This window comes from Wolbachia endosymbiont (group E) of Neria commutata, assembly GCF_964026735.1.
GTDB lineage: Bacteria > Pseudomonadota > Alphaproteobacteria > Rickettsiales > Anaplasmataceae > Wolbachia.
This window is the reverse complement of record NZ_OZ034692.1, coordinates 632,701-690,371: the sequence shown is the minus strand read 5'-3', so window position 1 is coordinate 690,371 and position 57,671 is coordinate 632,701. Positions and strand designations below refer to the sequence as shown.

The following is a 57,671-nucleotide window of genomic DNA, read 5'->3' as shown; positions in this document are numbered from 1 at the left end:
GGCTTCAGTCATTCTATTTACTCAAAACTTTCAGGTGACTGTAACAAATATACAGTGAAAATTAGTCCATCATTCAATTTCTTCACCTTTCTTTTTACCCGACAAAAACCCACCAACTTGTGCATTCCATAATTTAATTAACTTATAAAAACAGAAATAGCATCCTCTATAGGAGCATTTTCATACAGTAATTTATAAACTGCTTCACATATAGGCATTTTTACCTTCAGTTTTTCTGCTAAATAAAATGCAGACTCAGCAGTGCTAAAACCTTCAATCACTGATTTACCCTCTGATAAAATTTGCTGAACATTACAACCATCATTACTACTTCCTATTTTCAGCCCAAAAGATAGATTTCTTGAATTTAATGCTGTGCATGTCATAACTAAATCACCTAAGCATGAAGGCCCTAGCAAAGTCTCTATATTCATACCAACTTTTGCTAAGTACAGAGTTTTAATTTCATTCATGCTTTTTGTAATCAATGCTGCATGAGCATTAGATCCGAGTTTTCTGCCCAAAATGATCCCACATGCTATAGCAAAAACATTTTTTAATGCTGCACAAATCTGTACCCCTATAACATCGCTACTAAACTCCAATTTAACATTTTCTTGTTGCAGCTCCGATATCAGCTTTGAACCTAATGTGTTATTTTGGCACGCAAGAACCATTGAATATGGTAATTTCTTTGCAACCTCTATAGCGAAACTAGGGCCTGAAAAGATAGCAATTGGATTGCTCGGCAAAATTTCATTTACTACTTCACTTGGTAACTTTAATGTAGATTTTTCTATTCCTTTGCAAGCTATAATTAAAGGCGTATCTTTCTTCAATTTGCAATTATATAATTGCTGGCACACTTCCCGCAGAGATTGCGTTGGAACAACAATTATTATTACTGAAGCATCAATTGTATCTTCAATTCCTGGCTTTATTGATACGCTATTAGGAATTCTACAACCAGGCAGTTTATCACTTTCTCTTTTCTTGATGAGTGATTCAAATGTAGCGCTACTGCGAGTCCACAAAATTACATTTTTCTTATCACTTAATGAAATTGCAATTGCTGTACCCCATGCACCAGCACCTAAAATTGATATTGCCACACAATATTCCTAAAAGTATTACTTATACTTTAGAATAGTATCCGAAAAATATAAGTAAATTAAAAACATAATACGGGCATATAAAATAATTAAATAATTATTAATGAATCTAAATACTTTTTTAACAATAATAGCTTTAGTGCAATATTTACTCAAAATAGTGTTATTATTATGGTATATTATTTTATTTATCACGTTTTTAGATCTATTTATATGATTTAGGAAAGGTATGTTTACTATTAATTAATAATTAGTAGGTGTAATTTTGGTCATTTGTTAATAAAAGTTTGATTTATTACTTTCCTTAGTTATATATATTACTAAAATTATAAATTATTTATGGGGTACGAAATATGCGTATATTATTGATTGAAGATGAGCCAATATGTGCAAAAACCGTCGTTAATGCTTTAACTTCCGATGGACATTTTTGTGACGTTGTAACATCTGCACAAGATTATAACAATAACATGGTTTCTTCAAATGGAGACTACTATGATCTAGTTATTCTAGACATACACCTAGCTGGTGATATTGATGGATATGACATACTACTAAGACTCAGAAGTGCAAAAATTAAAGTTCCTGTTTTGATACTCTCATGTATGTCTTCTGTGAATTACAAAGCTAAGGGACTTGGGTATGGAGCCGATGATTATTTAACTAAACCATTTCATAAAAGTGAGCTATTAGCTCGAATTAAGGCAATAGTGCGTCGTACTAAAGGTCATCCTGAATCTGTGATAAAGATTGGTAACATCAATATCAATTTTGATCATAGAATTGTTGAAGTGAAAGGCAAAACAGTCCACCTTACTAACAAGGAGTATTCTATGATAGAACTGCTTGCGCTCCGTAAGGGTACAGTGTTGACAAAAGAAATGTTTTTGAATCATCTTTACAACGGCTTAGATGAACCTTCAGATAACAAGATAGTTGATGTTTTCATGTGTAAATTACGTAAGAAGCTTGAAAGTGCTAATGATGGAAAAAGTCACATAGAAACTGTTTGGGGCAGGGGGTATGTCCTGAAAGAGTATATTGATGATGAAGAATATTCTCATGCTGATATGTGTGAAAATACTAGCGATCATCAAACGGAACAAGTAAAGGGTGACGCATGAAATGACTGAGCGCTTATGGCTTATATTACACATATCATTCTAACACCTAGGTAAAATATAAGCCGAGTTCTGTTTATGTAGCTATTTATCTGGAATAAATGTTACCATTTATTTCATGCGATTTACCCGAGTAGATATGAGGAAAACATAAAGTCTACTCTTGTTTAATCTTGCTCCTAGTGCTGGTTACTCGACTACCAATGTTGCCATTGCTATGGTGCGCTCTTACCGCACCTTTTCACCCTTACCTAAAAATATTAGGCGGTAATTTTCTGTAGTCCTATAACTGGAGTTACCTCCGGCGGGCGTTACCCGTCACTATTTTTCCTTGGAGCCCGGACTTTCCTCTGCTATGTTTAACGCATAACAGCAGCTACTTATTTCACCTAGAGATTATACTTTAACATGAAAATCATAAAAGCAAAAGCTAATTGCTTGGCAATTGATTACTTGTGTCACTCTGTTATTTAAATTAACATTAAGTCATTTATAATTAGGAAATTTATGTCTACACCAATTACAGTTGCATATGGTGACGGTATCGGGCCAGAAATTATGGAGGCAACGCTGTCTATATTGCGCGAAGCAGAAGCAAAAATATCAATAGATATCATTGAAATAGGTGAACGTATTTATAATAAGGAATGGTCTCACGGAATTTCTCCAAGTGGCTGGGAATCTATTGAAAGAACAAAAATATTACTAAAATCCCCTACAACAACTCCACAGGGTAAAGGTCATAAAAGTTTGAATGTAGCGCTAAGAAAAAATTTGGGATTATATGCAAATATACGTCCATGCATATCGTATTCTCCTATCATAGAGAACAAATTTGGTAAGTTCGATATTGTAATAGTGCGTGAAAATGAAGAAGATGTTTATACTGGAATAGAACATAGACTGACTTGTGATTCTTACCAATGCACTAAAATTATAACTCGATCTGGTTCAGAGAAAATATGCAGGTATGCTTTTGAATATGCAAAAAAACATAATAGGAAGAAAGTAACTTGCCTGACTAAAGATAATATAATGAAAATGACAGATGGAGCTTTCCATGCAGCATTTGATAGTGTTGCAAAGGACTATCCTGGTATACAGGCAGAACATTATATAGTTGATATTGGAATGGCAAAAGTTGCAACTGCACCTGAAATTTTTGATGTTATAGTAACTGAAAATTTATATGGAGATATATTGTCAGATATCGTTGCATTAACCTCTGGGTCTGTTGGACTTGCTGGAAGCAGTAATATTGGTGATGAATACGCAATGTTTGAAGCAGTTCATGGCTCTGCACCAGATATTGCAGGAAAAAATATAGCTAATCCTTCTGGGCTTTTAAATGCTGCAGTACATATGCTTATCTACATAGGTCAAACTGATACTGCAAAGTTAATTTACGATGCATGGCTAAAAACTCTAGAAGATGGAATACATACTGCCGATTTATATAATGAGAAAACAAGCGCGAAAAAGGTCACTACTAATGAATTTGCAGAAGCTGTTATAGAAAATTTAGGGAAAAAACCTCAAACATTACCAGAGCTTACGATAAGTAGTGATTCAAGTAGTAAAATAGATAATGTACAAAATAACTATGAACAGGATTACAAGGTTAAAAAATTAGTAGGTAGTGATATAACTCTTGCTTGGGATAGATCTAGCAATTTTGACAAAGTGGTTAAATTATTTGAATCAAATAAACTGCAAATTATAGCAATATATTCAAAAGGGCTCGCAATTTGGCCAGGGGATTCAAAATTTGTCAGTGATCAGGTAACTTGCAGATTGATTGCTGACACAAAACAAAATATTACGAATAGCGATGTAAATGGCGTACTTATCAAATTTGAGGAAAATAATTTCGATGTTGTAAGAATGGATAAGTTATATTTATATGATGAGAAAGTAGGGTTTTTCTCTTAGATGTACAATCCCACTATGTAATAGTATGATAACATCGTTAATAAAGGAGGTTTTATGGAACAGGTATTACACAGCATCCTCCTTTGGTGGTAACTCTCATATATAATACTCTTCACTTTTTCTGGACAAGGTCATTCTTAGCATAGGCTATTAAGTCATTTTTTGTCAAAGTGCAGGAGCTGTTCTCCCAGTGTTGTTTTATCAACTCAAGGCTTATACCTAAACTTTTCCCAGGCTGGTAGCCTATATTTATTAAATCATTACCAGATAAAGGAAATTTTGGAATATTAAATGTATTAGCAAACGAGATATAATTATTTATCGCATCAATATTCTTTGCGGATTCAACACCACAAATTTTTACTAAATCACAATACAATTCTACACCAAACAAGGATATATATTTTTTTTGTTCGCTTTCTGAAAGCTCTGTTTCTATATTACTTGATAATAAAAATAATAGCCTCTTCTTTTGTTGTTTTGAAAAACGTAAAAATTTACTTATATATTCCCCAAGATTATTGCTTTCAGTTGTTCTCAGCAGTAACGCTAATTTTACTAGCGCATCAGCTGATCCGGCGTTATTCAAACTTGGATCCAGAAAGAGCCCAGCATCACGTTTTGCAAGAGGCCTAGTGTTGATAAGAAGCTTCGAGGACAAAATTTCACATTTTACCTCTTTTGGGATAATTCTTTGCAAAACATCAGATTTTTGCATGCTTTTAAGCGTTGAAACGGGATCATCGCACTCTAGCAATTTAAACATTTCATCTCTTATTCTTTCTCCAGAGAGATTTTGGATCATATGCGAATGTTTTTTGCATACCTCCAATATCTCATCACTTAAATCTCCCATGCATATTTTTGCATGAAAACGAAACGCCCTTAGAATACGTAAATAGTCCTCTTTAATTCTATCTTCCGCATTGCCTATAAAATTTAATTTTCGCGCTTCAAGATCATTGACGCCACCAAAATAGTCGTATATGTTGCCATGTCTATCCGCATACAAAGCATTAAATGTAAAATCACGCCTTGAAGCGTCAACTTGCCAATTATCGGTAAATTCTACCTTTGCATGCCTACCATCACATTTAACATCGTGTCTTAGAGTTGTAATTTCAAAAGAGCTCTGGTTGAAAATTGCAGTTATGGTTCCATGTTTTAAACCAGTTGGAATAGTTTTTATATTGCACAGTTTTAATGCTTCTATTACTTGATCAGGAAGTAGGTTAGTAGCTAGGTCAATGTCATGAACATCTCTCTTTAAAATTGAATCTCTTACGCATCCACCTACAAGTCTGGCCTCACCACCAAATTTTTCTATGGCATCAATTATTAAATTAGTCTCATAATCAATTTGCATTTATATCCATATGCCGCATGTAGATTATATTATATGAAATGTAAGCATTTTTGCAAAAAAGCCTTCAAAAGCGTCTTTATCCAAATGTAAATTAGCTTTTAAAGAAAAGCTAGAAGCTTCATTTCAATATTTTTTTTAGTTGAGTAATTTCATCGGCAAATTTTGAATCAGTTTTTATAAAATTTTCTATTTGTTTTACTGCATGTATAACGGTGGCGTGATCTCTGCCACCAAAGCTCCTTCCAATGTCAGGCAGGCTTTTTTGTGTGAATTTTTTAGCAAAATACATAGCTATTTGTCTTGGCCTTGCAAGATTGCGGGTCCTTCTATTGGATTGCATATCTGAAGCCTTTATATTGAAAAATTCTGCTATTTTCTTTTGTATTTCTTCTATTGTGAGTGACTTATGGTTTGATCTCAGAAGGTCCATAAGAGTTTCACTGGCTGACTCCACTGTCATGCTCCTCCCAATTAACGAAGTATGGGCAATCTTATTTAATGCCCCTTCTAATTCTCTTATATTAGATTTTATGTTTCTTGCTAAAAATTCTAATACATCTTTTGGAATATACATGTTCATTTGTTCTACTTTGGCCTGTAGTATACCAAGCCTCAGCTCAAAAGTTGTTTCATTAATATCTGCTACCAATCCCCAACCGAGCCGTGATTTTATCCTTTCTTCCACTCCATCAAGATCACTAGGGGATCTATCAGCTGATATAACCAATTGTTTATTTTGGTCTATCAATGCATTAAAAGTATGAAAAAACTCCTCCTGTGTGCTATCCTTACCACTAATAAATTGTACATCATCTACCATCAGTACATCCACTGATCTAAATTGCTCTTTAAACAGCATGATGTCTTTGCTTCGTAGTGCTGTAATATACTGGTACATAAACTTTTCTGCTGATAAGTACACCACTTTTCTTTTTGTTGTTGGAGAATTGACTATATACCAAGCTATGGCATGCATTAGATGTGTTTTGCCGAGCCCTACTCCACCATATAGAAACAAAGGGTTGCTTCCCGATATTGGATCAACAGATTCTGCTACACGCTTAGCCGCTGTAAATGCTAATTCATTTGACTTTCCTACTATAAAATTATCAAAAGTGAACCTTGTATCCAATGGTGAACCAAGGTTATGATTACTTTCCTCTCTGTTTTTTAATATAATATTAGAATTTAAGTTTTTTTCTCCTGTCACTTGAATATCAACAGAATGTATGCTTCTATCCTCATTTTGCCATAATGATAATATTTTTTCCATGTAATGAACTGCAATCCACTCTTTTATAAATCTTGTTGATACAGACAATAACACCTCTCCATTTCTACTGCTAACAAATCTAAGTGAACTTAACCAGCTGTTATACGTTGCTTCTCCGTAAAGATTATAAAGACAATTCTGAATTTTTTCCCAAGCAATATTATGATCCACTACTGTAAGAATTTGGTCAAAAAATATAGCAGAAACTTTAGGATTAGTTAAGTTCATATACCACACCAAAAAAAAACAACAATTAGAAAATGCAAGATAATCAATAGCTTGTTGCAAGATGAAAAGCTAACATGACTTAATACACACTGGAAATTATGGTGATTTTTTGATGAGTTGTAAAGGGTATAAAAGCAATAAAATTGATCATTTTATTTCAACAAGTGAGAAAGTTGTAAACTTCGCTTGGAGTAAAGGATTAGCAATGTGCTGTTAAAAATCATGGTATATTTACAGATATACAAAAGAGTATAATGGACTAAAATGAATTTGGAAATGCTATTCTATGGAGTGTTATAGCACTTCTCAAAGTAAGTGATAAGTGTATAATATACTTTTATCATGTGGGGAAAGGCAGTATTTTTGGTTGAAAGTTAAAAAAGGAAAGTAAAAGGAAGAAGTTGCAGCACTTTTGGAAATAGGAATAGCAACGAATCTACATCTTAAAAAAGTTTTACCAATCAATTTTTTTATCTTGAATTTTGATTTGCAATATAGATATTAAGCTAATTAGTGCACATATGGTAAGATAAATACCTGCTGCAAATTTTGTTCCAGTTTTTTCTATGAGCATCATGCATATGGAAGGGGAAAGACCACCAAAAATCCCTGCCGATATATTATGTGCTAGACTAAGACCAGTGCACCTAACTTTTGTTGGGAATAGTTCACAAACAAGAGAACTATATATGCCAAAAGATGCAGCTATTGGTATACTTATCAACAAATACGTTGGCGTTATAATATAGTGATTATCATAGGACAATAGTGAAAGCACTGGTAAACTAGTGCAAGCTAAAACTATTAATATAGGAACCATCACGTTTTTTCTTCCAACTTTATCAGAAAGCATTGCAAACAGCACTGCAGATACTCCAAATATAATTTCGCTTGCAATCCTTACTGTATTTTTAATATCAACACCTGACAGAGTAAGTTCTTTTACAGATATGTTGTAAAACATGATCATTGAATAAACGATTGCATTTTGTGCAATACCAAGTCCAACTGCTATCGCAAACGCCCTTTTATAACTTTTAATCAACTCTAAAAATGGTGAGCTAGATAAGCTTTTATTTTGATTATGCGTTTTATATGCTAAACTCTCTTCCATTATATATCTTGTTAAAAAACCTATTATTCCCATAATAGAGCAAAAATAAAAAAGCAGCCTCCAGCCCCAAATTTCGTAATTTTCACCTGTAAATCCTTTGCAAATAGCAATCATTATAAAGCATAACATCGAACCAAGTCCTCCACTAAAGGCTTTCATACTACCTAAAAACCCAAGGTTTCTCTTATCGCTTGAATGTTCAATTAAAAAAGCTGTATTAATGCTTGTTTCTCCTCCTACTGCAATACCTTGTGTAATTCTGCACAATAAGAGCAATAGAGGAGCAAGGATGCCGATTTCTTTATAGCCTGGTATGATTCCAATTACCGTAGATGATATTGAAACTAATATTACGGAAGTAAGCAACACCTTCCTTCTACCATACTTATCTCCAATGTAGCCAAAAATAAATGCGCCAAGCGGCCTAAATCCAAATCCAACTGCAAAGATAGCAAGATATTTGATTGTGCTTAAGTAATCGCTTTCTGATGGAAAAAAAATGTTACTTATTGTATGTGTTAAAACTCCAAATAGAGTGAACTCATACCATACTATCATGTTGCAAATTATACTGGATAATATTGCTTTTTGCATGTCAGTCATAATCTTTCGATTTGTCATAATTTAGCATGTTACTATTAATTAATATATTTGTCTATAAATAGTCAAAGCACTGATAGAGCTAACTCAGACCGATTAATAACGCCGTCATCCCGCTGCTTGTTAGCGGGATCTACGCTGAGGTGCTGCAAATAAATCCACAGCTGTACGAACATCCCGTAAAGCGATAGTTCTTGGTGTTAAGTGTCAACTACTGGTGTCGTTCCAGTGCCAGTTTCTCATCCCTGTAAAGGTCACATAATTCGATGACAAAGATGTTAAGATAAAAAGAAACATTTTTGAGGGAGTGAGGTATGAGACGAAACATAAAAGATAAAACTTTAGAGAGAAATTACCAGCCCAAAAGCTATCAAAAGCCATGCTTCAGGTTCACAATTCCGGCAACAATATTGAACCTCATGTTATATTGCTTCTGAAAGTTGCGGTAGGTGTGAGGTAGAATCTTAAATATTTTCAATTATTTTTTCAAATTCCTCTACTTTTAGCCCTGTTATATCGCGAAAATTTCTTGGATGTTTCTTTAGATTATGGTAATTTAACCACATTTTGCCTCACTTCTATTTGCTCTATTCTCCTTTTATCACACCTTCGTCCTCTTGTCATACCCTTTTCAGCAGGTCTAATCTTTCTTTTCTCATCAACGATGCTAATAAAAGTTTCTTTGAGTGAGACATCTAACCCGATATAATATTTCATGAGACTACTCCTACTGTAAAAGTTTAAATTATTTTTGAAGAACTTACTCTATTGAATTTGTTACTTCGCGCTAAAATAATGGAGTCTGTCTCTCCATTACCCAATAGCAATTATAGTATGTCTAATGTTATGCATGCTCTGGAACTGTACAGCCGTGTGCGCACACGGGGCAGAAAACTTGGACACGACTTGCAATTTATTTAATTGCTGTTAATAATTTATGATTTTGCTATGATGTAGCAACACTTACATATGGACAATTATAAATTTTACTTTACAATAGATGTATATAGATACAAATATTTAGTTACATTGTTTAAAGGAAAAAAAATGAGCTCTATAATGAAAATTTTTGGTGTTTTTTGTGTAATGTTACTCTTTTCTTCTTCAAGTTATGCAGATCCGGCTTCTGGTAATCCTCAAACTACTGCTAAAGTTCAAATGGATGAGACGACAGAAGTAATATGCAACATTATTGGGTATATTTGGGGTCTTGGCGGACCACTTATGACAGTAATATTTATTGGTGCATCTTTAATGGCGATATTTGGCAGAATGCCGTGGCCAGCTCTTTTTGCTTTAGGGATGTTTTGTGGTGTGTTTTTTGGTGCTAAGGGAGTTATGATGTACATTGCACCACTAAGCGATACTGCACGAGATATATTGAAGCAGTGTGGAACAAAATAACCAATGGAAGTTATGACGTATACAGTTTCCAGCTTTATTTGCATCCGATTTTTTGCTACATTTTTTAAAATAACCGTAACAATTACGCCATTTTGGAAACTCTTTTGGCAGCATTCACAACTGACAACCACTCTTTAAAACATGCAGCACTATGAAAAAGCACAAGTTTTTGTTGATTAATATACGGTATTTAAATTAAAATATATGATTATAGCTAGGCAGACGATAAATGGTCAAAAAATTAACTAAGAATAAAAAAACACTGGTAGACGCAAAAAAAGATAAAAAGCCGCCTATTACTAAAAATAAGAGCAGGAGAGATTTTATAACCTTGACTACATGTGCTATGGCAGGAATAGGCGCTGCAAGTGGACTTTGGCCATTAGTTAAGTCCATGAATCCTTCTGCTGGAGTTTTGGCGATGTCTACAGTAGAGGTTAATTTATCTGGAATTCAAGAAGGGCATGGAGTAAAGGTAAAGTGGCAAGGTAAGCCGGTATTTATTCGCAGACGTACAAAACAAGAGATTGAAGCTGCAAGAGCCGTTGATGCAAAGAACTTGCGTGATCCTCAACCGGATGAGCAAAGAGTATATGAAGGGAAAGATGAATGGTTAATTATGGTTGGAATATGTACGCATCTTGGATGTGTACCGGTTGACCACGCTACAAAAGATGGTAACGGTTGGTTTTGCCCTTGCCATGGTTCATATTATGACACATCAGGTCGAGTGATTGGGGGGCCTGCACCAAGAAATATGGATGTACCTGATTATTTTTTTCCCAGTGAAAATGTTGTGGTAATTGGCAAAAAGGCTTAATACTAAGGTCTTCTGCAAAACTTTGGTATACATCTTAACTTAATGACAGTGGGCCTTTTCTTGGCTAGCTATACGCATTTGTTATTCAATAGGAATAAAATGGAACTGATAATACAAGAATTCATCATAGAATATTAAATAAAACTATTGTATTAATTTAGAATGATAAACTATTAGGTATTTTGATCGTGGCAAAGCGTATAATTATTTTTGGTGGAACAGGATTTATAGGAAAACATATAGTAAGGCGTTTAGCAGCTGATGGATATTTAATAAAAATATTTACTCGCAATCAAGAAAAAGCTGCTTCTCTCAAATTGTGTGGCAACTTAGGACAAATTTCAGTATTTAAAGGTGATTTCTTTGATGAAGCATTATTGTTGGAAAGTATGACAGAATGTGATGTAGTTATAAACTTAATAGGGATATTGTATGAAACAAAAAAATCTAGTTTTCATACTGCTCATGTTAAAATAGCAGAAAGAATTGCAAAGGCTGCAAAAATAAAAAATGTGCCAATGATGATACATTTTTCTGCTATGGGAATAGAAAACAGCAAATTGTCAAAGTACGCTCACACTAAGATGGAAGGTGAAAAAGCTGTAACCTCTGCATTTCCAGAAGCGATAATAATGAGACCAAGTCTTGTATTTGGCAAAGAAGATAAATTCTTTAATAAATTTGCAAAATTAGCAACTGTTCTCCCTTTTCTGCCACTAATTGGCAATGGGGCAACTAAATTTCAACCAATATGTGTGACTGATCTGGCTGAAGTGGTGTATCGTATTATTAGCCTTAACAAACAAGATAAGAAAATTTACAACTTAGGTGGACCAAAGGTTTACTCTTTCAAAAGCTTATTAAAATTCATTCTAAATGTGACGAACAGGAAATGTTTACTGGTTAATATATCTTTCCCAATGGCAAAGCTGATAGCTTTCTTCTTGGAAAATAGAATTATTTCTATGCTTCTCAAACCCATAACGGGAGATATCAGCCCTATGCTTACTCAAGATCAGGTGAAAGTTATGATGAATAGCTCGCTTGAAAAGTCAACTGATCTTGAAACAATAAAAATTCTGCCATTATCAATTGAAAATATAGTGCCAGAGTATTTGAAGATTTATAGAAAATATTAATTAGACTATCCATAAGATGGTCTAATGCCAATTGCTTAACCCCAGCGTAGTTCATAATACAAAAGTTTTCTAATGCAAAAGTTTCCTTGCGCATTACAATAGAATGATTAGACATATAAGATAAAAGCTTTGAGTAAAATTCTTGCAATAGTCAATCAAAAGGGTGGCGTTGGTAAAACCACAACTAGTATAAACTTGTCAACAGCTTTTGCTGCTGTGGGCAAAAATACTTTATTGATCGACCTTGATCCACAAGGAAACGCTAGTACTGGACTTGGAATTTCTTATAGGAGCAGAGAAGAAAAAAATATATACAAAATATTGCTAAGCAGTGGAAATAGGTCTATAGAATCTGCGATTTTCAATATAAAAGAGATTCCAAATTTATCGCTTATTTCGTCAGTGGTTGATTTATCGGCCGCAGAGATTGAGTTATCGCAACTTAAGCATGGAAAGTTTGTGCTAAAGGAAGCATTGGAAAAAATACGTGATAATTACGAGTATATAATAATCGATTGCCCTCCATCACTTGGGCTCTTAACCATAAACGCTCTTACTGCTGCTGACTCTATTATTGTTCCTCTTCAGTGTGAATTTTTTGCTTTGGAGGGATTAAGTCATTTGGTTAAAACTGTAGAGCTAATAAAAAGAAATAACCTTAATCCCTCTCTGAAAATAGAAGGAATAGTGCTCACCATGTATGACAGACGTAACAAGCTCAGCGAGCAGATTAAAAATGATATTTGTCAGTATTTAAATGATAAAGTATACAAAACCATTATTCCGCTTTATGAGACTATTATTCCGCGCAACGTAAGGTTATCAGAAGCGCCTTCTCACGGTAAGCCTGCCATTGTATATGATCTTAAATGCCCTGGTGCACAAGCATATATAAATTTGGCAAAGGAAATTTTAAAAAAGCACACAAGCAGCTATAAAGAAAAGAAATTAGTAAGTGAGGGTGCGGCATGAAGGATGATAGACGACTAGGAATGGGTCTTGCTGGTCTTATAGGTGATAATTATGACAATAAAGAAGATCGGCAGGAGCATTTGCCTATCTCATTACTGCACTCAAGCAAATTTCAGCCAAGAAAGCATTTCGATGAAGAGTCATTAAAAGAACTTGCTATCTCAATAGAGAAAAGTGGCATTATACAGCCCATTGTAGTGCGCAAAGTTTCACATGAGGATGGTTATGAAATAATAGCCGGGGAACGACGTTGGAGGGCAAGTAAAATCGCAAACCTAAGCAGTGTACCAGTTATTATAAAAGATTTAAGTGATAAGGCGTGTCTGGAAATATCCATAATTGAAAACATACAGAGACAAGATATTAACCCGATAGAAGAAGGTGAGGCATATAAAAGACTGATAGATGAATTTTCCTATACGCATGAAGAATTAGCTTCAGCCTTAGGTAAAAGTCGTAGCCACATAACCAATATGATTAGAATGTTATCACTTTCGGATGGTGTGAAAGTGATGATAAATGAAAAAAAGTTGTCTATGGGGCATGCAAGAACATTGATTAACATTGAAAACCCAGAAGATATTGCGGAAACAATAGTTTCTCAGGGATTAAGCGTTAGACAAACTGAAAAATTGATAAAAGATTTACACGAAAATAACAACCAAAAAGGTCAACAATATGCTAAAAGTCAGGATATAGCAGTAATAGAAAGGGAAATATCTTCCCAGCTTGGTTTAAGTGTCAAAATTAGTGACAATAATTCTAAGGGCAAGGTTATCATACAGTATAATGATCTTAATGAGCTGGATTTAATATTGAAAATTTTAAGCAAGAGACTTGATATACGTACAGACTAGGCTAATCCATATTGGCCATGACTAATGTTAGTGCTGAGTAGCTAACTTACTCACATTTCCTTTTGCTTGTGGAGAAATAAGTTGCGAGTCAACTTTAGAGTTGCAACAGTAACCAATACAACAAGCAGCTATAGTTAAAATAGCTGCTACAGCAATTGCATCTGTAAAAGATTCAAAGTAAATTCCTGTAATAACACTAGCTGAAACAATTCCACAAGTGATTACAAGCGTTGTTATTATTTTGAACCCGTTTTGATTGTTTTCTTTTAGTGGTACTTTTTTGCCACCTGTAAGTGAAGTGTTAATGCAAGGTAGAGCTTTTTCTTGTGCTTTTTCACTTTTAAGTTTTTCTTGAATATCCATCAAAGCTTCTTCTGATATTTTTTCGTTCTCTTGAATTTTTACTTTTCTCTGATCTTTAAGTGACCTGGTATTTTCTAATCTACCTTCTCTATCCAAGCGTTTCTGCGATATTGGCTCATGCGGAGCTGGATTATCAGCCAAAAATTCTTTGAATTCTTTAAATTTAAGAAAGTCTTCTTCATACTTCTCTATTAATCTTTGAACTGAAGGATCTTCAATATGATTTATTACATCATTAAGAGCTGATTTTTTATTTAGTAAGTCAATAGTCTTAAATACTTCTTTGTCTAATATAAAACTTAATTTTTCATTCATTTCTTCAGAAACATTACCAGTTTGATAACCTGAAGAACGTAAATTACTAATGTATCTATCTAGCAATGTAGTAGGTAAATTTTCTATGAGTAAATTGCCAACATCAACAATGCATTTTTCAGCTGGACTATTCCCTTGGGTTTTAATTTGATCTTTAATTTCACTTATTATAGAATTTAGTTTACTAGAATCTATCTGTGAACTTGGTTGTATAGAGTTTATATAATTAATCAGCTCCTTTATCTTTTGACTTAAAATATTGCTATTGTCTTTACTAAGTGTAATAACTTGTTGAAAATTATTATAAAGCTCCTCAAGATTAAAAAGATCATTATAAATTCCCGGTACGTACTGGTATGTTCTTTTGCATGAAAGAAGATAATGAGAAAAAAGCTCCATCGGTGTCGTTTCGACACGTTTTAGATCAGAATACTTTTGTTCCAATGACTTTGGATTAATGAATACCATCAATGTAAACAATTGCGAAAGATGCTTTTTACAACTCTCCCACTCTGTATCTGCATCATCCCGACTAAAGCAACTATCTGGACTTAAGTAAACAAATACTGTATTCACCAAACTATGTAGTAGATTTTCTTTGCAGCTCCGCCCATACTCTTGCTTTTCTAATAAATTAGGATTTTGTAGCGTTATTCTTGCAATCGAAACAGTAAGGGTTTGAGCAATATTATAGCCCACGTTTTTTCCACGGAATATAGCATTATATCCAAAAAACTGTCCACGCCAGCTATACCAACCGCTTATCAAATCTAACTTCCCTGGATTGCTATGAATATCCACTCCATTGTTTAGTATAGTCTCTAAAATTTTGGGATTGTAAGCTGAACACCCCAATGGATGGACTATTACTTTTTGCAATGACTCAAAATCATTTCTAAATTTACTTATCAACTCTTTAAAGCTATCAACTTGGCTTAAAAGATTAAGATCTCCGGAATCATGTAGCTTAATTAAAAATTGGTAAAATTTATTTCTGAGATCTTCATTGGTCATAGTTATATCAATATATTAATTAAATATATTAATTATCTAACAAAAATTAGAATAATGCAAGCATTATAGTACTCCCTATTTGGCATCCTATATCTCTACGCTTTTATGCCAATTTTCGATTATGCTCTTTTTGCTCTGCCGTTAGTGGCTTTTTACCGCTTCCCTGAACGGATACTGATTGATTAATTTCTTAATAATTTATACTAGAGTTATCGGTAAAAAAATATTTCTTATCATGAATTGTTGTGCACTGCCAACCTTTCTGCTTCATGACGTGAAATTAATACCTCGATAATCTCGTCTAATTCGCCTTCTTTCACAATCTGCTCTAACCTATGCGAAGTATAATTAATTCTGTGATCCGTGAGCCTTGATTGCGGGTAATTATACGTTCTTATGCGCTCAGAGCGATCTCCAGAGCCAATTTGACCTTTTCTGATTATTGATCTTTCCAGTTCCCTTTTTTGCCTTTCAATCTCATATAGCCTTGCTCTTAAGACTTTTAGTGCTTTAGCCTTGTTTTTGTGTTGAGATTTTTCATCTTGCTGTATAACAACTATCCCTGTTGGCAAGTGTGTAACCCTCACCGCACTGTCAGTTGTATTTACCGACTGCCCACCAGGACCGCTAGATCTATAGACATCTATTCGTAAATCTTTCTCTTCTATTTTAAAATCAACCTCTTCTACTTCAGGTAATATTGCAACGGTCGCTGCAGAGGTGTGTAACCTTCCCGAGGACTCAGTTTCTGGGACTCTCTGAACTCTATGCACTCCTGATTCAAATTTTAGTCTTGCAAAAACTTCTGTTCCATTGATGAGTGCAGAAGCTTCCTTATATCCTCCTATGCCAGTATTAGATATACTAATCGGCTCGAACTTCCAATTTCTTCTTTCTGCATATTTTTGGTACATGCGGTATAAAGTTGCTGCAAATAACGCTGCTTCTTCCCCTCCCGTACCTGCTCTGATTTCTAGTATTGCATTTCTTGAGTCGTCCTCATCTTTGGGCAATAGCGATAATCTTAGTTTTGCTTTGACTTTTGGTAATAATACTTTTTGCTTCTCAAAGAATTCTTCTTTTGCTAACTCTTTTATATCGTGTTCGCTATTTTCATCTTTTATTATTTCCTCTAAGTCTGAAATTTCCTCTTTCAGAATGCTGTATTCATCAATTATTTTGATTATTGGCCTTAATTCAGAGTATTCTTTTGACAGATTGATGAATTCTTTTTGACTTAGGTTGGCAGGGCTTTCCAACTTCCTCCCTATATCATTAAATTTTTTCTTTAAATCTTGTAAATTATTCTCTATATCCATATAACACAGATTTAATATTTCAGCCGTTCATTTTAAGTAAGTAATATATACTGAAATAAAAAATTTCGTATATCAAGTAATAACATTATACTAATCTATTACTTTGCATACTTTTATTTAAATACAATGGCAAAACAGATAACATCAAGCTGCAACTTTATATTTGGAGCTTCGGATATCAAATCACTGCCAGATGAAATGGTCCCAGAAATCGCGTTCGCTGGAAGATCAAATGTAGGAAAATCCAGTTTGATTAATTTGCTAATAAACAGCAAAAAAGCTGCCAGAGTTTCCTCTAAACCTGGATGCACTAGGCAAATAAATTTTTACTCCATGTATGACGATAAGTTTAGACTTGTTGATTTGCCAGGGTATGGTTATTCTTATGCAGGTAAGGAGGAAATTGCACAATATTTAAGACTTGTTGAGTATTATCTAATTCAAAGAAGAAATTTAAGAAGAGTGTTTGTACTGATAGATAGCAAGGTAGGATTAAAAGAAATAGACAAAGACTTCATTTATTGGTTAACATATAACAACATCAACTTTAACATCGTGCTAACAAAAATAGATAAAGTGAGTCAAAAGAGCTTAGACGCTATTATAGAAGATACTCAAAAATGGATTAACAATGAAAGTGTGTCGTTTCATCAAATAAGCACTCGTGTTAGATGTAAAATAGTCAAGGTAAGAGATGAATTTTTCAAGTTTACAAGATAAAAAAATGAAGAGTAGTGAGTTTTTAAAGAGTGAGGTACCATTTAAGCAAAAAGCAGCAATATTACTTGAAGCTCTATCGAGCATCCCTAACTTTGTAGGCGAGACCTTTGTCATCAAATGTGGCGGCATAGTAATCTCAGATGAAACGTTATTCAATGCTTTTGTGCATAATGTTGTTTTATTAAAGCAGCTTGGTATAAACCCAGTGATAGTTCATGACGGAGAATATGAAATTAATTCGGTGTTAGAAATACTGGGTATGGATAGTAAGTTTGTAAATGATATCAGGCTTACAGACAAAGAGACCATGAAAATCATTGAAATGGTGCTATGTGGCTCAGTTAACAAAAAAATTGTTCAGCATATAAGTTCTGCTGGTGGCTCAGCCATTGGGTTATGTGGAAAAGATGGTAATCTAATGAAAGCCGAAAAAATAACCGCTACACTCAGGGAAAATAGATCAAATAACATCGAAAAAATATTAGATATGGGATTCATTGGCAGACCAACTGAAATAAATCCTGATATATTGTTTTTTATTGAGGAATCAGACTTTATACCAGTTATTGCACCAATTGGTCATGGAAAAAATGGAGAAACGTATCATATCGATGCCGATAGCGCTGCAAGTGAGATAGCAATTGCTGTTTCTGCATCTAAAATGATAATCTTTAGCAATATAGACGAAGAAATGAATAAAATTGGTGACAAGAAAATATCTGTTAAAAGTTTAAATGCATCAATTGATTGTGGCAAAATCAAAGGAGAAAAATTCATTGAAAGGCTTGCAGCTTACACTAGAATGATAGAAGAATGTGCTGGAATCGCTCACATAATTGATGGTAGGATACCTAATATTATGCTTGATTTATTTACTGAGAATAACTCAAGTATATCAATTGTTTTAGACAATTTGTAAATAATAGTTGAAATCTCTATAATTTCATCTTATAATAGATATATAAGTTTAAATATTTTCGTCTATAATTAGACATGATGTAGCGTTTAATTGTGGAAGTACCTTGGAGGTATGTCATGGGAATGGTAGAAAGTGGTTCGGATAAACAGTCTGTTTGGGCTAAGATAGGCAGTAATTTTGTCAAGTTTATTATATATACTGCAAAGCCTTCAAACTGGGCTGAGATAGGTACAAGAGGTGAGAAATTTGTTGGCAGGTCTCTTGCTTTGCCACTTAATGCAGCAATATATCCTATGAGACCGTCAAGTTGGAGTAAGTCTTGGAGTGAAAGAGGAAGTGACTGCACAAACGGTCTGACACATTTGGTAAGCAATCAGGGTGACGATTCTTTTTTCGATAGATCTGGCATAAGTCTTGTCAAGTCTTTGACATATCTTGTAAAGCCTTCAAACTTGTCTAAACCTTCTTTGGGTTGGGTATGGCATGATATAAAAAATGGTGGACGTTATATTATTGGTATGCCACTTGAAGAATATACCCAATTTGCAAAGGATGTACAAGAAGGCATCACACAAGCTAGTAAAAATCTTGCTGTGAAAGTAAAGTTAGTGGACTATAAAAAAGGAAAAATGATCTTTGAAGCATCGAGAGTTCTTGGAGATGCGTCTCGTTTAACCTCTGAGCAATTAGATAAAATAAAAAAAGGCTTGCCAAATGTAACTGTAGATAAAGGAAGAAATGAAGTTACAATTGAAGTTGATGTTGACGCAATAATTAATGATATTAAAGCTGATCCTGAAAACAAAGGAAAGAGCGAAAAAGAAATCAGAAAGCTTGCTACTGCAAGGATTGAGCAAGAAGTTGATTCTAGTCTTAAAAAATTTGGCGAAATTTCTGGTGGTGAATTTAAATACCATACAGATAAAAAATTGCTAAGGGCTATTGGAGAAACATTGTATAGGGGAAGTGTTAGTAAGGAAAAGCCCGTTGAAAAGCCAGCAGAGTCTGTAACACGACTCAATGAAAAGCCACTGCAAGATCTAGACCCATCCAAGACAGAGACTTTAAGATCTGGCGATAAACAGGAGCTATCGGAAGCTTTAAGACGGCTTTGTGATGATGGAAGCTTACCAAAGATTGCAGAGCCGCTTGTGAATAATAGTGAAAAGTCAGCAAGAGGGGATTTTCAATGGGGAAGTGACATTATTAATGAAAGAAAAGAAACCTGTGCTACAGGTAAGGTAAGGCAATAATTAAGGAGGAATATAATGACTGAGTATAATATAAAACAAGCTGAATTTGATGAACAGGAAAATAATGTTAGTAATCCGCTGAAGTCGTATTACTACATAGGATGTTTGTTAAGAGGAAGATCTAATGGTTGTGCTCAACAAGTCAATCAAGCAGTTGCAGTAGAAACTTCGCATGGTGTAACAACGGAAGCAATAAAGGCCTGTAATGATCTCAAAGGTACTGTAAAACTTGAAGGTGCTTGCGATAAAAAGGTAAGCTCATCATTATTTACACCAGATGGATCACCACAAAATATAGATGAGGTAGAAAGAAAAGGTCGCTCTTAAATATGAGCAATAAAGGTTATGACAATAACAACATCTTTGCTCAAATATTAAGAGGTGAGCTGCCTTGTGAGAAGGTTCATGAGGATGATGATGCGCTGGCATTTCATGATAAGTATCCTGATGCCCCAGTTCACATCTTAGCTATACCAAAGGGTCAGTATATCTCATATGATGACTTCATTCTAAAAGCTTCAGAAAATGAGATAGTCAATTTTTTCAGAACTGTGAGAGAAATAGCACATAAGTATAATTTAGAAAAAACAGGATATAGATTAGTTACTAACTACGGTGAGAATGGAGAGCAAGTTGTGCCGCATTTTCATGTGCATATTTTAGGTGGTAAAAAATTAGGAAAGCATGTAAATTCATAATATTACTTTACTATATGAATTTTTGTTAAATGAGTGAATATTTAACCATAGTAGTTTTTATCTGTGTATCAATTGTAATATCTCTTGCTTTAGGTGTGCTACCTATGTTTCTTGCGGTGAGTAAGCCAGATAGCGAAAAACTTTCCACATATGAATGTGGTTTTAACCCACTATCCAGTGCAAGGAAAAATTTTGATATTAAATTTTACTTAGTTTCAATATTATTTATAATATTTGACTTAGAAATTGCCTTTCTTTTTCCTTGGGCTGTGTCTTTATCTAAGATAAGCTACAATGGGTTTTGGTCTATGATGGTATTTCTTGCAATACTCACTATAGGTTTTATCTATGAGTGGTGTAAAGGCGCATTGGAATGGGAGTAAATTTATGACAGATCAAATTTTATCTAACGATGACTGGGGTCGTTATAAAAAAGATGGCTTTCTTATCACTAAATTTGGCGATTTAACAGATTATGTAATGAATTGGGCAAGATCTGGTTCTTTGTGGCCAATGACATTTGGTCTTGCGTGTTGCGCAGTGGAGATGATGCATACTGCATCCAGCCGCTATGATCTTGATAGATATGGCATAATGTTTCGTGCAAGCCCACGTCAATCAGATGTGATGATTGTTGCTGGCACATTAACTAATAAGATGGCAGGGGCACTTCGTAAAGTTTATGACCAGATGGCAGATCCAAAATATGTTATTTCTATGGGAAGCTGTGCAAATGGTGGTGGGTATTACCATTACTCTTATTCAGTAGTCCGAGGTTGCGATAGGATTGTACCAGTTGATGTGTATGTTCCTGGATGTCCACCAACCGCTGAGGCTTTGCTGTATGGACTCTTATGTTTACAAAATAAAATAAAACGCACTCAAAATATAAAGCATGGATAAAACTGCAAAATATATACAGAAAAAATTCAAATGTGAGTGTACTCAGCAAGGTGATGGCACTATTATAATATATTCGACTCTGAATGACATTGAAAAGCACTTACTCTTTCTACGTGATGATGAAAAATGCAGGTTTGAGCTATTGGTCGATATTTTTAGCGTTGATTATCCAGATAGAGAGAAACGTTTTGAGCTGATATATAATCTGCTCAGCGTTGTTCATAATATTAGAGTTCATGTAAAGCTTCAATTATACGAGGGTGATATGCCTCCAAGCGTAGCGAAGATATTTAGTGCAGCTTCGTGGTTTGAGCGTGAAGTGTTTGATATGTATGGAATAGAATTTTCTGATCACCCAGATCTACGTAGAATTCTCACGGATTACGGATTCAAAGGTAATCCGATGCTCAAGGATTTTCCTCTTACTGGCTATGAGGAGGTTAGATACGATATAGAGGCGAAAAAAGTTGTGTATAATCCTATAGATTTACCACAAGATTTTCGTACATTTGATAGCCTATCACCTTGGGAAGGTAAAAAATAAAAGGAGTATATAATGACAATACAAAGAAAAAAAATATCTTTAATTGGTGCAGGCAATATCGGCGGTACTCTTGCTCATATGATTGCACTAAGGGAACTTGGCGATGTTGTTTTGCTTGATATTAATGAGGTCATTCCACAAGGTAAAGCACTTGATATTGCAGAGTCAGCTCCTATTGATGGGTTTAATGTTAATTTAACTGGCACTAATGAGTACAAAGATATAGAAAATTCTGATGCAATCATCATAACAGCAGGTATTGCCAGAAAACCAGGAATGAGCAGAGATGACCTTCTGCAAACTAATGCTGCGGTAATGAAGGAGGTTGGCGAAAATATTAAAAAATATTCACCAAATGCGTTTGTTATAGTGGTTACCAACCCTTTGGATGCAATGGTTTCAGTGGTGCATAAGTTTTCAAACCTTCCAACCAATATGATTGTTGGAATGGCAGGAGTGCTTGATTCTGCACGCTTTCGTTATTTTCTTGCAAGTGAACTAAATATTTCCGTTGAAGATGTCGCTGCTTTTGTGCTGGGTGGACATGGAGACACTATGGTACCGCTCATTAATTGTGCCTCTGTTGCTGGCATTCCACTTACCCAAATCATCAATATGGGTTTCATCACACAAGAAAAAGTCGATGAAATAGTTGAACACACTCGTAATGGTGGAAAAGAAATAGTTGATTTACTTAAAACTGGATCTGCATATTATTCGCCTGCATCTTCAGCTATATGTATGCTAGAATCATATTTAAAAGATAAAAGGCGCATATTGCCATGCGCTGCTTACCTAAATGGTGAATATGGAGTAAAAGACTTATTCATTGGTGTTCCTGCCATTATTGGCAAAAATGGCATTGAAAAGATTCTAGAAGTTAAAATGGACGATAATGAGCAAGAAATGTTTAATAAATCTGTAAGTTCAGTAAGAGAATTAGTTGGATTAATAAATCTTTGAGAATTGCGATTTTTCTTTGGATACTTTTCTTCATTAATTGCATCAACTTGGTTTCTTAGTATAGTACTTTGAAAATAATAAAATATAGAAATTAAGTATTTCTGATATGAGGCTTGTAATTGACCAGTTCTATACTTATATATTTTCATATCAGATTAATTTTACAATAGGGAGTGTTTATTATGGGACGAGCAATAGGTATAGATCTCGGAACGACAAATTCTTGTGTTGCAATAATGCAGGGTAAAGATACAAAAGTAATAGAAAATAAAGAGGGAGCACGAACTACTCCATCTATAGTTGCATTTACTTCATCTGGAGAGAGATTGATTGGTGCTCCAGCAAAGAGACAAGCAACAACTAATGCAAGTAATACCTTTTTTGCTACCAAGAGATTAATAGGGCGTCAATATAGTGATCCTGAAATGAAAAATCTGCAGGTACCATACACGGTGTTTGGAGCAAAAAGTGGTGATGCATGGATTAAAACAACTGATAGTAAAGAATACTCTCCTAGTCAAATTGGTGCATTTATATTGCAAAATCTGAAAGAAGCAGCAGAAGCTTATCTTGGAGAAGAAGTAAAAGATGCTGTAATAACAGTACCTGCATACTTCAACGATTCTCAGCGTCAAGCTACAAAAGATGCAGGAAAAATTGCCGGATTAAATGTACTAAGAATTGTTAATGAACCAACTGCTGCAGCGCTTGCTTATGGTCTTGATAAGAAACATGGGCACACAATAGTAGTGTATGACTTGGGTGGTGGTACATTTGATGTTTCAGTTCTCGAAATAGGTGACGGAGTTTTTGAAGTAAAAGCTACAAATGGTGACACTCACTTGGGTGGTGAAGATTTTGACAATGCAGTAGTGAATCATTTGCTTGATGAATTTAAGAAAAGCAATGGGATTGACTTAAAAAATGATCCAATGGCTATGCAGAGAGTCAAAGAAGCTGCTGAAAAAGCGAAAATTGAATTATCAAGCACCATGGGAACAGAAATCAATCTGCCATTTATTACAGCAGATGCAAGTGGTCCTAAACACTTAAATATGAAATTGACTAGAGCAAAACTTGAAAGTTTAGTAAATGCTTTAATTGAAAGAACTATGGCTCCTTGTAAAAAAGCCCTTGAAGATGCAGGCTTATCTGCTGATAAAATAGGAGAGGTGGTGTTAGTTGGTGGCATGACACGTATGCCAAAAGTAATAGAAAAAGTTAAAGAATTCTTTGGTAAAGATCCACATAGAGGGGTAAATCCTGATGAAGTTGTGGCAATTGGAGCTGTAATACAGGCTGGAATCATTCAAGGTGATGTAAGAGACGTATTGTTACTTGACGTAACTCCACTTTCTCTTGGTATTGAGACTTTAGGAGGAGTGTTCACTCCACTTATTGAGCGTAATACTACAATTCCTACTAAAAAATCACAGGTATTTTCAACTGCGGAAGATAATCAAACAGCTGTTACAATAAAAGTCCATCAGGGTGAAAGAAAACTAGCAGTTGACAACAAATTACTTGGTCAATTTAGTTTAGAAGGGATACCTCCTGCTCCACGCGGAAGACCACAAATTGAAGTGACATTTGATATAGATGCAAATGGAATAGCGCACGTTTCTGCGAAGGATAAAGCTACTGGAAAAGAACAAAAAATACGTATTCAATCTTCGGGTGGTTTATCTGATGCTGAAATAAATCGCATGATAAGGGAAGCTGAAGAGAAAGCGGAAGAAGACGAAAAGCGTAAAAAATTCATTGAAGTGAAGAACCAGGCGGATAGTTTAGTACATTCTACAGAAAAGTCTCTGGCAGAATATGGTGATAAAGTGTCACCTGAAGATAAATCTGCTATTGAAAATGCAATGAATGAGCTGAAAGATGCTAGTAAGTCTGATAATATTGATGACGCTGATTCAATCCAGCAGAAAGTTACTAATCTTTCTCAAGTCTCTATGAAGCTTGGGGAAGCTATGTATCAAGCATCAGAGCAACAACAAGCTGATGGCTCATCAACAGCAAATGAGGAAGAAAAAGTAGTGGATTCTGATTATCAGGATGTGGATAACAAAGAAGAGAATAAGTAATTGTGTATAGAAGCAATATTTTGGTTATGTTGCTTCTTTTTAATTTTGTGTTTCACTATTCCAGTTTGAAAAGATAATTTTTAGAATATTCCAATCTTTTTATACATTCATCCTTACCGAGAATTACCATGATATCAATAATTCCAGGTGCATCCATTACCCCAGTTATAGGAGCACGTAATGAGTGATAAAGATCGCTCATTTTAATATCCTGTAACTTTGAAAATTCTTTAATTTTGGAAGATAAAAAACCTTTATTCCAATTATCATCACTAATATTTGATAAAAATGATGCAAGTAAATCTATTGTATTAAGATTAGATTTTATAACTTGGTAAGCTTCTTCACTTAAAAAAAGCGGTAAATCTTGTATATAAAAGCTGGCTAAACATAGTAATTCAGCTAGGTAGTTAACTCTTTTTTTTAGTTCTGTTAACCCCTGCAATAAATAGTTCTTTTTTATATCACTCAGTTTTAACATCGGAGCAAATGTATTTAAAATATCCAGAATATCCTCATTGCTTGTGTTGTTAACATAATGGTTATTTAAATGCTCTAATTTTTTAAAGTCAAGCCGTGCAGGTGAACGACCAATACTGCTTAAATTAAACCACTCTATTGCTTGCTCATCGCTGATAATCTCATCATTACCATGACTCCAACCGAGCCTGAGTAGGTAATTGCGCATCGCTTCCGGTAATATTCCCATTTTTTCGTAGTCACAAATGCTTGTTGCACCATGTCTTTTAGATAGCTTATTTCCATCTTCCCCGTGTATAAGTGGCACATGTGCAAAGTCGGGAATGTGAAATCCAAGAGCCTGATATATCAACTGTTGCTTAAAGGTATTAGTGAGATGATCAGAGCCCCGTATTATATGAGTTATTCCAGCATCATGATCATCAACGACCACTGCAAAAATATATGTTGGAGTGTTATCGGAACGCAAGATCACTATATCATCAAGTTGGTCGCTCTTTACTTTAATTTGACCGTATATTTTGTCATTAACAATAATTTCTTCTGCATCTGGTACTCTAAAGCGCACAACTGGCTTTATGTTCCCATCAATACTTGCGGTACATTTATGCTTGTATATTTTTCCTTCTTCCCTTGCTTTTATTTTTTTCTCTGCGACTTCATTCTCAGGACAATAACAGTGATATGCCTTATTTTTTTCAATCAGTAGATTTGCTACTTCCACATGACGCTCTATTCTTTTTGACTGATATATTATTTCTTCATCATAATCTATACCAAGCCATTTCATTCCATCGATTATTGCATCAATTGCTTCTTGTGTTGAACGCTTTCTGTCAGTGTCTTCAATGCGTAACAAGAATTTACCACCATGATGCTTTGCATAGAGCCAATTAAACAAAGCAGTACGAGCTCCACCAATGTGCAAAAAACCTGTTGGCGATGGGGCAAACCTAGTGACTATCTCTTTCATATCTTACTACAGTAATGTGTAGGTTATAATAACTCAAATCACCGTGTGTAACAATAGAGCTATTTTATGGTCCATTACCTGGAGACATTTCCTCTGTTTGTGTGTCTACAGTGACATGAGCTATATTACTTCCTGCTTGTTTACCTTCTTTATTTGATGCTTTGGTTAAGTGGAACGTTGATAATATTGCAAAAGCTAGCCCTGCAACTACTAAACTGCCAATCACAGGTGCTAATAGTCCTACTTCACCTGAGGTTATACAAAATAGGTACGTTACTAATCCAAAATTAGTTAATGATGCAACGCCAATTACTGCTCCTGTACATACATTGCCTTTTTGTTTATCACATTTGCTTAATTCTGTGATTAGGTAGACTGCTAATAATATTGCAAGATTTAATCCTATAGCTGCTGCACTGAGCATGAAAGGCGCTGTAACTAACATTCCCATTCCTATGTTTTCGCACATTGTGATGCAAAATAAATACACTGCACTGCTATTGCTGAACAAGCTACTGATCCAATACCAGCCATTCCACCTACACATAAGCGAGTTTTGTTATATTGCACCATAAATTACCTTTGAATCATATTACTAACATATTAACATAAATATATATTTTGTCAAATATAGAGAAATTTATCCCGTATTAAAGTTTTAGCTATTAACAGTAAAATTTATTATACTTAATCATATTTATTTTTAATAAATTAGATTGTATAATTTAGCATTGATTAAATATTGTGGGGTGTGTTATGGTTAAAGTTCCAGCTGAAAACGGTAATGCTATTATTTCAAATGGGGATATAAACAATTCAATAACTAATTCTTTTATTGAAAAGCTACTGAAAAATATAGAATTAGCAAAAGGGGATGTTCCAAGTTCTAGTAATGAACTAAGTGCTAGTTTTGATCATTGGATTGAGTTACTAAAGAAAAAAAGCAGTCAAAAAGGTAAGATAGATTTAAATGCTTTAAGAGATAGTAACAATGAAACTTTGTTATGCTTTCTAATTAAAAATCGTACATTATGGAATTTGTTGTCACAAGAAGATAGGGATTTGCTGGTTGATAAATCAGATATTAACTACGGGTACAGCGGCCCACTTGATAAGACAAAACAAAGAGTACTAGCAGATAATTACTTACACATAGCTGCAAGAGTACAAAATAAAGAGGCATTTGTAGCTATTTGCAAGAAAAGGGTTAATCTTGTAGGTCAGCGTAATGAAGACGGAAATAATCCATGTCATGAAGCAGCAAAAAGCAAGATTCTGCTTCCTGCAACAAAAGAGTTTGTGAGGCTCTTAGAGGAAGAGGCTAGTAAAAAAATTGAAAAAGCAGAAAAAGCTAAAGATTGGAAAAAATTGAGAAGATTAAAAGAGGAACTCAAATGTAATAAAAAATATATTAAAGATGCACTTTGCAGTAAAGACTGTGCTTTTAACAAGGATAAGAGAACACCTCTTTATTACTTAGATCCTACAGAACGAAAAGAAATCAAGCAAACTGCAGGCATAAAAGATAAACTCATATGTAATAAAGACTTACACATATGCTTATATATAGCAGGAACAATGCTATCTATTGCTGCTTTGTGTGTATCTTTGTATTTTTTATTTTTGAATTCTCCAACTTTTGCACTGAGCTCAGGGGTTGCAATGGCTTCTGGTGCGTTTGCATGTCTACTCTTTAAGGCATGCGAAGAGATATACAACTTGCATAATGAGGAAGCTTCTGTGCAAAATGTTATTGGGATTACACAAGTTTCAGAAGGTGTAGGTGTGGCAGTGTGATGAAGTCAGAAATTACTTGCAGGTCGTTATATAGGCTTCTTAATAGTTGTTCTTGAGATAAATGCACACAAATGACAGAAAGGAAGTACAGTAAGATTTTAATAGCAAATAGGGGAGAAATTGCCTGCAGAATTATAAAGACTGCGCATAGGATGGATATACCTTGCGTTTGTGTGTATTCGGACGCAGATGTTAATTCTGTGCATGTAAGGCAAGCAGATGAATCAAGATACATTGGTCCTTCGCCTTCTTGCCTTAGTTATTTAAACATTGATAAAATGTGCGAGGTAGCAATTGAAACAGGTGCGCAGGCAGTGCACCCTGGCTATGGTTTCTTAGCAGAAAATCCAGATTTTCCACGTGCTCTTGAAAAATGTGGTATAGATTTCATCGGTCCAAGTGCAGAAACAATAGAAGTTACAGCCAATAAAATTACAGCAAAGGAAGCTGCAAAAAAAGCTGGAGTAAATGTAGTGCCAGGATATATGGGTAGAATTAACGATGCTGCTCATGCGGCTATGGTTGCTGAAGAGATTGGTTTTCCTGTTATGCTTAAAGCTGCTGCAGGTGGTGGTGGCAAAGGAATGCGTGTTGTACATTCAAAACAAGAAGTTGACCTTGCATTTACATCAGCAACAAATGAAGCAGAAAAAAGCTTTAAAGATGGCAGTATCTTCATAGAGAAATACATAGAGCTACCAAGGCATATCGAAATACAAATCATAGCAGATAAATATGGCAATATAGTTTGTCTTGGAGAGAGAGAATGCTCAATACAAAGGAATAATCAAAAGCTAATGGAGGAAACTCCGAGTCCGTTTATCAGCGAACAAGTAAGACAAGAAATGTATGCTCAGTGTGTTCGCCTAGTAAAGCAGGTTGGTTATTTTTCAGCAGGTACCGTTGAATTTGTTGTAGATAAAAATCACAAATTCTATTTCCTTGAAGTTAACACTAGATTGCAAGTTGAGCACCCAGTCACTGAGTTTATTACTGGAATAGATATAGTAGAAGAAATGATTAGAACTTCTTGGGGGGAAAAATTAAGGTTTAACCAAGATGATATCAAACTTACTGGCTGGGCAGTAGAAAGCAGAATTTGCGCTGAAGATCCATCAAAGAAATTTTTTCCTTCTGGTGGAAGAATAAAGTATTACGATAAACCAAACGAAAATGATTATGTAAGAATAGATGATGGAGTCGCCGCAGGTTCGGAAATCAGCATGTTCTATGATTCAATGATCGCAAAGGTAATAACATATGGAAAAGATAGAATAGAAGCAATCAGTAGAATGCAAAAAGCATTGTCTGAATGCTATATAGAAGAAGTCACAAATAATATAGAATTTCTTGAGTCTATTTTCCATCACCCAAATTTTATTGCAGGGAAACTTCACACTAGATTTATCCCAGACTTTTACCCTGATGGATTTCATGGCGATTTTGTTACAGAAGAATATGTTAAAATATCTATTTTAATTTCGTTATATGTTTACTTAGAAAATGAAGAAAAGCACTGCGCTAGGATAAATAATGGAATGTTCATGGTGGCAGTGAATGATAACGGGTACTCTATAAATGCAAAGTATAAAGATGGCGCATTAACAGCAGTGTATAATCATAATACATACTCTGTGAGAGGTAAATGGAAACAAAATAGCTATAAATTACTATATATCACAATTAATGATGACATAGATATTACAGTAAAAATAGAGAGACAAAACAATAAATATTTAATAAGACATGCAGGAATGAAAACTGAGTGCTCTGTGTTTAAACCTCATGTGGCTGAACTAAATAAGCTAATGCTGAGTAATGAAGCGGAAGAAATTTCAGCAGAATCAGTAAAGTCACCGATATCTGGCTTATTAGTAAAGCTATATGTTAGTATAGGAGACTCGGTAGAAATAGGACAACCTTTATTTGTTGTGGAAGCCATGAAAATGGAGAATATCATATGTGCTGAAGCGAAGATGGTAATAAAAAACATTCCTGTTCAAGAAGGAAAGAATGTGCAGGTTGGTGATGTGGTGCTAGATTTGCATATATAGCTATGAGAATAGACATCTTTCGAAACTTGATTTCTGATGGCAATTTTGTTGTCGAAGCTTGACTACGCTCCTCAAATACATTCGAGTATTCTGCGGTGCTCCTCTGCGCCTCTTCTAAAAATTTCTCATCATAGACAGGTTTCGAAAGATGTCTAATATTCAACAAATATATGATTTTAATAATCTATGATTTTCCCATTCCAGGCTGTTCATAAAAAATAAGTTGTTTTCTTAGGCGCTGCTGCTATCAAGATATTCCTTGATTTTTTTCAAGTCTTCCCAAGCTAAACGTTTTTGCATAGGTTGGCGTAACAAGTAAGCAGGATGAAATATAGCTACTGTAGTAATTGGACTGGTTAAATATTGGTTAGTATACGTGTGAAATTTTCCACGTAAATTTGATATGGTTTTTGTGTTGTCAAGAAGGCTATAGCATGCAATCCCTCCAACTAAAACCAAAATCTGTGGTGAAACAAGTGCAATATGCTTTTCTACAAATGGCCTGCACATATCAAGTTCCAGGTTTGTTGGCTTTCTATTACCAGGTGGACGCCAAAATACAGTATTGCTTATATAAACTTTAGTGCGATCAAGGTTGATTGCATTTAGCATTTTGTCTAGCAGCATTCCGCTTGCACCACAAAATGGTATTCCTTTTAGATCCTCATTTGCACCTGGTGCTTCACCAACAAGCATAATTTTTGCGTTTTGATTGCCATCAGAAAACACTGTATTAGCAGCAGTCTTTTTGATTTCACAACCTTCGAACGATTTAACAGCATTTCTTAATTCATCTATAGTGTTGCATTTACCTGCAAGTTTTCTTGCTTCAATTATCCAGTCGCTTGGAAAGAAATTTTTAGGCTCTTTATCTTTTTCTGGATCTAAGTAGTCTGCTACTTGAATAACAGGTTCACCGGATTGTGAAACATTATCATCATCCTTGTCATCTTCTGTTAATGTGCAATCAACACCAACTTCATGATAAAATTTTAGTAATTCTAGATCATCCTTACTCATATTGCTTTTTAATCTTCTGTGCTTTTTTCATGGCCATATCGTACTTTAATTTAGATAGATGTCTAATATATAATATGCCATTTAAGTGATCCAGTTCATGTTGAATGCACCGTGCAAGCCAACCATTCGCTTTCATCGTTTGCTCCACGTTATCTAAGTCTTTATACTTAACAGTTAAGGACTTTGGACGTGTAATCTCGTAACTCTGTTCTGGAATTGAAAGACACCCCTCTTTGAGGACCACTTGCTCATCAGACAATTCTGTAATTTCTGGGTTAATCATACAAAAAGACCCTGTTGATTGATATCCAGGTTGTTCATCTTTGTACTCTGGTGGTATACGCGTAACAAAAACTCTCTTTAATACTCCAACTTGCACTGAAGCAAGACCAAAGCCATCCTCATACTCCACAGTTTCGAACATGTCATTTACTAATTCTTTAATTTTATCGTTTATTTCTGTTGTTTCACTTGCGCGTGTGACTAGTCTTTCATCAGGAACGATTACAATTGGTAATTTGGACATAATAACTTGGGCACAAAAACCTTGATCTTATGTTTTATTTTTTCTTTTGTCCAGAATTTAGGGTATATTAAAGTGTTGCTGTATTTTTATAATAGAAATATAAATTATTTAAAGGAAGCTATAACTTAATGAAATTGGGCAATAAGGTTAACTAATGTACTCTGCAGTAATAGTAAAGCCAAAAAGAAGCATTTTTGCTATCTTAGACATAGGTACAACAAAGATTGTCTGTCTAATTGTTAAAATGAATAGCAACTTCAGTTATAAAATAATCGGAATAGGTTATAAGATTGCAGAAGGCATAAACGCTGGGTCAATCACTGATGCCAAACATGCAAGTTATTCCATTTCATCAACCATAGGTTTAGCTGAACAAGTGTCAGAGGAAACGATAGACCAGATATATGTTAATGTTGCTGGATGTGGCATCTCATCTTTTAACGTGTATAATGAAATTATTGCGGCTAATCACGAAATTTCTGAACGGGATATAAAACGTGTGGTTTTTCAAACATTTGAGAAATATGTTGAAGAAAATGTTATCATTCATAATATACCACTAAAATATCACTTAGATGACTTGACTGATATAAAAGAGGTTAGCGGGCTCTATGGAAAGAGATTATCTGCTGATGTTAATGTTATTACTGCTTCGCGTCCAGCACTTACCAATATTGAAAACTGTATAACTCATAATGGTGGATTAAATATGGCAGGTTGCATTGCTTCTGCATATTCTGCAGGTCTTGCCTGTCTGAGTGGAGATGAAAAAGAGCTTGGAACTGCTATTGTTGATATAGGGGGCGGGTGCACTGCAATTGGAATTTTCAAAAGAGGAAAGCTTGTATATGCAAGCAGCATTCCAATTGGTGGAATTCATATAACAAGAGATATTGCTTATGGATTATGCACAAGCATAGAACATGCAGAGCGCATAAAAATACTATATGGTAGTACTATTATAACTTCAATAGATGAGAACGAGTACATTACAGTACAAAATAATGAAAACGATGAGCCTGCTCAAGTATTAAAATCTCAGCTTATCAACATCATAAGACCAAGAGTTGAAGAAATACTTGAAATGGTAAGAGAACGGTTTCAAGAGCAAAAAGATCCAATTAATAAAGTAGTGATCACAGGTGGCACCAGTCAGCTCACAAGCATGAAAGAGATTGCAGGCTATATATTTAATAAACAAGTCCGAATCGGATGCCCTGAACCAGTAAATGGCCTTGACGGAGAATATGATAAAAATCCGGTATTTTCTGCTGCTATAGGCTCTATAAAGCTAATAGTTGACACTTTTTATAAAAGTAATTCTGGTATGCTAGGCCAGGATAGTAGAATAAGTAAGCTGTACCATTGGGTTAAGTCGAAAATTACAGTTTGAAATGATAATAGGTCTAACAGGTGGAATTGGAGCAGGAAAGAGCTTTGTGGCTAGCTGTTTTAAAAAGCTTGGTGCTGCTGTATTTGATGCCGATTATGTTGTACATCAGCTTTACAAAGTGGATAAAGGCATAATAAATTATGTAGAAAAAAATTTTCATGGAGTAGTAATAAATGGTGAAATAGATAGGGAAATGTTATCTAAACATTTTTTAGCATATGATGAAAATTGGATGAAATTCCAATCTCTAGTTCATACTGCTGTTCTCTATAAACTAGAACTTTTCCTTGCACATGAAAAAAAGTTCAACAGAAAACTTTTAATTTTAGATTTTCCGCTTTTATTAGAAACAAAATTTCATTTGTATTGTAATTTTATTATTTTTGTCCACGTGGAAAGCGCTTTGCAAGAACAACGATTAAGCAAACGCAATATTGATAAGGGGAAACTCAATCTGATGTATAACGTTCAACTGCCTATTGAGGTAAAAAGGAAGCTAAGTGGCTCTATTATTAATACTAGCGTAAGTAGAAAACATGTTTTTTTTCAAGTAAAGGAACTAGTGGATTCGCTAACATGATCAAGTGTGCAGCTTTAACCTATTAATTAGCTCTTTTGTTTTAAAAAATTGGTATATCTGCAGGGGAAAGGATATAAAAAAGACCTTTCCTTCACCTATCATTGTTGTTAAACTATAAGCAAATTTTTAATGGATTACAGTGCTGATAAGCGACAAAGTAAAACGAATCTTAAATTACTACGAAAGCGAAAATCCAGGAGTAAAAGCGAATCTTGCTCGTATTTTAGTGCATGGAAAGCTAGGAGGTAGTGGTAAATTAGTAGTTCTTCCTGTGGATCAAGGGTTTGAGCATGGACCGATTAAAAGCTTTGAGGTTAATCCTGATGCTTATGATCCAAATTATCATTTTCAGCTCGCAGTTGATGCTGGAGTGAGTGCATATGCTGCTCCACTTGGTATGATTGAAGCTGGGGCTTCAACCTATGCTGGAATGCTTCCGCTTATTTTAAAACTTAATAGCTCTAATTCTTTACATTTCAAAAATTTAACTCCTGACCAAGCAGTTACTGCCTCTGTGAAAGATGCGCTACGTTTGGGATGCATAGCTGTGGGATTTACTATATATCCTGGTTCTGCGAAGTGTTTTGATATGATGGAAGAAGCTCGTGAAATAATAGCTGAAGCTAAGTCTTATGGACTTGCAGTAGTTTTATGGTCTTATCCACGTGGCGAGGGGATTTCTAAAGAAGGTGAAACTGCAGTTGATGTTATTGCATATGCTGCACACATTGCAGCTTTACTTGGTGCTAATATAATAAAGGTAAAGTTTCCAACTAAGCATGTAGAAAAAGAAAAAATAGAAGCAGAAAATATTGCATCATTATCCCAAAGAATTGAGTATGTTAAAAAGTCTTGCTTTGCAGGGAAAAGAATAGTAGTTTTTTCTGGTGGTGAGTCAAAGTTGTTGAATGACATATATAATGAAGCAAAAGAAATTAAGCAAGGTGGTGGTAATGGTTCAATAATTGGACGCAATACTTTCCAACGTAAAAAAGAAGAAGCTTTATCTATGCTAAAAGGTATAATGGATATCTATAATAGCAACTAATCATAAATGGCTGGGTGGCAGAATGGCTTATGCGGAGGACTGCAAATCCTTTTATACCGGTTCAATTCCGGTCCCGGCCTCTTTAAATTCTTAACTCTAATCATAAAATTTTAATGAGTTTAATAGAGTATAAAAACCAATAAAATTAGAAAACCTGCAGTAGCCTCGCTACAGGTGAAAATGTTAACGGGTATGGCTATTTGATAAGTGTAAAAGTTCTAATAATTGTGTAAATATTGATTTAGGTGGGTTATTGAGTTTTTCATCCCTCTTAATTTTCTGTTTTAAATCGTGCTTTATTTCCTGAAGTACGTTTTTCAGTAGGTCTTTATTTTCCTTTGTATCTATTTTTAACTTTTCTATGATATCTTTACTTTCACTGTATTGATCTAAATATTTGTTAGGGGAATCTAATAAACTTTTAATACTACTTTTCTTGTCTTTTAGATTTTCTACATTATTTTCAATAAAAGATGACCACTTTTCTTTTATTATATCTCTAAGTTGATTTTTCAATCTACTTTTTTGTTTTTCATAATCTTTTCTACTCATAAATTTTTTCTGACTTTTAAGATCTACCAGCTTTTGCTGTACATCATTTTGCTTTCTTTGTAGCACATCTATATGTTTATCAAAATTTATAGGACCTACTTCTCTTGACTGTAATTGTTGCGACCTACTATAGTACTTTCTAATACAAGTGATAAACTTCCATAATCGCCTTACCAACCAAAAGGTGTAGATTATCCTGCTGATGCATGCGAGTCCTGAGCCAGCTTTTAATCGTATGCCAGCAATGCTCAATTGGATTCAGATCTGGTGAGTACGTAGGAAGATAGAGCAAATAGCAACCTATAGATTCTATTAATTCCCTTGTTTTAGCGGTTTTATGAAAAGCAGCATTATCCATAATTATAGTTGTACCAACAGGCAACTTTGGTAGCAATATTTGCTCCAGCTACGCATTGAATACATCCTTATCGCACCCTCCAGTGAAGGTCATGGGCGCAATAAAATTTTTCTTAATCCACCCACCTGTCATACTGATTCTCTCGCGTTTTTTGCCCGTAATGTCTGCATAAATTTTCTCCCCCTCGTGGAGCTCTTCCATATTCTGGGTATAGCCTATTATCGACTCCTGCTTCATCTATATACACAATGCTTTCATGGTCTATTTTGGCAACTTTTTCGACAAATTTTTGCCTATCTTCGTGGTTCCGCTCTCGGTAAAGCGTGGTCTTTTTTTTCTTGTGATTTTTAACTGCTTCAGCCTATACCAGATCGAATTTATCCCAAATCCTAGGTTTTGTTTCATCTCCATTAGCGTCTGATCTGGGTGTTTTTTAACATACTCTTTCAGCATTTTTGGATCTATTTTTCTTATAAAACCACTCATTTTTGCTGGTTTTAAGCTCTCACCTGCAGCCTTCTTTTTTAGCCATCTGTATAACGTTGCTATTCCTATCTCCAAAAGTTCTGCAACCTCTTCCTTTGGCTTTCCTTTTTTAACCAAAGATACTGCTTTCTCTCTTAAATCAACACTGTATACCATCACTTTTCCTACATGCCTAAATGGTCATTATACAGTTATCATTTGCTTTGGAAAGTACTATAGAAGAGGGAAGATGGCAATAAGTTACGTAAAAATAGCAAAAACACCATATGTTTTTAGACAATTGACAGGGCTCACAACATCTGAATTTGAAAAAATCGTGGAAAAAGTGCGTCCAGAGTGGGAAAAAATGGAGGCTAAAAAGAAATGCCATGGCAGAAAATCGCATGTTGAGGTGCTAGAAGACAGGATTTTATGTGTTCTAATTTATTATAGAACGTACATAACGCATCCATTTTTAGGGTTTTTGTTTAATTTGCACAACTCAAATATTTGCCGACTTTTGAAGAAAATGGAGTCATTATTGGCCAAAAAAATTGCGATAAAAAAGGATAGAACGCTGACTCCAGAAAGGATTTAAAAATTTTAGCAGATGTCACGGAGCAACCGATACAGCGGCCAAAAGACGCAAAAAAACGTAAAAATCTTATTCCAGAAAGAAAAAAATGACCACGATAAAAACCGAAATTGTGATTGAGGGAAATGGGCAAATTTTGTCAGTTTCAAGATCACATCGAGGTCGAATACATGACTTTCGCATAAGGAAACAGGAAAAATTGTTGGCCAAAGATAGCATAAAATATGCCGATTCTGGGTATCAAGGTTGGCAAAAACTGCAGAAAAACGTTGTGATTCCGTACAAAAAACACCGTAAAAAGCCACTAACGGAGGAGCAAAAGGAGCATAATCGGAAGCTGCCATCGTTCAGGATGCGTGTGGAAAATAAGATTCGCGAGATCAATGTTTTTAAGATTATGTCAAATATTTACAGAAATTTTCAGAAGAAATACAACATGAGATTTAATATTATTGCGGGTATTGTGAACTTGCGGCATAGTTTTTAATAATTTTTGGGCTGGGGATTTCTACCAGATTTTATCAGCAACTTGCTTCACGTTGTTTCGCAGGGGGTCTAAGGAATTGAAAAGTGCAAAGAGATTATGACAAGCACGTTTATAAAGAGCGGCATTTGATCGAGTGTTTTTTCGGTAAAATCAAAAACTTCAGACGGATTTTCTCCAGATTTGATAAAACTGCTGTAGTTTTTATGGGGTTTTTGAATTTCGTTGGCGCACTTATATGGCTCTCATAAAATTTTATTCACAGGGCCTAGATCATAAAAAATTACAATAGGAATTGAACCTTGCGATGAGTAGCGTAGAAAACTGTTCTTCCAAAATTGAATCAAATCTTGATCAATTAGATTGGCAAACTAAACGTGGTATTATTAGAACATTAGTTGAGTAAATTGAAATTAATCTTGATGATGTTGAGATAGCATGGAAAATAAAGGAACTTGCTAATCCTACTCAGGAAAGGCAAAATTAAAATATGCAACATTGTCGCAGGAGCCCAGACGCTGGGATCTCACTTAATAATTTCGTAATATAAGTCATACCAGTTTGGATTTTTTCTTGCAACTAAATTAATGATTTGTCAATAAAAACTAATTTATAGCCAGCCTGATCAATAGACTTTTTTGACATCTCTGTTATAATATCTTAACATTAAAGCTAATTTAATCAAAAAAATCATGATATAAATGATGTTATTGAGAAAATTCATAATAAATGTTCTCCTCTGATGTTTAGTGAATTTCAATAAATTATCTTTTTAATTCTGGAATAAGTATATGCCCTGTTGATATGTTTGGTTCAAAACCCAAAAGTAAGTTCATGCTTTCGACTGGAGAGGAAGGCATAATATTACTATATTTTAAAAATAACACTTTAAATAAAAGATACTTTATTAAGAACAGAAATGATAAAGCAGTTTCCGATTTAAAGTCGTGTCTTTCATCCGATAAAAAAGCACCTTTATACTTGGTGCTTAATCATGTAGATCAAAATTATTCATTGCAGTATATTCCAGGGGTGAATAGGGTTAGCGCCTATCTATCAGCAAAAACGAAAATGGAGCATTTTATTCGTAATAGCGATATAAAATCAGTTTTTCTGATTGGAAAGCCAAACAAGTTTAATCAAAATTGGTGTTATCTTTTTGTCTCGTCACAAGCAAATCATTTAGTGGAATATTGGTTAAATACGTTTGTAGAGATAGGCTCTAACTTTAAAGGAATATTAATGTTTCCTATGGAAATTAATAATGTAGCAAAAAAGATTTTACATAAAGATTCTGATAATTGGAAAATCATAGTTGCCACAACTAAAACGGGAGGCTACAGGCAGGTGATTCTTAAAGAGAATAAAATGGTGTTTACGCGTTTAATACCTTTTACTAATGATAATTTACCGGGAATAATCGCGGGTGGAATATACCAGGAGGTACAAGACGCCATTAAATCCTTAACTAAGTTTGGTTTAAAAAAAAACGACTTTATCGATCTTTGCATGATAGTTTCGGAAGATATTAAAGCTAGTTTATCAGTCATAAATTTTTCAGAAAATAACGTGAGCATATTAACTCCATATGAGTTAGGTAAATTATTGGGATCAGAATTAGCTATAAGCGAAAAAGATAGCTTTTGTGACACCATAGTTTTATTGCATAGCTTTAAGAACAAGCCGGCAGCTATCTTCAATACAAAAGACACTAAAGAATTTTATCTGATCAACTCCTTTTATTTAAATTCTCCTCGAGCTTTTCTGTATTTCGTTTTTGTTTTAGTCCTAGTTAATGTGTTCTCTTTATTAAATTTACATTCAAATTTGAATATTGCTGATGATTTACTAGCAAGGGAGCAAACTTTAAATGATCAATTAACAAAGCTTAGCCAAAATTATAATATAAAAAAAACAGATGAGATATACGATTTGATAAGCATAAACAATATTTTATCAAAAATAGAATTCTCACCTCTCACACAAGTTAAATATGTAGAAAAATTAAAAGTACCGGGTGTAGAACTTCAATCCTTTGAGTGGAATTGCAATGAGGCAAAAAATTCTATTACTACAACTTTGAGGTTTAATTTCCAACCAGGCAAAAATATTTTTTATAAATACGAGAAACTGCGAAAAAATTTAAACAACAACTTTCGTGCTAAGGACATTAATATTTCTAGCTTACCTGCTGCTGAGGGAGAAAATATATCTATTTATGTTGAAGTAGGAGAGGCAATGTAAATTGATGACTATTTTTCAATTAAAAAGAAAAACTGCAATTCAACTTATGTTGTATCTATTTCTCTCTTTTCTATTAGTTGGATTATTAGCATACGTTATTATTCATGATAGAAAGGTTTATAATAAAAATCAGGGCACTATTGATAAAATTCGTTCTATTAATTTACAGATTACTGAGGTTCAAAAAAAGGAAGTTATTTTAAATAGAAACCTAGATTTATTGAAGAAAATTTCTTCTTCGAGTTTACACAGCAGTAGATATATCGCTAACTTAAGCTTTGAGCTTAGCAGGCTGTATAAAAAGTATTATATACTAGAGCCTGAAATCTCAATTTCCATACCTGAAGAAATTGAGGTTCATAACACAAGTGAGTACACAAAAGTAATAAAAAGTGAGGTGACTTTAAACTTAAGCTCAATCAGTGATAAGCATATTTTTTTATTTTTACAGTCTATTCCAAGTCTACCTGGTTATGTTATGATTAAATCTCTTGTTTTAAACAAGGAGAGGAATATTGATGCTGCAACTATGAATCAGATTTTAAATGGTAACATGTTAGAGATAGTTAGAGCTAATATAATTTTTGACTGGTATATTATATCAAGCAGATAAAGTAATGAAGATAAAACTACTTTTTATTTGCACACTATTATTCGTCAGTCTTAATGCGTATTGCAACTGTGAAGGAATTATAGAAAGTATAGGGAGTTGTAAAGAATATTCTTGCAGGCAGTGTGCTGGCAATGAAAGTTTTATTGAGCATAAAATATTAGGATTAAATAGCGAAAATCTATGCGTATATATAGAAAAACAAGATAATTATGAAATGATTTGTCATCATTCGGAATATGGAATGATGATAGAGAAGAGATATTTTGAAAGCATTTTAAAAGAAGAAATCGATGACTTTATTGATATAGCAAAATTACGCGCAAAAGAGTGTTTTTTTATCAACAACAACAAACCAAGCTCTACAAATCGGGATGATGTAATAAAAGAAGCAATAGAGAATGACTTTGGTGTTTTATCAAAATACCATGATATAAAAAGCATTTTTTTTGATGAAGAACCAGTTAATAAAATGATCGATGAAATGGAAAAGTTTAACTTACGATCTTCAAGTGCTATACAAGAAAAGGTAACAGATAATTTCAACAGCAGGATAGTGAGTTTGGACTCAATTTTATACCTTTCCCCCGATACGTGGAGAGTATGGGTAAATGGAAAGTTGTTTATAAATACTAAAGATTTAAAAGTGCACTCAGTAACCGAAAACTATGTGACATTTATATGGAATGTAGATAAAAAGGCAACAAAAAAACAAGTGAGTGATCCTCAAAATGTATATTTTGGTCATGGGAATGTTATGTTTACGCTCTATCCAAAACAAAAATTTGACTTGGACAGTTTATCGTAAGGGGGGCTGCAAGTGCAGTGACAGATTGGATATTTACTGATATAGTATAAATAAAGGTTGTGGCCAAGAAGCTGCTGTGCAAATAGTATAGCTTCTGCTAAAGTTACCCTTATAATTTAGCTAAATTAGTTTTATTGTACGAAATAGTAGAAAATGGTGAATTAATTGTATACGCTCTTAATAACGAAATCTTAGTTAAAAAGGTTTAAAGTTACTGTGTATCTTTGTTAAAAAAAATGTGTGTAGATTATAATGTTGACACTGAGTCTTTATTTAAGCTAGTTGATCAAGAAAATCATCAAGAAAAAGAAAAGATTAAGAAGTTTACTAAATATTTTTATAATTTTATTTATAATAGTGACCTAAAGGTAAATGATAAATCCCTTTTATACATTGTAAAAGATGCATACGACTTTGTTTCTAAAAAGGAAAGAGGCGAAAGTAAACTAGTAGTAAGTAATGTAAATAATATATCGGGAATAGAAGGCAATTTTACTACGGTTAGAATAACAAATGATGACATGCCATTCTTGGTTGACTCTGTGATTGCCACTATTAAATCACACAGTTTAACGATATGTTATTATAGTAACAGCATAATCAATATTAAAAGAAAAGGCGGCTTAATTGATGATATTTGCCCATTGGAAGAAAATGGCGGTGTAAAAGAGTCAGTTATATATGTAATAATTAAGGGCATAAGTGACAGTTTTGTTGATACTCTAAAAGAATCTCTACAAAAAACCCTGAGTGCAGTAAATTGCACTGTTAAGGACTGGCACTTAATGCTGCAAAAGCTTGATGAAGTAAGTCTTTCTGTCATCCCAGATGGAATGAAACCAGACCGAAATCAGGAGCAAAAAGACTTTCTAAATTGGTTAAAGAATAACAATTTTGTATTTTTGGGCTATCAAGAATGCGCTGCAAACAAGGATGGGAAGATAGTTCCAAATAATAAAGAGAACCTTGGTTTGATGAGAGCAAGCGAAGGGTATCAAAATGCATCGATCTCATCTAATGATCTAAGTTCTTTGTATATATTTAGATCAGATCTAATTTCGATAGTTCATCGACGTACGTATATGAATTGTATAGGGATAAAAGAATTTGATAGTCAAGGGACGTTGATAAAGGAAAAACGTTTTTTTGGATTATTTACTTCTGTAGCTGAAGTTCAAGATATTAGAACAATTCCAATAATTAAAGGTAAAGTTCAAACAATAGAAAAAAGGGCTGGGTTTGTAATAGGGGGCCACAACAATAAAGCTTTGATTTCTATTTTACAAGTGTTCTCTTGTGATGAACTATTCCAATCTAATGAAGATGAGTTATTTAAGATTTGTATCTCAGTCATGTCTCTTGCAATCAAGCCAAGAGTCAAGTTGTTTTTAAGAAGTGTAGGAGCATTTATTAGCTGCATAGTGTTAATCCCAATGCGTTATGCTAGTGCTAGGTTAATGTTTAAAATACGTGATATATTAAAGGATGAAATCGATGCTGAAAGTTCAGAGATTTATAATCATCATATTATCAATGAGTATGATTTAATGAAGCTGCATATTGTACTCAAAGCTAGCAGTTCAGAAATTCTGGATAGTGAAGCTTTACGTATAGAAAATAAGCTGAGAAATATTACAGAGAAGTGGGAAGACCGTTTTATAGACAATTTATATAATACTTTTAGCACTGTTGAGGATATATTCATACGCTATTGCAATGCGTTTCCAATAAGTTATCAAGAGAGCTTCGAGCCTCATGATGCATATTACGATATAAAAAAATTGGAGATAGTGAGAAAGAAAAAAATTAGCGAAGTGGATCTAAGGCTTACTAAGGACAACCTTCATTACCAGCTGAAGGTTTATACCCCAAATAACGGTGGTCTTGAATTATCACAAATATTGAAAATCACTAAGAATTTGGGAGCAAAGATCCTATCACATAACAGCTATTACATAGAGATTAATGGTGGAATATGGATACATCATTTTGTGCTATCGAGAGTCGATGAATTAATAAACAATATTACCTTAAAAGAGCAATTTGAAATAACACTTGCAAAAGTGTTTACGAAGGAAATTAGAAATGACTATTTCAATAGTCTAATTATTTTAGCTGGGTTGAAATGGAAAGAAGTTCTATTAGTTAGGACTCTCAGCGCTTATTTAAAACAGACGTCGTTTAGTTATAATCAAGAATACATCCAGAAGGTAGTTTCAGAATATCCGAAAATAGTAAAGTATCTGATACAGCTATTTCGTTCAAGATTTAATCCAACTATAGATGTTGATAGAGCAGAGACTACAGAGATTTTTAAAGAAAAAATTGAGGAACTTCTAAAAGAGATTAGTAATGTTTCGCATGATTATGTTTTGCGTTCAATGTTCAATTTAATAATGGCTATTTTGAGAACCAGTTATTATCAAGAGGATAAGCATTATCTCTCTATAAAATTTGACTCAAATAAAATCAATTATTTGCCAGAACCTCGTCCATACCGCGAGCTATATGTATACTCAAACTTCTTTGAGGGAATACATTTAAGAGGTGGAAAATTGGCACGCGGTGGATTAAGGTGGTCAGATAGAACAGAAGATTTTCGCACAGAAGTGTTGGGGCTCATGAAAGCTCAGATGACAAAAAATGCGGTTATTGTACCTGTTGGCGCAAAAGGCGGGTTTATAATAAAGCAAGTTTATAAAGATAAAAACACTTTAAGAGAGAAAGGTGTTGAGTGCTATAAGGATTTTATCAGAGGTATGCTCGATATTACTGATAATGTAGTTGATGGTAAAGTAATTCCGCCAGAGAATGTCATTAGGTATGACGAAGACGATCCATATTTAGTGGTTGCAGCAGATAAAGGAACTGCTTCGTTCTCTGATTATGCTAATCAAATAGCGGCTGAGTATAATTTTTGGCTTGGTGATGCATTTGCATCTGGTGGGTCAGCTGGATATGACCATAAGAAAATGGGTATCACAGCTAGAGGTGCTTGGATTGCTGCACAGAGGCATTTTTGGAAGATGAATAAGGATATTTACCAAGATGTGACTGCCATAGGAATAGGAGATATGGCGGGCGATCTGTTTGGAAACGGCATGTTGCTTTCAAAAAACATACATTTAATTGGTGCGTTTAATCATATGCACATTTTCGTTGATCCAAATCCTAGTGCAGAAAAGAGTTTTGTGGAACGCAAGCGTCTTTTTGAGTTACCATTTTCGACCTGGATGGACTACAGCAAAGATCTGATTTCTCAGGGTGGTGGAGTGTTTGAGCGTAGTAGCAAGTCCATAAGCATTTCCCAAGAAATGAAGCAGTCTTTTGGTATAAAAGAAGATACCTTATCTCCAAGCAGCTTAATAAAATATTTATTGAAAGCAGAAGTAGACTTTATATGGAATGGAGGAATTGGAACATTTGTCAAGGCAAAGAGTGAAAGTCATGGCATGGTTGGTGACAAAGCAAACGATGAATTAAGGGTAGATGGTAAGGATATTAGAGCATCTATGTTTATAGAAGGAGGAAATCTCGGTTGCACTCAGCTTGGAAGGATAGAATACGCTGAAAGAGGTGGATATATTAATGCAGATTTTGTTGATAATTCAGCTGGTGTTATATGCTCCGATTTAGAAGTGAATATTAAGATCGCATTTGTTTCGGCTATGAAGGAAAATGGTCTTTCTTTAGAAAAAAGAAATGAAATACTTGCCAGCATGGTCGATGAAGTTGCATCCAAGGTGCTTGAAGATCATAATAGGATTGAAACAAAAGCATTGCTTCTTGAGTGTTTGCAAGCTAAAGAGAGATTGGAGCAGCATTATAGATTAATTCTTAATCTTGAAAAACCTGGACTTCTAAATCGTGGTATAGAGTTTCTTCCAAATGATGAAGAAATAGCAAAAATGCTAGCCGAGCCAATAGGTTTAAATTCTCCTCAACTTTCTGTTTTGATGTCTTATGCTAGAACAAGTATAAAAAATGAGATTATACATTCTGATATACCAGAAAAAGACTTTTCATCTGAGGTGTATTTGTTAAGTTATTTTCCTCAAAAAATGATTAGTAAATTTAAAGACTACATATTAAAGCATCAGCTTAGTAGAGAAATTATTTCTACTTGTATTGCGAATGATATTGTAAATAGGATGGGGTGTATATTCATCAATAATTTGGTTGAGAATGCTGGAATTAGCATGAATGAAGCAGTTAGTATATATATTGTGATAAATCGCTTATATGATCTGGATACTCTATGGAACGAAATTGATGAGTTAGATGGAAAGATAGACATTGATTCATATTTGGAGATAGTGAAAAACGTACAAAAATTTATTGGTAGAGTGTCGTTTTGGCTAGCGAGAAATTTTGATAAATTTGGTTTTATAAAGCTAAGTGATGTCATAAAGTTCCATGATGTAATTGAAACTTTAGGTAAGAATTTGACTGGAATTTTAGACGAACGGTTGTTGAAAACTTACGATTGTAAACTAAATTCTTTATTGAGACTTAAAATAAATGAAGCTCTGGCAAGAAAAGTTGCTAACTTGTGTATTCTTACTTATGCACTGGACGTCATATCTATTTCTGAACAAACGTCTACACCTATACTCGATGTTGGTAAAATATATTTTGAATTAAAATCATTGTTGAAATTTGATCTCATCAGAGAAATTGCTATTAAAATGAAGGGTAGCTCTTCTTATTGGGACCGCAGCTTAATTAATGATTCGTTGGATGATTTAAGTAACTACCATCACAAGTTAACTGTTAAAGTTATAAAATCTACTGATAACACCAAGGATAATGTAAAAGTTTGGGTTTATAACGACAAAGATTACATAGAACGTTATAGTAGTTTTTTAGATGAGATGGTTGCTTCTAAACTTGATTTAAGTAAATTAATATTTATAATCAGGAGAATTAAAGTGCTAGCTTCATAGAAAAATGTTTAATATAGGGTTTACAGAAATTTTAGTTGTAGCACTGGTCAGTATAATTGTTCTTGATAAGAATAAGGTTCCTGTGTTCATTGACATTATCAAAAATGTATACAGGTATGTAATAATTGTAAAATCAAAAATTAAAAAATTGTTAAAAGATGCCGGAATTGAAGATTTATATGAAGAATGTAATACAGAAGAAGTAAATTACATAGCCGGTAAAAATGGCAAGCTCTATCCTGCTTACAATATAGATAGCACATCCAAAAGGCCTCTTTCAAAAAATGACAGCGAAGATTCTAGTAGTAGATGATATACTATCCAATGTTAAACTTTTAAAAGCTAAGCTCACAGCAGAGTATTACACAGTCATAACAGCCTCTGATGGCGAAGAAGCCATGGATTTAGTAGCAAAGCAGCAGCCTGATATTATATTGCTCGATGTCATGATGCCAAAGATGAATGGCTTTGAAGTTTGCAAGCAGCTAAAGAGCGATCCATTAACAACACATATTCCAATAGTTATGGTCACTGCGCTACATGACACTCAGGATAGAGTGCAAGGCATTAATGCCGGTGCAGATGATTTTCTAACTAAACCAATAGATGAGACTGCTTTATCTGCAAGAATAAAATCTCTTACACGCCTCAAAATGGTTGTAGATGAATTGCGTTTGCGTGGGGAAACTAATGCTGAGGTTGGTGGTGTCACAGAAAATTACATTATGGATTACTTCAATCAGATTTGTGATGTTAGCATACTTGTTATAGATGAGGACGTCTTTCAAGCAGAGCAGATATATAAGATTCTAAAGCAGCGTTTTAGGTTGATTAAAATACTGAGTGATCCTATAGAGGCGTTGAGGGTTGGTGTTAAGGATAATTATGACCTTATTATTTCTGATATACACTTTGCAAAAACTGACGGTCTTCGTTTATGTTCTGAGTTTCGCAGTAAATTAGAAACACGTTATACACCAATTTTGATTCTTTCTGAGGATTATGATAAGGACAATTTGGTAAAAGCGCTGAATGTTGGTGCTAATGATTATTTAACAGTGCCTTTGGATGAAGGTGAATTGATAGCAAGAGTCAATTCCCAAGTGAAACGAAAAAGATATCAGGATGCCCTGAGAATGAATTTATTTAATAATGCAGAAATGTCCATAAAGGACCCATTAACTAACTGTTATAATAGAAGGTATTTTGATACACACTTAAAAAACATCGTTAAAGACTCTATAGAAAAAGATAGAAGATTATCCCTTATGATGCTCGATATAGATTATTTTAAAATGGTAAATGATGATTTTGGACATAACGCTGGAGATGAGCTTTTAAAACAAATACAGAAAAGAATTTCTGAAAATATTAGAATAACAGATTTATTGGCTAGGTTTGGCGGTGAGGAGTTCGTTATTGTAATGCCAGATACCAGTATATCAAGTGCACATATTATTGCAGAGAGAATACGCGAAGTAATTGCTAAAGAACACTTTGTACTTTCAGATAAAAATACACCACATAAACATAATATAACTGTAAGCATCGGCATTGCAGAAATGGCAAATTCTGATCTTGAGAACATCAAGTTATTTATAGAGCGTGCTGACCAGTGCTTATATAAAGCAAAAAACATTGGTAGAAATAGAGTGGTTGCTAGTGAACCTTTTTAAGCTGTTTTATAATGTAATTACGGAGAAAGCAAATTTAATTCAACATGAACTTTAGGGGCTATATAAGCTTATTCTTCTTTATTCGCCAGACCTATATAAGTTAATATAGGAGCAGAGATAAATATTGAAGAATAGGTACCAATCAAAATACCAAAAAAGATAATCAAGCTGAAGTCTCTAACTAAACCTGTGCAGATTAATATTAAAGGTAAGGCAGCAAGAAGAGTCGTACCAGAGGTTAATATAGTACGGGATAGTGTGACGTTGATACTTGTGTCCACTATTTCACTTACTTGCCCACTTCTATTACTCTTGCAATACTCTCGAATCCTATCGTATATAACCACTGAATCATTGATAGAATAACCAATAACAGTGAGCAAAGCAGCAGTTGATGAAATATTAAACTCAATTCCAGTAAGACTAATAAAACCAACAGTTAAAATTACGTCATGAATCAGTGCTGTTATTCCACCGAGTCCACACTGCCAATTAAACCTAAACCAGACGTAAAAAAATATTCCAACAATTGCAATCAACATGGATAACATTCCTTCGAAGACCTGTGTTGAGCTTATTTGTGGACCAACATAATCTATTTTACGGTAGGTTATTGAGCTACCTAATTTTTCCTCCAGCAGGCTTTTTATTTTTTTGATTTTATTTTTATCTCCTTCATCTTTAAAACGCATAATTAGATTGTCTCCTGCTTGTGAGCTTTGCACCGTCAAACCATTTTTCTTAAGTGCATCAAGAATAACAGAAGAATTTTCTGGAAATTTTATTTCCACCAAAATTCCCCCTGTAAAATCTATTCCTAGGTTTATTCCACGTAATGTAACAATAAATATTGAAAAGATAATAAGAATAATACTAATTAATGCGGTTAACTTCCTATGCTCACTAAATTTTATATTGAGATTATCTGGAATTATTCTGAATGCCATGTTCTTTGTTAAAAGTAATAACCTGAATTTTATATACTTTTTTCAAAATTCAATAGTTTATTCTGTAGTAACCTTGTTATTCTAGCAAGGATGACAATTTTGAGCTTCCCTTTAAGCAAAGTAATAAATTTTAAATAAAGAATTTAGTATAGTTATTATATGAATAGTAAATGAGGATGGCTGTGGCTAAAACAGCGAAATTTGAGCAACTTATTTTAAAATCTTTCTATAATAAATTTTATGGCAAAACAGCTATGGACCAATTTCATATCTTAATTAGAGACCCAATGATAATACAAATCCTATCTAAAAATGAAGAAGAGAAATTTTTTATAGACAAGGATAAAGAATCCATAGAGCTACTCAAAATCATCTTGGCTAGAGAGAAAGTGTTTGTTCAACAGTATGATGGGCCTCATGATGGTACATTGCAGCCAAGCGATAGATTTTTTTATTGTAAGAGATTTCTGCATGGTGAACTCTCCTACAATAGTGAATTTCTTTTTGGCAAGAGAACTATTCATAATGACTTCTATCGTGACGGATTATCAGAATTCTTACTTAAACTATTAAATAATCGCAATTTTTTTAAGCAAATGAAGGATAACCGAAAAAATATAATGTTATTTTTGCTATTATTTGAATATGAGAGTAATTACTCTGATTCACGTTATTGCATAGTGGAATATAAACAAGCAATTTATTCCAACGCTAGACGACCATTTATAATAAAATTTCAGCTTCCAGAATGCATATCAAGCATAGAAATGGAAGAGTGTCCTCTCAGTAATTACGTTGTAGCTTTATATGTGAAAAACATGATTAGCAATGAGAATTTTATCAATCATTTAGTCAGCAACGAAGTAAAGTTGCATGATTTCATCGAGGGAATCTCAGAAATGAAGTATAAAAACAGAGATGTTGTGAAAGAGCTATTAGTAAACATAACTGAAGCATTATTGAAAAATAAAATTTTAATGAATAAAGTTACAAAAAATTTAGATAATCTAAGTAAATTGCTAAAATCAGATATAGCAATAAATTTATTAGAGGATAGAAGATTCATAGTAGAGTTAATAAAAACAAACAAAGATTTTGTAATTTGTATGGCAGAAGCTGCAGGATATGATTCAGGATATCTTAAGCTTGAGATAGAAATACCCGAAGATGATTATACATTATTAGTAAGATGTGTTGCAGCAATATTAGGAGATGCACTCAAGAAAATTCTGGCTGAAGAAGAAAAGATTAATACTAATATAAAACATCCTATGTTGACATGCATAAACACCGAATCCTGTGTTAATATGGATAAAATTCTGTGTAGGTAAATGGAATGTTCAACAAACCATACTCACCAAATTAAGAAAAAGTGCAGGCAAAGCTAATTAGAAAAAACAAATACATGAAAATCAATTTTTAGAGTTTTTCTTGATAAACTCTATACCTAGTTTTATTCCTTTATCATTAATCATGTGCTCTAATGAATGAATAGCGTGCCCTTCAACATTTACTCCATTTTCTTTTAAGGCTTTCACTGCTAAGCCAAGCGATGAAAAAGGTACCACATCATCAGCATCACCATGAATAAGGCACATATTAGGTTTTGATTTAATCTCTGATGCTACTTTTGAAGGTGAAAGAAATCTACCAGAATATCCAACAACTGATGCACAAGGCTGCATGCGTGTTAGAGCTGTGTGTATTGCAAGCATTGCTCCTTGAGAAAATCCAACTAATGAAAGCTGCGCATCGCTTAAATTCATTTCTCTTAGTTTTGTCTCAATAAAATTGTTTACAATTAATGCAGCATTTTTTACCCCGTTATATAGAGCGTCCTCACTACGATCTTCCAAACTGAACCACTGATAACCATCGCCTATTTCCCTTTCAAATGGAGCGTTAGGAGCTACGAAATATGAATCAGGTAAAAATTTGCTCATAACTTTAGCAAGGTGAATGAAGTTATCTCCACTTGAGCCCCAGCCGTGTAAAAAAACAACTAAGTTTTTCTTGTGTTCCCCTTCCCCAATTTCTGGGCCTTTAATTTCAATCATTTTCTTTTTCTATTCATTTACATGCTTTTAATCTAGCACTAATCTTCGGATTTGTAAAAACTATAAATTGTGAACCAAGACTGCAATATTGTTTTGAAAAATACTATAAATTGTATATATCGTCTAAAAATTCTTTTTCCAAGGAAGCTGCTTTATAAAATGCATCAAGCATTCGTGATTTTGTAGTCTCTGCTCCTTGCTCAGCAAAGCTATCGAAAACTTCTATAACATATTCAACATCATGTGAAAATTCCAGGCCAGAGTAGGTTTCAATCCATAAGCTAAAGGGATTATCGGTGTTAGCCTTTTCTGCGATATGTAATGCAACTTCACGGTAAATCCAAAGTGCCGGTAAGATTGCCGCCACAACTACTTCAATGGGTTGGTCAGTCGACATATCAGCCAAATATTTCACGTAATTTGAGGTTGCATTTGTAATATTACCTGTTATTTCAAGATTAAGCTCACTTTGTATAAATTTATTTACAATTTCTTCGCCAATAACTATTGAATCCAATGCAAATTTTGAGAACTGCTTAATGTCTTTTGCATTTTGAGACAATGCTGCAATTTTAGCAAATGCATGCGCTAAACTCGTTAAATATATGGAATCTTGCTCTATATAATGGCCAAGCTTTTTTTTTGGTAATGTTCCCTGTATTAACTCTTGATTAAATGGGTGCTGAATAATAGCTTGATAAATATTTTCTGATTGTTCCCATGCTTGTTCTGATAGTTTCATTAAGAGTACCTTGTTTAAATTTTTTTAAAGAGAACTGTAACTCTTCCCACAAATATATCATTCATATAAAAAAATACAGAGCTTTTTTACTTTGATTATCAAGTGACAGGTGTTTTTCCAAAACATTAGCTTTATCTAATTATACATTATAGTAAATATTATTAATTTTTTAACTAATTTGTCTTATAATAGTTTCATGTTATTTTTTGAAGGATTATTATGACATGTAATTTTTTCTCACCCTCACACATAAACCCATATGCATACGCACATGTAAATACGTCTTGCCTACCAACTTTTCCACCTGCATATACATCTTGTATGCCTACACCTGCTTTTCATTCATTCCACAATCATTATGATTCATGGCACAATCATTGTGCTCCGCATGGTCACCATCACGACACTGGTAACACAATGGTGCTTAATATGTGTTCGCCATGCTGCCCACAACCTAAACCTGAAGCAAAAAAACCACCACTTGACCTATCAAAGCTTGCAATAACTACTATAGTACTTTCCAAAGCAAATGATAACTGTATAATGACCATTTAGGCATGTAGGAAAAGTGATGGTATACAGTGTTGATTTAAGAGAGAAAGCAGTATCTTTGGTTAAAAAAGGAAAGCCAAAGGAAGAGGTTGCAGAACTTTTGGAGATAGGAATAGCAACGTTATACAGATGGCTAAAAAAGAAGGCTGCAGGTGAGAGCTTAAAACCAGCAAAAATGAGTGGTTTTATAAGAAAAATAGATCCAAAAATGCTGAAAGAGTATGTTAAAAAACACCCAGATCAGACGCTAATGGAGATGAAACAAAACCTAGGATTTGGGATAAATTCGATCTGGTATAGGCTGAAGCAGTTAAAAATCACAAGAAAAAAAAGACCACGCTTTACCGAGAGCGGAACCACGAAGATAGGCAAAAATTTGTCGAAAAAGTTGCCAAAATAGACCATGAAAGCATTGTGTATATAGATGAAGCAGGAGTCGATAATAGGCTATACCCAGAATATGGAAGAGCTCCACGAGGGGGAGAAAATTTATGCAGACATTACGGGCAAAAAACGCGAGAGAATCAGTATGACAGGTGGGTGGATTAAGAAAAATTTTATTGCGCCCATGACCTTCACTGGAGGGTGCGATAAGGATGTATTCAATGCGTAGCTGGAGCAAATATTGCTACCAAAGTTGCCTGTTGGTACAACTATAATTATGGATAATGCTGCTTTTCATAAAACCGCTAAAACAAGGGAATTAATAGAATCTATAGGTTGCTATTTGCTCTATCTTCCTACGTACTCACCAGATCTGAATCCAATTGAGCATTGCTGGCATACGATTAAAAGCTGGCTCAGGACTCGCATGCATCAGCAGGATAATCTACACCTTTTGGTTGGTAAGGCGATTATGGAAGTTTATCACTTGTATTAGAAAGTACTATAACCCTGTAACTGGAGAAATTCTCGAAGCTGTCACTAAAAACGGCACAGGTCAGAATATGAAACAGTGTATAAACGTTCTCGAAAAATCTAAAAACGATCTTGAGATTAGCTCAGAGGGTAAACTTATAGGTGGATGTCAAAATAATAGTTCATGCAAAGCGTGTATGGACGCAATCAATAAATCAGTCATAGATGTACGTACTGATAAATCAGCTAGTGGGGGTGATAAGACAAAAGAAGTACCATCAAGCGCACCTGCACATGATGATGTATACAATGTAGAAAACTTTGACATTGTATAATACAGAGTTTGTTTATGGAGATGCACGCTGTGCATCTCTTTTTCATCAATTTCATCCTGACGTTTTCAACAATTTATAGTAGAGGTATTTCATGTTAACGTACAATTTTTTTTATCCACATCAGCAAGGTATAAGTTATGCATATCATTATCCATATAGTACATCGAACAGTGGTAATACATTAGTACTAAATTTTTCCATGCCAAACTCATACTACGATGATGATGATGGTAATCGTGAGGTAGGTATAGACAAAGGTACTGGTGAAACCGGCAAAGATACTGGTAAAGATGGTAAGGGTGAAGCCGGAAAGGGTACTGGAAACTGGCAAAGACACTGGTGAAACTGGTAAAGGTACTGGTGGTGAAACTGGTAAAGACGGTAAGGATGAAACTGGTAAAGGTACATCTGATGACGATGCAGCCGCTAAGAAAAAGGCAGAAGAGGATGCTGCTAAGAAAAAAGTAGAGGAGGAGGAGGATACAAATAAAGAAGCAGGCACCATTATGCCTGAAGAAATAACCTTAGACCATACTGAAGCAGCAAACTGTGGATCATATAGTGGTTACTATAAAAGTTACTCTCAGGTAGGGCGCGATGGGTTTCATACACACGATATATTGAAAGCATTGCATCCTGAAATGTTTGCAAATCCTAAAATTGCACCACATATAGAAAAAGGGGCACACGGTCAATATGGTGCAGTAAATTATATATTTGATTTTACAAGTCCTATTAATTTTTCATGGGGAAGTCCTAGCAATTGCACAGATACAGCAGCAAAAAACCACCCTTCTTGTCAATGATACTAAGAGTGTTTGTTATCCTGCCGGTTACTATGCTAATCCATTATATAATAACAACTTCTTCGGTAAATTATGCCCTAATATCATTAGTGAATCTACTCAGGGTAATATCAAAGCAAAAGAAGTTGCACCATATAATACTCGTTAATAGTGCGGGACAAATGATAGACAAAGATGGTAATAACACTCAAATATATTACAGTTATTTAAAACCTTATTTAAAACCTAATGGTAAAATAAAGGATTGTGCAGGTGACACAAAATGTAAAGAATTTGCTGAAATAATGAAAAAAGTTGCATGGGAGACTGATAAGGAAGTCACACTGCAACAAACTCCTGCTCTTAAAGGAGAAGCAAGCTCCTACTCTTCTAGCAATTATATTGAGGCACAAGACAGTCCTACTCCTTATACTTCACTTGATGTACTTTAATTATGGTTAACCCTTTGCTCACTCTCTCTGCTAATTCATTGAGAGTGCCATGCTTTGCCAACTAGCCATATATATCTTAACGTAAATAAATTATTTATCCGTATTACTTAATGTTGGATCAACAAAAGCTTCTTCCCATGTTCCTTGGGTTGCTGCACGGCTATATTCAGTTACTCTATTTTCAAAGAAGTTAGTATGCTCCACACCATTTAATATTTCATCGAGCCACGGAATTGGGTTGTCATTAACATCATATATGGACTCAAGACCTAACTGCGCTAATCTTCTATTTGCTATATATCTTATATACTGTTTTATTTCATCTGCAGATAGACCTTCCACAGCACCAAATTCAAAGGCAAGTTTTATAAACTCATCTTCAAGTCCAACAATAGTTCTGCACGCAGAATATAACTCCTCTTTGAATTCATCATCCCAAATTTCATTATTTTCCTTAACGAATGTATTAAATAACATAATAATTGAATTAGTATGCAAAGTCTCGTCACGTGCCGACCAAGCGATTATTTGTCCCATACCTTTCATTTTTCCAAAGCGTTGAAAATTCAGTAAAATCGCAAACGATGCAAATAACTGCAACCCTTCAGTAAAGGCACCAAATATAGCAAGAGTTTTCGCTACATGTTTTTTGTCATGTTTTTTACTTTCTTCAAATTCTAGCATATATTCATATTTTTTTCTCATAGCATCATATTTCAAAAATGCCTCATATTCACTTTCTGGCATGCCAATTGTATCTAAAAGGTAGGAGTAAGCTGCAATATGTATTGTTTCCATATTGGAAAAGCTTGCAAGCATCATACATATTTCTGTTGGCTTAAATATATTTGAATAGTGTCTCATATAGCAGTTGTTTACTTCAATGTCTGCTTGAGTAAAGAATCTAAAGATCTGAGTTAATAAATTCTTCTCTGCGTGTGAAAGTTTGGTTTTCCAATCCTTCACATCATCAGCGAGCGGAACTTCCTCAGGTATCCAGTGTATCCTTTGTTGCTGCAACCATGCGTCATATGCCCAAGGGTAATTAAAAGGTTTATATATTGGATCTGCTTCCAGTAGTGACATCATATACCTGCTATTTTTACTTAATTTAATGTTAAACGATATTACAAATCAGTCAATTTAACTTTTTTGAAGTTTGACGGTAAGTATTTATCAGTGTATTATGACCTCAAGTAATTTATCAGCGAAAATGCGAATACTAATATCATTTGTTTTGTTATTTTTAATAAGCTGCACGCATACCATCCACAATCATGGGGCTCCTGGTATGAGCGTTGAATTATGGAGCCAAATAAAAATAGGGGATGATAAAGAAAAAGTAGTGCATACTTTAGGGTCACCAACATTAGTATCAAAATTTGATGGTAATGTTTGGTATTACGTTTCATACAAAATCAAACAAGCTAACTTTCTAGGAAAGAGAAAATATAGTAGCAAATCACTACAAATTTCTTTTGATCATGATGGCAAAGTTAGAGATATAAAAGAAATCAATGTCTCAGAAAGATCTCTAGTTGCCGTTGGTTCTTAATTAAAATTTTGGTTCTTAATTAAAATTCTTGATTTTTTTGCTAAAATATTTTACAATTAAGCTATATATTTTAGGTTGGAGGAAGTTATGCTGTATAGTAAAGATAATGATGGATCAACTCGCTTGCATTATGCTGCCATGTATGATAGGGCTGAGGCAATAGAAGCTCTGATTGCAAAAGGTGCAGCAGATGTTAATGAAAAAGATAATAATGGATGGACTCCTTTACATCTTGCTGTTCACAGAGGCCATATAGAGGTAGTCAAAGCTCTGATTGCAAAAGATGCAAATGTTAATGAAAAAGATAAAAATGGATGTACTCCTTTACATTATGCAGCTGGAGAGGGTCATATAGAGGTAGTAAAAACTCTATTAGAAGCAGAAGGAATAAACATTAATGCAACAAATCACGATAGACTGACTCCTTTACATTTTGCTGTTCACAGAGACCATGTAGAGGTAGTGGAAGCTCTGATTGCAAAAGATGCAAAGGTCAATGAAAAAGATAATAATGGATGGACTCCTTTACATCTTGCTGCCATATGGAGTCAGGCAAAGGTAGTAAAACTTCTACTTGAGCAAGAAGAAACAAATGTTGATATAGTGGATGAAAATGGGCGAACTCCTTTACATCTTGCCGCTAAAAGGGGATATACAGAGGTAGTAAAAGCTCTCCTTGCAAAAGGTGCAGATGTTAGGGCAGCAGATAAACGTGGATGGACTGCAAAAGAGTATGCTGAAGGTATACGTATGGAATGGCTTTTCATGACACCAGAAGAGAAGGGTGTTGTTGCTGGCGTTGGAACAGGATTGATTGGTGGTGTTATAGCAATAGCACTATTTATGTATGACGTAATTGAAATTGAGCCACTTCCTATATTTGCAGCAATTTTTATAGTAGGATTAGCAGTGCCGGTTGCTGGCTACATTGCCTGCATAATGTCAAAACCCAATACTGAAATGAAAGAACAACATGCAAATCAGCATGAACCAGAAGGAAAACAAGTAAAAGTTTAATTGATTCTCGCTATTCTTTTAAAATAACAGCATAAGACTTCTGGATTCCGGGAGTTTCATCTCTAGTTGCTGTTGGCTATTGATTAAAATTCTTGACCTCTTTGTTAAAATATTTAATAATTAATATATATATTTTAAGTTGGAGAAAGTTATGCGATATAAAGAAGGTAATAATTTCTTGCATGTTGCTGCTAGCGAAGGTCTTATAGATGAAGTAAGTGCTCTTCTTGCAGCAGGTAAAAATGTTAATGCAGTAGATAGTTTTAAGCAAACTCCTTTACATCATGCTTCCGAAAAAGGCAGTTTAGAGGTGGTAAAACACCTTCTTGAAAATGGTACAAATGCTAATGCAGTAGATCAATATGGAAAGACTCCTTTACATTATGCTGCTCATGGAGGTTATATAGGGATAGTGGACACTCTACTTACAAAAGGTGTTGATGTTAGTGCAAGAGATGAAGGTGAAAGGACTCCTTTACATTATGCTTCCGGAAAAGGCAGTTTAGTGGTAGTAACATATCTACTTAAAAAAGGTGTGGATGTTAGTATATCAGATAAAGGTGGAAATACTCCTTTACATTATGCTGCCGAAAGAGGCAGTTTAAAGGTGGTAACACATCTTCTTGCAAATGGTGCAGGTATTAATGCAGTAGGTCTTTTAAAAAAGATTCCTTTACATTATGCTGCCAAAAGAGGCAGTTTAGAGGTGGTAACACATCTACT

Annotated in this window: 59 protein-coding genes, 1 tRNA gene, 1 other RNA gene and 2 pseudogenes (1 of these 63 running past the window's edge); 43 read left to right on the top strand and 20 right to left on the bottom strand. The window is 34.2% G+C overall.

The genetic code is table 11. The features are described from left to right. Positions 1-137 precede the first annotated feature (137 nt). On the bottom strand, positions 138-1,112 hold the full coding sequence (locus tag AAGD89_RS03690) for an NAD(P)H-dependent glycerol-3-phosphate dehydrogenase (RefSeq protein WP_341807775.1): 975 nt from the start codon (positions 1,110-1,112) through the stop codon (positions 138-140). A 353-nt stretch (positions 1,113-1,465) separates the two neighbouring features. Here AAGD89_RS03690 and AAGD89_RS03685 point away from each other — a divergent pair, with 353 nt between their 5' ends. Further along, positions 1,466-2,236, top strand: coding sequence for a response regulator transcription factor (locus tag AAGD89_RS03685; RefSeq protein WP_341807774.1), 771 nt, complete (start codon positions 1,466-1,468; stop codon positions 2,234-2,236). Positions 2,237-2,278: 42 nt separating this feature from the next. On the opposite strand, the gene rnpB is transcribed toward AAGD89_RS03685, so the two are convergent. After that, positions 2,279-2,626: RNase P RNA component class A (gene rnpB / locus AAGD89_RS03680), an RNA gene on the bottom strand. A 114-nt stretch (positions 2,627-2,740) separates the two neighbouring features. Between rnpB and icd the strand changes: the two genes are divergently transcribed. Continuing rightward, on the top strand, positions 2,741-4,165 hold the full coding sequence (gene icd, locus AAGD89_RS03675; protein ID WP_341807773.1) for an isocitrate dehydrogenase: 1,425 nt from the start codon (positions 2,741-2,743) through the stop codon (positions 4,163-4,165). 112 nt (positions 4,166-4,277) lie between these two features. Here the strand turns inward: icd and AAGD89_RS03670 are convergent, their stop codons facing one another. From AAGD89_RS03670 to AAGD89_RS03655, 4 genes are all read right to left on the bottom strand, one after another. Beyond that, positions 4,278-5,531 (bottom strand): CCA tRNA nucleotidyltransferase, encoded by a 1,254-nt coding sequence (locus tag AAGD89_RS03670; RefSeq protein ID WP_341807772.1) that lies wholly within the window; start codon positions 5,529-5,531, stop codon positions 4,278-4,280. A 118-nt stretch (positions 5,532-5,649) separates the two neighbouring features. Further along, on the bottom strand, positions 5,650-7,032 hold the full coding sequence (gene dnaA, locus AAGD89_RS03665) for a chromosomal replication initiator protein DnaA (RefSeq protein WP_341807771.1): 1,383 nt from the start codon (positions 7,030-7,032) through the stop codon (positions 5,650-5,652). 454 nt (positions 7,033-7,486) lie between these two features. Beyond that, positions 7,487-8,749, bottom strand: coding sequence for an MFS transporter (locus AAGD89_RS03660; RefSeq protein ID WP_341807770.1), 1,263 nt, complete (start codon positions 8,747-8,749; stop codon positions 7,487-7,489). Between the two features lie 543 nt (positions 8,750-9,292). After that, a complete protein-coding gene (locus AAGD89_RS03655) occupies positions 9,293-9,463 on the bottom strand; it encodes a hypothetical protein (protein ID WP_341807769.1) in 171 nt (56 codons plus the stop codon). Between the two features lie 330 nt (positions 9,464-9,793). Here AAGD89_RS03655 and AAGD89_RS03650 point away from each other — a divergent pair, with 330 nt between their 5' ends. The 5 genes from AAGD89_RS03650 to AAGD89_RS03630 all read left to right on the top strand — a co-directional run bounded on the left by AAGD89_RS03650 (position 9,794) and on the right by AAGD89_RS03630 (position 13,938). Further along, a complete protein-coding gene (locus tag AAGD89_RS03650; RefSeq protein ID WP_341808915.1) occupies positions 9,794-10,150 on the top strand; it encodes a TrbC/VirB2 family protein in 357 nt (118 codons plus the stop codon). A 229-nt stretch (positions 10,151-10,379) separates the two neighbouring features. Next, positions 10,380-10,970 (top strand): ubiquinol-cytochrome c reductase iron-sulfur subunit, encoded by a 591-nt coding sequence (gene petA, locus AAGD89_RS03645; protein WP_341808884.1) that lies wholly within the window; start codon positions 10,380-10,382, stop codon positions 10,968-10,970. A gap of 188 nt (positions 10,971-11,158) precedes the next feature. Further along, on the top strand, positions 11,159-12,109 hold the full coding sequence (locus AAGD89_RS03640; RefSeq protein ID WP_341808883.1) for a complex I NDUFA9 subunit family protein: 951 nt from the start codon (positions 11,159-11,161) through the stop codon (positions 12,107-12,109). A 129-nt stretch (positions 12,110-12,238) separates the two neighbouring features. Beyond that, positions 12,239-13,081: a ParA family protein gene (locus AAGD89_RS03635; protein WP_341808882.1), complete on the top strand. Its 843-nt coding sequence runs from the start codon at positions 12,239-12,241 to the stop codon at positions 13,079-13,081. Then, positions 13,078-13,938, top strand: a complete 861-nt coding sequence (locus tag AAGD89_RS03630) for a ParB/RepB/Spo0J family partition protein (protein ID WP_341808881.1) — start codon at positions 13,078-13,080, stop codon at positions 13,936-13,938. Before AAGD89_RS03635 ends, AAGD89_RS03630 begins: the two co-directional genes overlap by 4 nt. 27 nt (positions 13,939-13,965) lie before the next feature. Here the strand turns inward: AAGD89_RS03630 and AAGD89_RS03625 are convergent, their stop codons facing one another. After that, entirely contained in the window at positions 13,966-15,630 is a 1,665-nt protein-coding gene (locus AAGD89_RS03625) for a hypothetical protein (RefSeq protein WP_341808880.1), read from the bottom strand. A 233-nt stretch (positions 15,631-15,863) separates the two neighbouring features. Beyond that, positions 15,864-16,949: a peptide chain release factor 1 gene (gene prfA / locus AAGD89_RS03620; RefSeq protein WP_341808879.1), complete on the bottom strand. Its 1,086-nt coding sequence runs from the start codon at positions 16,947-16,949 to the stop codon at positions 15,864-15,866. Positions 16,950-17,075: 126 nt separating this feature from the next. Between prfA and yihA the strand changes: the two genes are divergently transcribed. From yihA to dnaK, 10 genes are all read left to right on the top strand, one after another. Further along, positions 17,076-17,669, top strand: coding sequence for a ribosome biogenesis GTP-binding protein YihA/YsxC (gene yihA, locus AAGD89_RS03615; protein ID WP_341808878.1), 594 nt, complete (start codon positions 17,076-17,078; stop codon positions 17,667-17,669). A 4-nt stretch (positions 17,670-17,673) separates the two neighbouring features. Beyond that, the gene (argB, locus tag AAGD89_RS03610; RefSeq protein WP_341808914.1) at positions 17,674-18,588 is read left to right on the top strand and encodes an acetylglutamate kinase; all 915 of its coding nucleotides are present in this window, start codon (positions 17,674-17,676) and stop codon (positions 18,586-18,588) included. Between the two features lie 116 nt (positions 18,589-18,704). Continuing rightward, entirely contained in the window at positions 18,705-19,841 is a 1,137-nt protein-coding gene (locus AAGD89_RS03605; protein WP_341808877.1) for a hypothetical protein, read from the top strand. Between the two features lie 15 nt (positions 19,842-19,856). Further along, positions 19,857-20,168 carry a hypothetical protein gene (locus tag AAGD89_RS03600; RefSeq protein ID WP_341808876.1) on the top strand — a complete coding sequence of 104 codons (312 nt, stop codon included), beginning with the start codon at positions 19,857-19,859 and terminating at the stop codon, positions 20,166-20,168. Positions 20,169-20,170: 2 nt separating this feature from the next. Beyond that, positions 20,171-20,539, top strand: coding sequence for an HIT domain-containing protein (locus tag AAGD89_RS03595; RefSeq protein ID WP_341808875.1), 369 nt, complete (start codon positions 20,171-20,173; stop codon positions 20,537-20,539). Positions 20,540-20,568: 29 nt separating this feature from the next. After that, complete coding sequence (locus AAGD89_RS03590) at positions 20,569-20,922, top strand: NADH-quinone oxidoreductase subunit A (RefSeq protein ID WP_341808874.1); 354 nt, start codon at positions 20,569-20,571, stop codon at positions 20,920-20,922. Between the two features lie 4 nt (positions 20,923-20,926). After that, on the top strand, positions 20,927-21,442 hold the full coding sequence (locus AAGD89_RS03585) for an NADH-quinone oxidoreductase subunit B family protein (protein ID WP_341808873.1): 516 nt from the start codon (positions 20,927-20,929) through the stop codon (positions 21,440-21,442). Beyond that, positions 21,435-21,986 (top strand): NADH-quinone oxidoreductase subunit C, encoded by a 552-nt coding sequence (locus AAGD89_RS03580; protein WP_341808872.1) that lies wholly within the window; start codon positions 21,435-21,437, stop codon positions 21,984-21,986. The genes AAGD89_RS03585 and AAGD89_RS03580 overlap by 8 nt, the downstream gene beginning before the upstream one ends. Positions 21,987-21,998: 12 nt before the next feature. Then, positions 21,999-22,949, top strand: a complete 951-nt coding sequence (mdh, locus tag AAGD89_RS03575) for a malate dehydrogenase (RefSeq protein ID WP_341808871.1) — start codon at positions 21,999-22,001, stop codon at positions 22,947-22,949. A gap of 182 nt (positions 22,950-23,131) precedes the next feature. After that, the gene (dnaK, locus tag AAGD89_RS03570; protein ID WP_341808870.1) at positions 23,132-25,039 is read left to right on the top strand and encodes a molecular chaperone DnaK; all 1,908 of its coding nucleotides are present in this window, start codon (positions 23,132-23,134) and stop codon (positions 25,037-25,039) included. Between the two features lie 55 nt (positions 25,040-25,094). Here dnaK and gltX read toward each other — a convergent pair whose 3' ends face one another. Continuing rightward, positions 25,095-26,492: a glutamate--tRNA ligase gene (gene gltX / locus AAGD89_RS03565; protein WP_341808869.1), complete on the bottom strand. Its 1,398-nt coding sequence runs from the start codon at positions 26,490-26,492 to the stop codon at positions 25,095-25,097. 64 nt (positions 26,493-26,556) lie between these two features. Then, on the bottom strand, positions 26,557-26,937 hold the full coding sequence (locus AAGD89_RS03560) for a hypothetical protein (RefSeq protein ID WP_341808868.1): 381 nt from the start codon (positions 26,935-26,937) through the stop codon (positions 26,557-26,559). A 311-nt stretch (positions 26,938-27,248) separates the two neighbouring features. Between AAGD89_RS03560 and AAGD89_RS03555 the strand changes: the two genes are divergently transcribed. Next, a complete protein-coding gene (locus tag AAGD89_RS03555; RefSeq protein WP_341808867.1) occupies positions 27,249-28,289 on the top strand; it encodes a hypothetical protein in 1,041 nt (346 codons plus the stop codon). Between the two features lie 71 nt (positions 28,290-28,360). Next, positions 28,361-30,343 (top strand): acetyl-CoA carboxylase biotin carboxylase subunit, encoded by a 1,983-nt coding sequence (locus AAGD89_RS03550; protein WP_341808866.1) that lies wholly within the window; start codon positions 28,361-28,363, stop codon positions 30,341-30,343. A 231-nt stretch (positions 30,344-30,574) separates the two neighbouring features. Here AAGD89_RS03550 and AAGD89_RS03545 read toward each other — a convergent pair whose 3' ends face one another. Further along, the gene (locus tag AAGD89_RS03545; RefSeq protein ID WP_341808865.1) at positions 30,575-31,363 is read right to left on the bottom strand and encodes a uracil-DNA glycosylase; all 789 of its coding nucleotides are present in this window, start codon (positions 31,361-31,363) and stop codon (positions 30,575-30,577) included. After that, positions 31,356-31,889, bottom strand: a complete 534-nt coding sequence (gene def, locus AAGD89_RS03540; RefSeq protein WP_341808864.1) for a peptide deformylase — start codon at positions 31,887-31,889, stop codon at positions 31,356-31,358. The genes AAGD89_RS03545 and def overlap by 8 nt, the downstream gene beginning before the upstream one ends. Before the next feature lie 154 nt (positions 31,890-32,043). On the opposite strand from def, the gene ftsA reads away from it, so the two are divergent. From ftsA to AAGD89_RS03520, 4 genes are all read left to right on the top strand, one after another. After that, positions 32,044-33,282: a cell division protein FtsA gene (gene ftsA, locus AAGD89_RS03535; protein ID WP_341808863.1), complete on the top strand. Its 1,239-nt coding sequence runs from the start codon at positions 32,044-32,046 to the stop codon at positions 33,280-33,282. Between the two features lies 1 nt (position 33,283). Further along, positions 33,284-33,862, top strand: coding sequence for a dephospho-CoA kinase (gene coaE / locus AAGD89_RS03530; protein WP_341808862.1), 579 nt, complete (start codon positions 33,284-33,286; stop codon positions 33,860-33,862). A 145-nt stretch (positions 33,863-34,007) separates the two neighbouring features. Then, positions 34,008-34,910, top strand: a complete 903-nt coding sequence (locus AAGD89_RS03525; RefSeq protein ID WP_341808913.1) for a class I fructose-bisphosphate aldolase — start codon at positions 34,008-34,010, stop codon at positions 34,908-34,910. An 8-nt stretch (positions 34,911-34,918) separates the two neighbouring features. Continuing rightward, positions 34,919-34,990: transfer RNA gene (locus AAGD89_RS03520), tRNA-Cys, on the top strand. A 103-nt stretch (positions 34,991-35,093) separates the two neighbouring features. Here the strand turns inward: AAGD89_RS03520 and AAGD89_RS03515 are convergent. The 4 genes from AAGD89_RS03515 to AAGD89_RS03505 form a co-directional block, all read right to left on the bottom strand. After that, positions 35,094-35,528 carry a hypothetical protein gene (locus AAGD89_RS03515; RefSeq protein WP_341808861.1) on the bottom strand — a complete coding sequence of 145 codons (435 nt, stop codon included), beginning with the start codon at positions 35,526-35,528 and terminating at the stop codon, positions 35,094-35,096. Positions 35,529-35,601: 73 nt separating this feature from the next. Beyond that, entirely contained in the window at positions 35,602-35,820 is a 219-nt protein-coding gene (locus AAGD89_RS07280) for a transposase (protein ID WP_410541844.1), read from the bottom strand. A gap of 48 nt (positions 35,821-35,868) precedes the next feature. Continuing rightward, positions 35,869-36,057 (bottom strand): hypothetical protein, encoded by a 189-nt coding sequence (locus AAGD89_RS03510; RefSeq protein ID WP_341807927.1) that lies wholly within the window; start codon positions 36,055-36,057, stop codon positions 35,869-35,871. 24 nt (positions 36,058-36,081) lie between these two features. Next, positions 36,082-36,462 carry an IS630 transposase-related protein gene (locus tag AAGD89_RS03505; RefSeq protein WP_341808723.1) on the bottom strand — a complete coding sequence of 127 codons (381 nt, stop codon included), beginning with the start codon at positions 36,460-36,462 and terminating at the stop codon, positions 36,082-36,084. A gap of 73 nt (positions 36,463-36,535) precedes the next feature. On the opposite strand from AAGD89_RS03505, the pseudogene AAGD89_RS03500 reads away from it, so the two are divergent. The 8 genes and pseudogenes from AAGD89_RS03500 to AAGD89_RS03465 all read left to right on the top strand — a co-directional run bounded on the left by AAGD89_RS03500 (position 36,536) and on the right by AAGD89_RS03465 (position 47,648). Then, a pseudogene (locus AAGD89_RS03500) lies at positions 36,536-37,367 on the top strand (transposase family protein). An 80-nt stretch (positions 37,368-37,447) separates the two neighbouring features. Continuing rightward, a pseudogene (locus AAGD89_RS03495) lies at positions 37,448-37,615 on the top strand (IS5/IS1182 family transposase); the annotation flags it as partial. Between the two features lie 553 nt (positions 37,616-38,168). Beyond that, on the top strand, positions 38,169-39,608 hold the full coding sequence (locus AAGD89_RS03490) for a hypothetical protein (RefSeq protein WP_341808860.1): 1,440 nt from the start codon (positions 38,169-38,171) through the stop codon (positions 39,606-39,608). 4 nt (positions 39,609-39,612) lie between these two features. Next, positions 39,613-40,221, top strand: a complete 609-nt coding sequence (locus AAGD89_RS03485) for a hypothetical protein (RefSeq protein WP_341808859.1) — start codon at positions 39,613-39,615, stop codon at positions 40,219-40,221. A 4-nt stretch (positions 40,222-40,225) separates the two neighbouring features. Continuing rightward, complete coding sequence (locus AAGD89_RS03480) at positions 40,226-41,026, top strand: hypothetical protein (RefSeq protein ID WP_341808912.1); 801 nt, start codon at positions 40,226-40,228, stop codon at positions 41,024-41,026. 236 nt (positions 41,027-41,262) lie between these two features. Further along, a complete protein-coding gene (locus tag AAGD89_RS03475; RefSeq protein WP_341808911.1) occupies positions 41,263-45,972 on the top strand; it encodes an NAD-glutamate dehydrogenase in 4,710 nt (1,569 codons plus the stop codon). A 4-nt stretch (positions 45,973-45,976) separates the two neighbouring features. After that, positions 45,977-46,285: a hypothetical protein gene (locus AAGD89_RS03470; RefSeq protein WP_341808858.1), complete on the top strand. Its 309-nt coding sequence runs from the start codon at positions 45,977-45,979 to the stop codon at positions 46,283-46,285. After that, positions 46,257-47,648 (top strand): PleD family two-component system response regulator, encoded by a 1,392-nt coding sequence (locus AAGD89_RS03465; RefSeq protein WP_341808857.1) that lies wholly within the window; start codon positions 46,257-46,259, stop codon positions 47,646-47,648. Before AAGD89_RS03470 ends, AAGD89_RS03465 begins: the two co-directional genes overlap by 29 nt. 68 nt (positions 47,649-47,716) lie before the next feature. On the opposite strand, the gene secF is transcribed toward AAGD89_RS03465, so the two are convergent. Then, on the bottom strand, positions 47,717-48,595 hold the full coding sequence (gene secF / locus AAGD89_RS03460) for a protein translocase subunit SecF (protein WP_341808856.1): 879 nt from the start codon (positions 48,593-48,595) through the stop codon (positions 47,717-47,719). Between the two features lie 182 nt (positions 48,596-48,777). Here secF and AAGD89_RS03455 point away from each other — a divergent pair, with 182 nt between their 5' ends. Beyond that, positions 48,778-49,926 carry a hypothetical protein gene (locus tag AAGD89_RS03455; RefSeq protein WP_341808855.1) on the top strand — a complete coding sequence of 383 codons (1,149 nt, stop codon included), beginning with the start codon at positions 48,778-48,780 and terminating at the stop codon, positions 49,924-49,926. 81 nt (positions 49,927-50,007) lie between these two features. Here the strand turns inward: AAGD89_RS03455 and AAGD89_RS03450 are convergent, their stop codons facing one another. Both AAGD89_RS03450 and AAGD89_RS03445 read right to left on the bottom strand, forming a co-directional pair. Next, positions 50,008-50,652: an alpha/beta hydrolase gene (locus tag AAGD89_RS03450; protein ID WP_341808854.1), complete on the bottom strand. Its 645-nt coding sequence runs from the start codon at positions 50,650-50,652 to the stop codon at positions 50,008-50,010. Between the two features lie 103 nt (positions 50,653-50,755). Next, complete coding sequence (locus AAGD89_RS03445; protein WP_341808853.1) at positions 50,756-51,394, bottom strand: TenA family protein; 639 nt, start codon at positions 51,392-51,394, stop codon at positions 50,756-50,758. A 321-nt stretch (positions 51,395-51,715) separates the two neighbouring features. Between AAGD89_RS03445 and AAGD89_RS03440 the strand changes: the two genes are divergently transcribed. From AAGD89_RS03440 to AAGD89_RS03410, 8 genes are all read left to right on the top strand, one after another. Continuing rightward, positions 51,716-51,949, top strand: coding sequence for a hypothetical protein (locus AAGD89_RS03440; RefSeq protein WP_341808852.1), 234 nt, complete (start codon positions 51,716-51,718; stop codon positions 51,947-51,949). Positions 51,950-51,965: 16 nt separating this feature from the next. Further along, positions 51,966-52,346, top strand: a complete 381-nt coding sequence (locus tag AAGD89_RS03435) for an IS630 transposase-related protein (protein WP_341808723.1) — start codon at positions 51,966-51,968, stop codon at positions 52,344-52,346. Positions 52,347-52,370: 24 nt separating this feature from the next. Continuing rightward, positions 52,371-52,559, top strand: a complete 189-nt coding sequence (locus tag AAGD89_RS03430; protein WP_341807927.1) for a hypothetical protein — start codon at positions 52,371-52,373, stop codon at positions 52,557-52,559. Between the two features lie 48 nt (positions 52,560-52,607). Further along, complete coding sequence (locus AAGD89_RS07275; RefSeq protein ID WP_410541844.1) at positions 52,608-52,826, top strand: transposase; 219 nt, start codon at positions 52,608-52,610, stop codon at positions 52,824-52,826. A 67-nt stretch (positions 52,827-52,893) separates the two neighbouring features. Continuing rightward, positions 52,894-53,139 carry a hypothetical protein gene (locus AAGD89_RS03425; protein WP_341808851.1) on the top strand — a complete coding sequence of 82 codons (246 nt, stop codon included), beginning with the start codon at positions 52,894-52,896 and terminating at the stop codon, positions 53,137-53,139. 91 nt (positions 53,140-53,230) lie between these two features. After that, on the top strand, positions 53,231-53,482 hold the full coding sequence (locus AAGD89_RS03420) for a hypothetical protein (RefSeq protein WP_341808850.1): 252 nt from the start codon (positions 53,231-53,233) through the stop codon (positions 53,480-53,482). Further along, positions 53,430-53,945: a hypothetical protein gene (locus tag AAGD89_RS03415; protein WP_341808849.1), complete on the top strand. Its 516-nt coding sequence runs from the start codon at positions 53,430-53,432 to the stop codon at positions 53,943-53,945. The genes AAGD89_RS03420 and AAGD89_RS03415 overlap by 53 nt, the downstream gene beginning before the upstream one ends. 161 nt (positions 53,946-54,106) lie before the next feature. Next, a complete protein-coding gene (locus AAGD89_RS03410) occupies positions 54,107-54,376 on the top strand; it encodes a hypothetical protein (protein WP_341808848.1) in 270 nt (89 codons plus the stop codon). Between the two features lie 90 nt (positions 54,377-54,466). Here the strand turns inward: AAGD89_RS03410 and AAGD89_RS03405 are convergent, their stop codons facing one another. Further along, on the bottom strand, positions 54,467-55,462 hold the full coding sequence (locus tag AAGD89_RS03405; RefSeq protein WP_341808910.1) for a ribonucleotide-diphosphate reductase subunit beta: 996 nt from the start codon (positions 55,460-55,462) through the stop codon (positions 54,467-54,469). Between the two features lie 127 nt (positions 55,463-55,589). Between AAGD89_RS03405 and AAGD89_RS03400 the strand changes: the two genes are divergently transcribed. The 3 genes from AAGD89_RS03400 to AAGD89_RS03390 all read left to right on the top strand — a co-directional run. Next, positions 55,590-55,931: an outer membrane protein assembly factor BamE gene (locus tag AAGD89_RS03400; RefSeq protein WP_341808909.1), complete on the top strand. Its 342-nt coding sequence runs from the start codon at positions 55,590-55,592 to the stop codon at positions 55,929-55,931. A gap of 87 nt (positions 55,932-56,018) precedes the next feature. Further along, positions 56,019-56,948 carry an ankyrin repeat domain-containing protein gene (locus tag AAGD89_RS03395; RefSeq protein WP_341808847.1) on the top strand — a complete coding sequence of 310 codons (930 nt, stop codon included), beginning with the start codon at positions 56,019-56,021 and terminating at the stop codon, positions 56,946-56,948. A 151-nt stretch (positions 56,949-57,099) separates the two neighbouring features. After that, positions 57,100-57,671 carry the 5' portion of an ankyrin repeat domain-containing protein gene (locus AAGD89_RS03390; protein WP_341808846.1) on the top strand. The gene runs 541 nt beyond the window's last position, so 572 of the gene's 1,113 nt are visible here — the first part of the coding sequence; its start codon is at positions 57,100-57,102; the stop codon falls past the right edge of the window.

What these genes read in the sequence shown, in the direction of transcription:
- AAGD89_RS03685 (WP_341807774.1), top strand. Translation starts at nt 1,466, where the DNA reads ATGCGTATATTATTGATTGAAGATGAGCCAATATGTGCAAAAACCGTC.
- icd (WP_341807773.1), top strand. Translation starts at nt 2,741, where the DNA reads ATGTCTACACCAATTACAGTTGCATATGGTGACGGTATCGGGCCAGAA.
- AAGD89_RS03670 (WP_341807772.1), bottom strand. Translation starts at nt 5,531, where the DNA reads ATGCAAATTGATTATGAGACTAATTTAATAATTGATGCCATAGAAAAA.
- dnaA (WP_341807771.1), bottom strand. Translation starts at nt 7,032, where the DNA reads ATGAACTTAACTAATCCTAAAGTTTCTGCTATATTTTTTGACCAAATT.
- AAGD89_RS03660 (WP_341807770.1), bottom strand. Translation starts at nt 8,749, where the DNA reads ATGACTGACATGCAAAAAGCAATATTATCCAGTATAATTTGCAACATG.
- AAGD89_RS03655 (WP_341807769.1), bottom strand. Translation starts at nt 9,463, where the DNA reads ATGAAATATTATATCGGGTTAGATGTCTCACTCAAAGAAACTTTTATT.
- AAGD89_RS03650 (WP_341808915.1), top strand. Translation starts at nt 9,794, where the DNA reads ATGAGCTCTATAATGAAAATTTTTGGTGTTTTTTGTGTAATGTTACTC.
- petA (WP_341808884.1), top strand. Translation starts at nt 10,380, where the DNA reads ATGGTCAAAAAATTAACTAAGAATAAAAAAACACTGGTAGACGCAAAA.
- AAGD89_RS03630 (WP_341808881.1), top strand. Translation starts at nt 13,078, where the DNA reads ATGAAGGATGATAGACGACTAGGAATGGGTCTTGCTGGTCTTATAGGT.
- AAGD89_RS03625 (WP_341808880.1), bottom strand. Translation starts at nt 15,630, where the DNA reads ATGACCAATGAAGATCTCAGAAATAAATTTTACCAATTTTTAATTAAG.
- prfA (WP_341808879.1), bottom strand. Translation starts at nt 16,949, where the DNA reads ATGGATATAGAGAATAATTTACAAGATTTAAAGAAAAAATTTAATGAT.
- yihA (WP_341808878.1), top strand. Translation starts at nt 17,076, where the DNA reads ATGGCAAAACAGATAACATCAAGCTGCAACTTTATATTTGGAGCTTCG.
- argB (WP_341808914.1), top strand. Translation starts at nt 17,674, where the DNA reads ATGAAGAGTAGTGAGTTTTTAAAGAGTGAGGTACCATTTAAGCAAAAA.
- AAGD89_RS03605 (WP_341808877.1), top strand. Translation starts at nt 18,705, where the DNA reads ATGGGAATGGTAGAAAGTGGTTCGGATAAACAGTCTGTTTGGGCTAAG.
- AAGD89_RS03600 (WP_341808876.1), top strand. Translation starts at nt 19,857, where the DNA reads ATGACTGAGTATAATATAAAACAAGCTGAATTTGATGAACAGGAAAAT.
- AAGD89_RS03595 (WP_341808875.1), top strand. Translation starts at nt 20,171, where the DNA reads ATGAGCAATAAAGGTTATGACAATAACAACATCTTTGCTCAAATATTA.
- AAGD89_RS03590 (WP_341808874.1), top strand. Translation starts at nt 20,569, where the DNA reads ATGAGTGAATATTTAACCATAGTAGTTTTTATCTGTGTATCAATTGTA.
- AAGD89_RS03585 (WP_341808873.1), top strand. Translation starts at nt 20,927, where the DNA reads ATGACAGATCAAATTTTATCTAACGATGACTGGGGTCGTTATAAAAAA.
- AAGD89_RS03580 (WP_341808872.1), top strand. Translation starts at nt 21,435, where the DNA reads ATGGATAAAACTGCAAAATATATACAGAAAAAATTCAAATGTGAGTGT.
- mdh (WP_341808871.1), top strand. Translation starts at nt 21,999, where the DNA reads ATGACAATACAAAGAAAAAAAATATCTTTAATTGGTGCAGGCAATATC.
- dnaK (WP_341808870.1), top strand. Translation starts at nt 23,132, where the DNA reads ATGGGACGAGCAATAGGTATAGATCTCGGAACGACAAATTCTTGTGTT.
- gltX (WP_341808869.1), bottom strand. Translation starts at nt 26,492, where the DNA reads ATGAAAGAGATAGTCACTAGGTTTGCCCCATCGCCAACAGGTTTTTTG.
- AAGD89_RS03560 (WP_341808868.1), bottom strand. Translation starts at nt 26,937, where the DNA reads ATGTTAGTTACAGCGCCTTTCATGCTCAGTGCAGCAGCTATAGGATTA.
- AAGD89_RS03555 (WP_341808867.1), top strand. Translation starts at nt 27,249, where the DNA reads ATGGTTAAAGTTCCAGCTGAAAACGGTAATGCTATTATTTCAAATGGG.
- AAGD89_RS03550 (WP_341808866.1), top strand. Translation starts at nt 28,361, where the DNA reads ATGACAGAAAGGAAGTACAGTAAGATTTTAATAGCAAATAGGGGAGAA.
- AAGD89_RS03545 (WP_341808865.1), bottom strand. Translation starts at nt 31,363, where the DNA reads ATGAGTAAGGATGATCTAGAATTACTAAAATTTTATCATGAAGTTGGT.
- def (WP_341808864.1), bottom strand. Translation starts at nt 31,889, where the DNA reads ATGTCCAAATTACCAATTGTAATCGTTCCTGATGAAAGACTAGTCACA.
- ftsA (WP_341808863.1), top strand. Translation starts at nt 32,044, where the DNA reads ATGTACTCTGCAGTAATAGTAAAGCCAAAAAGAAGCATTTTTGCTATC.
- coaE (WP_341808862.1), top strand. Translation starts at nt 33,284, where the DNA reads ATGATAATAGGTCTAACAGGTGGAATTGGAGCAGGAAAGAGCTTTGTG.
- AAGD89_RS07280 (WP_410541844.1), bottom strand. Translation starts at nt 35,820, where the DNA reads ATGGATAATGCTGCTTTTCATAAAACCGCTAAAACAAGGGAATTAATA.
- AAGD89_RS03510 (WP_341807927.1), bottom strand. Translation starts at nt 36,057, where the DNA reads ATGAAGCAGGAGTCGATAATAGGCTATACCCAGAATATGGAAGAGCTC.
- AAGD89_RS03505 (WP_341808723.1), bottom strand. Translation starts at nt 36,462, where the DNA reads ATGGTATACAGTGTTGATTTAAGAGAGAAAGCAGTATCTTTGGTTAAA.
- AAGD89_RS03490 (WP_341808860.1), top strand. Translation starts at nt 38,169, where the DNA reads ATGTTTGGTTCAAAACCCAAAAGTAAGTTCATGCTTTCGACTGGAGAG.
- AAGD89_RS03485 (WP_341808859.1), top strand. Translation starts at nt 39,613, where the DNA reads ATGACTATTTTTCAATTAAAAAGAAAAACTGCAATTCAACTTATGTTG.
- AAGD89_RS03480 (WP_341808912.1), top strand. Translation starts at nt 40,226, where the DNA reads ATGAAGATAAAACTACTTTTTATTTGCACACTATTATTCGTCAGTCTT.
- AAGD89_RS03475 (WP_341808911.1), top strand. Translation starts at nt 41,263, where the DNA reads ATGTGTGTAGATTATAATGTTGACACTGAGTCTTTATTTAAGCTAGTT.
- AAGD89_RS03470 (WP_341808858.1), top strand. Translation starts at nt 45,977, where the DNA reads ATGTTTAATATAGGGTTTACAGAAATTTTAGTTGTAGCACTGGTCAGT.
- AAGD89_RS03465 (WP_341808857.1), top strand. Translation starts at nt 46,257, where the DNA reads ATGACAGCGAAGATTCTAGTAGTAGATGATATACTATCCAATGTTAAA.
- secF (WP_341808856.1), bottom strand. Translation starts at nt 48,595, where the DNA reads ATGGCATTCAGAATAATTCCAGATAATCTCAATATAAAATTTAGTGAG.
- AAGD89_RS03450 (WP_341808854.1), bottom strand. Translation starts at nt 50,652, where the DNA reads ATGATTGAAATTAAAGGCCCAGAAATTGGGGAAGGGGAACACAAGAAA.
- AAGD89_RS03445 (WP_341808853.1), bottom strand. Translation starts at nt 51,394, where the DNA reads ATGAAACTATCAGAACAAGCATGGGAACAATCAGAAAATATTTATCAA.
- AAGD89_RS03440 (WP_341808852.1), top strand. Translation starts at nt 51,716, where the DNA reads ATGCCTACACCTGCTTTTCATTCATTCCACAATCATTATGATTCATGG.
- AAGD89_RS03435 (WP_341808723.1), top strand. Translation starts at nt 51,966, where the DNA reads ATGGTATACAGTGTTGATTTAAGAGAGAAAGCAGTATCTTTGGTTAAA.
- AAGD89_RS03430 (WP_341807927.1), top strand. Translation starts at nt 52,371, where the DNA reads ATGAAGCAGGAGTCGATAATAGGCTATACCCAGAATATGGAAGAGCTC.
- AAGD89_RS07275 (WP_410541844.1), top strand. Translation starts at nt 52,608, where the DNA reads ATGGATAATGCTGCTTTTCATAAAACCGCTAAAACAAGGGAATTAATA.
- AAGD89_RS03425 (WP_341808851.1), top strand. Translation starts at nt 52,894, where the DNA reads ATGAAACAGTGTATAAACGTTCTCGAAAAATCTAAAAACGATCTTGAG.
- AAGD89_RS03420 (WP_341808850.1), top strand. Translation starts at nt 53,231, where the DNA reads ATGTTAACGTACAATTTTTTTTATCCACATCAGCAAGGTATAAGTTAT.
- AAGD89_RS03415 (WP_341808849.1), top strand. Translation starts at nt 53,430, where the DNA reads ATGGTAAGGGTGAAGCCGGAAAGGGTACTGGAAACTGGCAAAGACACT.
- AAGD89_RS03410 (WP_341808848.1), top strand. Translation starts at nt 54,107, where the DNA reads ATGATAGACAAAGATGGTAATAACACTCAAATATATTACAGTTATTTA.
- AAGD89_RS03405 (WP_341808910.1), bottom strand. Translation starts at nt 55,462, where the DNA reads ATGTCACTACTGGAAGCAGATCCAATATATAAACCTTTTAATTACCCT.
- AAGD89_RS03400 (WP_341808909.1), top strand. Translation starts at nt 55,590, where the DNA reads ATGCGAATACTAATATCATTTGTTTTGTTATTTTTAATAAGCTGCACG.
- AAGD89_RS03395 (WP_341808847.1), top strand. Translation starts at nt 56,019, where the DNA reads ATGCTGTATAGTAAAGATAATGATGGATCAACTCGCTTGCATTATGCT.